This is a genomic window from Gammaproteobacteria bacterium CG11_big_fil_rev_8_21_14_0_20_46_22 (assembly GCA_002796245.1).
In the GTDB taxonomy this organism is placed as follows: Bacteria; Pseudomonadota; Gammaproteobacteria; order UBA12402; family UBA12402; genus 1-14-0-20-46-22.
This window is the reverse complement of record PCWT01000048.1, coordinates 174,501-220,079: the sequence shown is the minus strand read 5'-3', so window position 1 is coordinate 220,079 and position 45,579 is coordinate 174,501. Positions and strand designations below refer to the sequence as shown.

Genomic DNA, 45,579 nt, shown 5'->3' with positions numbered 1-45,579 from the left:
CGCGCCAATGGACAGTGGAATGATTATTGGGAAGAAAGAAAAGCGGCATGAAAACCTACACTTTTAATCGCACCCTGGTCGAGGCAAGCGGCTCAACTTGTAAAAAGTGACAGATTTGTCATTTTCAGCTTGTAAAAAGTGATAGGTTTGTCAGTTTTTGCTTGTAAAAAATGACAAGCCGGGTAAAAATACACTCATGAAACGCCATTTTTTATCGCAGTTAGAACAATGGAAGGCCGAGAGATCACGCAAGCCATTGATTATTATGGGGGTTCGCCAATGCGGCAAGACCTACCTACTGAACGAGTTTGGACACAATCGTTTTAAGCGGAGCCACTACCTTAATTTTGAAGAAAATCCAGGACTAGAGGGTATTTTCGAGGCCGATTTGAGCCCCGAGCGCATCATCACCGAGCTTGAGTTCACCCTAGAAACCCCGATTGACCGGCAAAAGGATCTACTCATTTTTGACGAAATCCAAGCCTGCCCCAAAGCCATTACCTCACTAAAATATTTCTCGGAACAAATGCCCGAGCTCGCTCTCGCTTGCGCCGGCTCTTTACTTGGCCTTTCACTCACACCCGGATCGTTCCCCGTGGGCAAGGTCTCTTTACTGCATCTGCACCCCATGAGTTTTGCTGAGTTTTTATTAGCACTAGAAGAAGATCAACTGCTAAACGCTTGCGAGCTTGCAAAAATGAACCACACATTGCCTATCACCGCACACGAAAAACTATGGGAACGCTTTAAGTGGTACCTTATTACGGGCGGCCTACCCGAAGTTGTGCAATGCTTCGTTGACAACCGGCATTCTCTTTTTAACGCGTTTGAGCAGGCACGCAACAAGCAAGACACACTGATCAAAAGTTATTACGCCGATATCGCCAAACACGCCGGCGCGCAAAATGCTCTGCATATTCAGCGTGTTTTTGAATCCATCCCTCGGCAGCTGGCTCGAACACACAACTCACAAGCCCCGCGCTTTCAATTTAAAGATGTCATACCCGGTATACAACATGCCGAACGCTTACACGGCGCGATCGACTGGCTAAAGAAAGCAGGGCTAGTCTTACAAACGCCGATCATTCGACACATTGAAATGCCACTAAACGCACAAGCCAAAGAAAACCTATTCAAACTGTATGGTTTTGATGTGGGTATACTCAATGCAATGAATGACACCCCCGCTAAAAGCATTTTAGATTACGATTTCGGCTCATATAAAGGGTATATTGCCGAAAACTTCGTCGCGCAAATGCTTAACAAAAACAGTCACAAACTATTTTGTTGGCAACAAGATCGCGCTGAAATCGAATTCATCACGCTACTAAGCGACAGTATCACCCCAATCGAAGTCAAAGCGGGTCACGTCACCAAGGCCAAAAGCCTAGAGAAATTTCTGGCGCTTTATAGCCCGTCAAACAGCATCATATTAAGCGGCAACCCATTGAACATAGAGCCACAGAGCACACAAAAATTGCCTTTATACCTTAGTGAATGGCTACCCGTATGATAGACTTTCCAAAGCCTCAATAGGATACTCGCATGGCCAAGCTTTACTTCTACTACTCTGCGATGAACGCCGGCAAAAGCACCACCTTGCTGCAAGCCTCTTACAACTACAATGAGCGCGGTATGGAAACCCTCTTATACACGCCAAGCTTTGACGACCGCTTCAAGCAAGGACATATCCATTCACGCATAGGCCTGGCCGCTGATGCCGTCAGCTACGGTGCGGATTTTAATTTTTTAACCCATGCTAAAGAGGCGGTGGCTAATAACCCGAGAGTCACTTGCTTGATGATCGATGAGGCGCAATTTTTGTCTAAAGCGCAAGTTGAACAACTCGCCATGGTCACCTTAGAATGCAAACGTCCGGTGCTCGCCTATGGTTTGCGCACGGATTTTACCGGCGAGCCGTTTGAGGGCAGCAAATATTTACTGGCACTCGCCGAAGAGATCGCGGAAATTAAAACAATCTGCCACTGCGGCCGAAAAGCGACGATGAATATGCGCGTGGATGAATCCGGCCAAAAAGTGACGACAGGCGAGACGATTGAAATTGGCGGCAATGATCGCTATGTGTCAACCTGCCGTTTGCATTACATACAAGGTGATGCCGGCCCGCGGCTCAATACAGATGCACTAGAGCACCAAGCACACGCCGAGGCTTAATCCTGTCCCGGCAACGACGAACTAAAAAAAACGAGAAATACACATGACTGAAAAACATATCGTCAGGCTTGCCTTTTGGATGATGTTTATTCATATCCTCGATTTTGCGATTGTCATTCCACTGTCGCCTTACTTTATTGAAACATTACACGTGCACGTCTCACTCATTGGCACCGTTGCCGGCATTTATATGTATGCCGCCGGCTGCAGTAGCCTGCTATTTGCACGCTTGCTCACCCGTGTCTCTCGAAAAAAATTACTGATTCTGACACTGCTCGGGCTCGCCATCAGCACCGCTTTAACAGGGCTGGCTTGGGATGCCGATAGCCTAGTGATTGCACGCATCATCGCAGGACTCTTTGGCGGCGGCATGGCATCCATGGCTGGCACGCTCGTCACCGAAAGCGTGCCGCCGGAACGCCGCGGAAAAGCGATGGGGTTTATGATGTCATCCATTACGCTGGTAATGTGTCTAGGCACACCGATATCCATTTACTCAGCCTCACTGATTGGCTGGCGCGCTGTGTTTTTCACCGTCTGCGCAATGATTGCTTTGCTCTCAATCATCGTGAGCCAGCTCGCGATTCCAAAACTCAATACTCAAATTCAACATAGCCGCGTTAAAGACTTACTGAAAAAAAACATCAACTGGCTTGGTTTTGCCGCCGTTGGCCTATCGATGGGCACCAATTTTTTTCTAGTGCCCAACCTTGCGAACTATTACGTGCTTAATCGCGGGATCAGCTTGACCGAGCTGTCATTACTTTATTTTTTATCAGGCAGCCTGGCCATCGTTGGCACCTACCTAGCCGGCTTAGGCGCCGATCGCTATTCCATACCACGCTTAATGTTGTTTATCTCTGTGATGGTATTTATCTTTTTAATGCTTGGCATTTTTTACGAAAGCATACCTGTGCTGGTGTTTATGTGTGGCTTTATGTTTTTTGCCAGTGCGAGACGAACGATTGTCTCAGTACAGACAAGCCTAATTCCACAACACGAAGAAAAACCGGCCTTTATGAGCGCACAAAACGCCGTGCGAAATTTTACAGCGGCCACAGCCGCCACCGTTTCCGGTATCTTCTTGAGTCGCAACGCACAAGGCCAACTCACTGGCATTGATAATCTGGTGCTGATTTCGATAGGCTTTGGCGTGATTCTTTTAATATTAACCCTTCTAATCCAACTTGGGCTAAATAAACGAAAAGAAGAGGCGGCGTAACCACATGACAGACTACACCTTTACCAATACAGATAAGTGCCTAGAAGGCTACGGAAATAAAAACACCATCACTATCACAATAGAAAATAGCATTGTTAAAGATGTTAAATTCCTTGGTCGCCCCAGCATCCCTCCCAACCTTGCACGTGAGATCAATCAAAGACAACCCTTTCTCAGCAACAAAGGAATCAAAACAGAAGTGTGTCATCGGCTCAGCGTGGAAGTATTGAAACAAGAGGTTCGGAAAGAATTTGTTAATAAACCACCACGAAAACCAGATTTTAAATTTTTATATATGAAGTTTAAAACACCCGAAAGTGAAGAAGCTGCCTATACAGCTTATTTCGTTGCAGAAAGCCTTAGAAAAAAAATCACCGATTACAAAAATCTTTTTCTCGGAGAATCTGGTCACAATAACTTTGCGGGCAAACTCTGCCTTTTGCTGCTTCCAGCCGTAAGAAATGGGCGAGCAGCTTTCGAGAAAAAAATTAATCAGCATGGTACATACACTATTCCAGTGCGATCAACCGCCTATATGGACTACTCCTCTTTGATCGATGAATTATTCCAAAACGATCCGGCTCCACAGGCCTTAGTGTTTCACACATGGGATGAATTACTCGACTGGTTTTTCGCAGCAAATTATGACGAATCCGACGCGATGCTCTCGGTTAATAACCGAGAAATGGAAGCCCGACGCCTTTCACAAAAGCCCTGGGAGAAATACAAACCGGATGCGATTAAGCGCTTTAAAGCCGCATACGATTACCCCTGCTTTTTTCGCACAAGCCTTTCACCCGAAGCACAAGCTGCACTTACCGCGGGACTAGGCGAGAGCAACTTTAATGATGATGAGCCCAGTATACTCGGCAAGCGCACAGCATCAGATCGCTAAAACAGCGTTACTTAGAATAATGATCCACACGAATGCAACCGCGCACAAAACTACTGTTATTTGGAAACTCATCGCTAATGGTATTTTTAGGCGTAGCTTGTTTAAAACTAGGGTCTTCTTTTGGAATATCCTCACTGGGCTTCACATCGTGATACATCTCCGTATCACTATGAAAGAAGCTGAAAGCCGCCGCCTCGGCTGTTTTAGCAATCAGCGTATCGCTTAAATGAATATTTCCTGAGCGCATTTCCATCAAATACTTATCCATAATCATCTTCACTTCATAAAGATCGGAAATGGTACTGCTGTGCCCGCTACTTTTTGGTGAGAATGTGCCCGCAGTGGGGTAATGCAAAGAGTAATAAACCGGTCGAGCATTATCCTCAAAGGATAAACAATGCGGCTGCATTAAAATTGGCGCATAGTTTCTTAGATTATAAATATCCAGGTAGACCTGCTGCAAACTGGACACCGGCGCTGCCGAATCATCCAGGGCAGGTGCAAAACCTGGCATAAAACCTGCGGCCATAATAATGAGGTGTTGCACTGTATTAATAATATGGGCGCTGGATTTAATTTGTCGGTTTTTTTGAACAGAAGAAAACACGATATTCCAAACAAACTGGTTTCGCCAAAACTCACTACTAAACCATGCTTTTTTGAGAATATAGCGCTGAAACTCATGCCAAGCAGGGTCTTCAAGCTGCTTAAACCATTCCCCGGAAAAAAATAACACTCGCGAACGCCAAGGTTTTGGAAAGTCCGGGTGCGAGGCCATTTCTCGAAAAAGATACCAATGATCTAACATGCTACGAGGCTTATTGGTCGTCAGTGAAAATGCCCGCTTGAGTTTATTATTCGCATTCGCCTCAGAGACTTTCGGCAACATAAAAATAGAACGCGAACCCGAAGAAAGATTCCACAAAAACTCAGGGTACTGCGAGACTTGCGGCCCCAACACCTGCCAAATACCTGAAAAAGAACCGGGGCGAAGATAATCACACGCAGGAATCACGCGATCATCAAAATAGGTGTAGGCTTCTAAACAACTCTCGAGCACACACAGACAGGGGTTTGAGCCCAAGTTGTAACTCAAGTCTTCTGAGAGATGAGTCTCTATAGTGGGGTGGTTATAGGGAACAATATCACCCTTCGGGTTAGCCACTTGCAAAACGCCTTGCTTCACAACCTCAGCACCGTAGGGGTAAACACCCTCATAGAAGCACAAGTCATCACCTGGATTTAATGCATCAACAATATTGCTAAACTCAGGCGCCAGAGCTTGCATCTCTTCACGCACATCTTTCCAATATTTTTTCACCAGCGTGGCTTTCATGAGCATATCCTTATTCGTTATTGCTGCTATAGCTAAACTATAGACTATAAAAGGAAATTTACCTGAAAAATTCGGCTGTCTTTTTTTAGGGGCTAAGTAGTATGGCTTATTGTTCGTCTTCTAAAGGAGGTTTTTTAGCGGTGTAGTGCTCACGCATTTCATCAATCTGGGTCAATGGGCTCAACGGCACCTGGATAATGTAGGCTGCCCGCGCTAAAACATGCGCTGCAATCGGTCCCGTAATAAACAAAAAAATGATCGTAACTACAATTTCTAACCATATTCCCACGCTTTTTAGTGATAAAGCCGTACCTAACAACACAAGACTCACTCCCAACGTGCCCGCTTTTGTACTGGCATGCATGCGCAATAAAATGTCTGGCATGCGCGCCACGCCTATTGCTGCTAATAAACAAAATAAAGAACCCACAAAAATAATGATCGATGCGACAAGATTAATCATGATGTCTGCCCTTACTTAATTGCCATTCGATGAATTGAGAAAATGCAAGCGTGCCGACAAAAGCGAGCAAAGCCAGCACCAAGATCACATCCAAATAAATACCATTAGCAGTAATAAAGCAAAAGAGTGCGATTAAACACATAAGCAAGATAGAAAACAAATCAAATGCCATCACACGATCTGGCAAGCTAGGCCCTGTCATCAATCGCCATAGCGTTAATGCACATGCCAACAAGATTAAGCAAACAGAGGCTTGAATAAAAAATGCGCTTATCATACAAGCCTCCTGATACGCCGTTCTAATTTGCGTTTGATTGCATCGCGAAGTGTATCGGGATCATCAATATCAATGCTGTGAATGTAGAGCACTTTCTTATCGGGTGAAACATCTAAACTTAAGCTGCCCGGTGTCAAGGTAATCAAGTTCGCCAATAGGGTAATTTCAAGATCCGTGTCGCCAGGAATGGGTAGCGCAATGACGCCTGGGCGAATAGACAACTTAGGGCTTATAGTAATCTTGGCCACCTTGAACGCTGAAATAATCAGCTCATACAGAACATAGACACAGAAAAAAAGGCCATATACAGCACGCTTAATCATTCGCCCCTCCCAACAATTGGTGGATATACCCCTGCGGGTGCAAGAGTTGCCCTGCAATTTGCGCGCTAAAATGATAAAAAGGTGCGGGATCAAGCGACAAGATTAGCACCAGGGTAAAACACATAAGCACAGAGGCCCACATAGCCTGTGGGCTAATCAGTGAAGAGGCTTCAACGTACTTTACTTCGCGTAAAAATACATTGTTCCAAAGCCTGCACATCACATACAAGGTGACAAGCCCACTGCTTAAAAAAACCAAAGAAAGCCAAGCAAAGCCTGCAGAGATCGCGCCATTGATCAGCGCCAGCTTTGGCCAAAATCCTGAAAAAGGCGGCACACCTGATAACGCTAGAGCCGCAATAAAAAACAGTGCCGACAACCCTGGTCGAGTGCGAAACAAACTGATGCCTGTTTGTCGGTAACGTTTAATCAAGCCCGCCATCATAAAGAGCATCGCGATAAGCAATATATGTTGCATCATATAGTACACACTACCAGTGATAGCCCAACGGTTCATCAAGCTCAAGCCCATTAAGATAAACCCAATATGTGCAAGCAGCAAAAAAGCCAATACTTTTCTGTAACGTGTCTGCGCAATCGCACCCATAAGGCCTAAAATCAAACCCAACAATCCTAGAATCAAGAGAAGCTCATGCGACAAACTAAAACTGGAGGGAAACAATAATGTAAAACTACGCAGCAAGGCGTAAATACCTACCTTGCTTAACAAAGCAGCAAACAAGGCGGTCACACCATGACGCGCCGTATGGTAAGAAGCTGGCAACCAAAAATACAAAGGGAATACTGCCGCCTTCATACCAAAAGCAATCACAAAAAAAACGGATATCACGCGAATAAACCCCGGGTGCATATTGCTCGCGATTCGAACAGATAGGTCAGCCATATTTAGCGTGCCAGTTTGTGCATACAAAAAAGCAATCGCGGTTAAAAGAAACAATGTCGCCACTAAGTTCAACACCGCATATTTAATACCGGCTTCAAGTTGGAATTTCTCGCCGCGCAAAATCAGCAAAATAAATGAGCTGATGAGAATGACCTCAAACCAAACGTATAAATTAAACAAATCGGCCGTTAAAAAAACACCGGCCAAGCCCACCAATAAAACCTGGAACGCAGGGTAAAAGCCAGCATGGATATCAGCCTGGTCGATATCAGAAAAACTGTAAATAGCAATCAACAACCCCACAATGGCCGTAAGCAAAAGCATTAATGCACCAAGCTTATCCGCACATAAACTAATGCCATAGGGTGCACTCCAACCACCAATATTCAGACTTAAATAACCAAGGTGGCGAACGTTTAAAAAAAGAAGCAAAGAAAATATAAAGAAAACGAGTGTGCCGATAAGGTTAAACACTCGCTGATAAACCGGTTTAAACCAACAAAACAACAATACAATCGTGGAAATGATAGCCGTTAAAGTAGGAAGTACGAGCAACATATTAGTCACAATCCCCCACCTCACTTTCACGCAATTTATCCGCGTCCATCGTACCCAGATCTTGCCAACTGCGTGTCACCAAAACCAAAACAAAAGCGGCCAAGCCAAAACCGATCACAATGGCTGTTAATATTAAAGCTTGAGGTAGGGCATTGGCATACCAATCAAGTGGCTTTAGGTGAGGATTTTCAACAAAGACCGCCTGATTGCGTGAGAGACGACCCAAGGTAAAAATGATAATATTAATCGCGGTGCTCATTAAAATGATGCCAAACAATACACGAATGAGATTTCGATTGAGCAAAAGGTACACGCTAATAGCAACCAAAATACCACTTGCCCAAGCCAATAACACTTCCACTAATCGCTCTCCGGCTTAGATTCCAGCACAAATATCATCATCAATACGGCAGAAACAACGGTTAAAAACACCCCTATATCAAAAAGCATCGGGGTGCCAACCGAAAACCAAGATGCACCAAACCAAAGCCCGGTAAAAAAAGGCTGGCCTAAAAATAGCGGCGATACCGCTGCGACAACACTGATCGTAATGCCCGTGGCTAAGTAGTAAAACACTGGCCATCGGATCAAGCGTTGCGCTTTCTCAACGCCATTGGCCATGGTGTATAAGCCTAATGCTGCTGAAGCAATTAAACCAGCAATGAAACCACCGCCTGGATTATTATGACCGCGCCATAAAATAAATAATGCAAACAACAGCATTAATATCGTTAAGAACCCACTGGCTACGCGCAAAATCAAGGAGTTCATGATTTCTTTCTCACCAATAAGCGATACCATAAAATATAAACACCTAAGCCTGCCATCGCGACGACTAAGGTTTCACCCAAGGTATCAAACGCACGAAAATCAACCAAAATAACATTCACAACGTTTTGACCGTGCGCCAATGTTTTGGCATGCGCAATATAAAACTCGCTCAAGAAACGATTAAACGGCTGACTTAAACTGGCCAGCATCATTAGCGTCACAATCAAACCCATTGCCGCTGCAATCAAAGCGTTTCGCCAGCGATAAAAACGCGAAGTCAGCTGAGGCTTGGGCAATTTTTCCAAACGATACAAAGCAAGCACCGTGATAACGACCGTCAAAATGTCGACCAACAACTGTGTTAAAGCCACGTCAGGCGCAGAATAAAGAATAAAAATAAACGTAGTCAGCAAGCCCACAACGCCGAGCATCACCAGACTGACCATATACGGCGCGCTAACCACGGTCATAGCCGCTGCAGCAATCAAAGAAACCACTAAGATATCATCAAACCAAGGTGCACGCGGCATCCATTGTTTAATCGTAATGTCATTATTTGCGATGAACACCGCCCACAACAAAACAGCCACAAATAAGAAGACTAAAGCCAAGTACTCGCGCAAACGGCCGTGATGAAAAAATCGCGTAACCTGGAAAGACCAGGTATTTAAACGATCCAGTGTGTAATGATACACGCTTTCCACACCGATTCGCGGCATAAAATTCGGCAGGCTTCGGCCAAAGCGCGCATAAAGCGCATAAGCCACACAGCCCACTAACAGTGTAAAGCCACTCAAGTAAAGCGAAGGCGTTAGACCATGCCAAAGCGACAACTGTGAAATACTATCAACCGGCAATATTGCTCGCATCGCAGGGGCGATGAGATGCTTATTCAGTAGGTTTGGCTGAAGGCCGAATATGACACTGAGCAACGCCAGCAATAACGGCGGCCAAGCCAAGAAAAAACTGTCCTGGTGAATCAACGGTGTTTTCACTCGACGACTTAAAAAAGGTCGCACCACCAATAACAAAGCCAAGGCGACAAAAACCACATTACTCATCACAGCAACAGGCACTTCAAGCATAGACCAAGCCCCATTGAGCTTTACGGCATACACCAACTCTTTGACCACAAAACCCAACAGCGGCGGAAGACCTGCCAGTGATGCTGAAGCCAGTAGCACCGCAACAAATGTCAGCGGCATTGCTTTACACAGGCTGCCTAAATTTCTCACGTCGCGCTCACCTGTGGCGTGATCGATATTACCGGCACACAAAAATAATGCTGCTTTATACAATGCATGGGCACATAAAAATACTAGCGCAGCCTGCACGCTTTGTTCGCTACCATCGGCCAATAGCCACAAAACCAAGGCCAAGGCCATCACAGTTGAGTAGGCGAGAAAACGTTTTAAGTCATACTGCAAACAACATAAAATACCTGCAACGAATAGAGTAATCATCGCCACTATGGCTAAGGCATCGTGCCACAAAACCGTGCCACCCAAGAGCGGCAAACATCGCGCCGTTAAGTATAAGCCAAGCTTAACCATCGTCGCCGAATGCAGATACGCGCTCACCGGCGTTGGTGCTTCCATTGCATTGGGCAACCAAAAGTGAAACGGCCACTGCGCGGACTTTGTCATCACAGCCAACAAGAAAAAAATAAAAATCCAAGGGTAGTATGCGCTATGAATGATGTGTTGATGATCAGCAATCAGCGTTGTGATGGTAAAGGTACCCGTGACAGCATAAAGTAAAAAAGCCATGAGCAATAAAAAAAGGCCGCCAAACATCGTAACCAGCAAGCCTTGCAATGCAGCATTACGACTGCGCCGCTGATAGTAATGGTAACTGATCAGCAAAAATGAACTGATGCTTGTAGCCTCCCAGGCTGTGAACAAGACAATTAAATTGTTCGCCGCCACAGTGACCAGCATCGCCACCATAAATAAAGCCAAAAACAGAAGGTAACGATAATATAAGGCGCTGCTTTTTAAATACTGATGACTGTATAAAACAATCAATACGCCCATCGCGCTGATCAGTAAAATAAAGAGCTGACTCAAACCGTCAATATTAAAACTGAGATTAACGCCTAAAGCCGGCAACCAGGCGCAAGAAAAGGACAGCGGCCTAGAGGCAGGCAAATACCATACGGCCACGAAGACTAATAAAGCCAAACCGGCGAGACTGTAGCTTAAAAAACGCCTCATCCCTTTACCCACTGATGGCGATCTACGGCCGCTAAGACTTACTCTTCTTCTGAAGAGATGTCGTCTATCGCCTCATCAGCCACAACGTCCTCAAACGCTTCCAAACTGATGAGCCTTTCACCTTCGCTTAAGCGAATCAAACGAACACCCTGCGTATTTCGGCCAACTTTCGACACCTCGTCAGCCCGAGTACGCACCAACGTTCCTCGGTTTGTAATGAGCATCATGTCAAAGCCTGCTTTCACAGCCACCGCGCCGATCACCTTACCGTTACGTTCATTGACTTGGATAGAAATGACACCCTGGCCACCTCGACCTGTCACACGATATTCTTCAACGTCTGTGCGTTTACCAAAACCATTCTCTGTCGCCGTTAAGATATCAATCGCATCATGCACGATAATTAATGAAACAGCCTTTTGCCCGGCTTGTAACTTCACACCACGCACACCACGCGCAGTTCGACCCATAGGACGCACCGCTTGCTCATGAAAACGAATCGACTTACCACTGTCGATAAAGATCATGACTTCCCGCTCACCGTTAGTGATATCAACACCGATCAATTGATCATCGCCAGGCAGCTCAACCGCAATAATCCCGTTTGATCGTGGGCGTGAGAACGCCTCCAAAGACACTTTTTTCACCATGCCCGATGCGCAGGCCATAAACACAAACTTGCCCTGATCAAATTCTTTAATCGGCAAAATTGATGTGATACGTTCATTTTCAGTGAGCGGCAAAATATTCACAATCGGCTTGCCACGCGAATTTCGGCTGCCCTGCGGCAATTGATACGTTTTCAGCCAATAGACTTTACCAATACTTGAGAAGCACAAGATCGTGTCATGAGAATTAGCAATCACCAAACGCTCAATCACATCTTCATCTTTGACATTCGTCGCCGATTTACCGCGACCACCACGGCGCTGTGCTTGATAGGCCGTTAAAGACTGTGCTTTAACATAGCCTTCACGCGAAACGGTCACCACCAAGTCTTCTTCGGTGATCAAATCCGCTGCAGTAAGGTCGGCCTGACTTTCGATAATTTCGGTGCGGCGCTCATCGCCGTACTGGGCAAGCACTGCTTTCAATTCATCGGAAATCACTTCCAGCAAACGATCCGTACTGGATAAAATGAAACTAAGTTCTTTGATTTTTTCTAAAATCTCGCGGTACTCACCAAACAGCTTGTCTTTCTCCAAGCCGGTTAATCGATGCAAACGTAATTCCAAAATGGCTTGAGCCTGTGTTTCAGATAAGCGATACAAGGCACCATCCTGAAAACCCATGCCCTCATGATCAATCAGGCTAAAATCGATATCGGCTTCGCCGCGCATGGTTTTCACATCACCCACTTGCCAGAGATTTTCTTGCAAAGCCACTTTGGCCTCAGCAGGATTCGGCGCTTGCTTAATGAGCGTGATCATTTTATCGATATTAACTTGCGCGATGCTTAGCCCTTCCAAAATATGCGCACGTTCACGCGCTTTTCGAAGCTCAAACACAGTGCGGCGCACCACTACTTCACGGCGATGACGAATAAAAGCTTCGAGCAATTCTTTTAGATTGAAGAGCTTGGGCTCACCATTGACCAACGCCACCATGTTAATACCAAACACCGTTTGCATTTGTGTTTGGGCGTAAAGGTTATTCAAAATCACTTCAGCCATTTCACCCCGCTTGAGCTCAATGACCATACGCATGCCGTCTTTATCAGACTCATCGCGCAAACCGCTGATACCTTCGATTTTTTTCTCTTTAACCAATTCAGCAATTTTCTCAAGCAAGCGGGCTTTATTAACCTGATAAGGCAACTCGGTGACCACGATGCGCTGGTGACTTTTATCGTCTTCGATGGTCGCTCGCGCACGCACATAAATACGACCACGACCCGTACGGTAGGCCGAAACAATACCCGCGCGGCCATTGATAATTGCTGCCGTTGGGAAATCGGGGCCTGGAATAAACCCCATAAGCTCATCAATAGTGAGTGCCGGGTTCTCAATCAGGGCCAAACACGCTGTGATCACCTCATTGATATTGTGCGGAGGAATATTGGTGGCCATACCCACCGCAATACCCGAAGAACCATTGACCAATAAATTCGGCACACGTGTGGGCAACACGTCAGGAATCATCTCCGTGCCATCGTAGTTCGGCGAGAAATCGACGGTTTCTTTATCCAAGTCGATCAACAAATCATGGGCTAAACGCGACATGCGCACTTCGGTATAACGCATGGCCGCTGGCGCATCGCCATCGACCGAACCGAAGTTACCCTGGCCGTCAACCAGCATATAGCGCAAACTGAACGGCTGAGCCATACGAACGATCGTATCGTAAACCGCCGTATCACCATGAGGGTGATATTTACCGATGACATCACCGACCACACGAGCCGATTTTTTATACGCTTTATTCCAGTCGTTATTGAGTTCATGCATCGCAAACAATACGCGACGGTGCACAGGTTTTAAGCCATCACGAACGTCTGGCAGGGCACGACCCACGATCACGCTCATCGCATAATCGAGGTAAGATTGCTTCAACTCATCTTCAATCGTAATAGGCGTGATGCCAGTGTTATTGATGCTCATAATGGACCCTTTTCTTAGCCGGAAAGCTTACCATGAACCGGACAAAAATGCTTGGTTTTTACAGGGATTTTGAGTCTCAAAGAGGCACTGTACTGCGTAGATTTTACGGTAACGATAATCCTAAGACCTTTGTAAAATGGAGTGGCTTAAAAATAGACAAAACAAGAGGTCAACCATGAGAAACCATTGCCCTTCACCCAGAGAATGCGCCTCAGATTGCAGAGGCGTGATAGCAAAAATGCTAGGTTATCTATCCGGCACCTTAATTGGCGCAGCCATAGGTGGGCTAATTGTTGGCGCCGGCTGGCTGGCTGACCACAGACACCACTACCACCATGACGAAGATCAGTCAATCACCGGCATTATCGTAGGCGGCGTTTTTGCTGGGCTTGCAGTTGTCCTATGCACCGTGCTTTTAGGCCGAAAAATCTCAAACGCCATTGAAATCGGTTTTGAAGGCTGTGCGGAAAGAAGCCGTTACGGCTCCGTTTAATCGGATTGATCGCCACCCAGATAGAGATCTTTCTTGCTTAGACCCGTGATTTTGGCCGCAAGTTTCGCGGCCTTTGACGGCGGCAGCTCAGCCTGTAACAGCTGGTAGATATGCTCAGGCGCTAGATGATGGGCTTGATGCGACTTCTGGCTATCGCCCTGAATCAACAGCACCATTTCGCCACGGGTTTGATTTGGATCTTTTTGAACCAGGGCCAGCAGCTCGGCCAAGGGTAGGCGAAGCACCGTTTCGAAGGTTTTGGTCATTTCGCGTGCCAAACACGCCATACGCTCAGGACCAAACACCACGACCATATCACTCAGGGTTTCGATGATGCGATGAGGCGCCTCATAAAAAATCAGCGTTGGCGACTCATGAGCCAAGGTGGCCAACTGCTTTTTACGGGCACCGCCTTTGCTCGACAAAAAGCCGACAAAATGAAAAGTATGACTTGGCAAGCCGGCCACAGACAAAGCGGCGATGGCCGCACAAGCACCCGGCAAAGGTGACACCGTGATACCCAAGCTTTTGGCTTGCGCCACAAAACGACACCCTGGATCGCTGATCAACGGTGTGCCCGCATCGGAAATCAGCCCAATATCATCACCTGCCACCAGCCGCTCGATCAGTACATCTGCGCAAGCTTCTTCATTATGCGCATGCAAAGCAAACAAGGGTGTGGTGATGCCAAAATGATTCAATAATTTTTTGCTGTGGCGAGTGTCTTCACAGGCAATCAGTTTAACCGCTTTTAGGGTTTCTAACGCTCGCAATGAAATATCGTCGAGGTGGCCAATCGGCGTGGCCACCACGTACAAAGTTCCCGGCATAAGTTAAGCCAACGTTGCATCAAGCATCCAAGCGCTTTTCTCATGATGCGCAATACGCTCGCTGATGAGCGCGATCGAACCTTCGTCGCCTGCTTCTTGAGCAACCTTCATGGCTGCGTACAAATCATCAATCAACGCGCGATGATCTGCCACAAAGGCTTTGAGCATGTCTTCGCCCTTCATGTTGGAATCACCATCGTCCAAGGTTTTGACGTCATTAAGCGCAGAAAACGAAGCAGGCACATTCGCCCCCAAGGTACGAATACGCTCAGCCAAATCATCCACCGCTTGCGCAAGCTCGGTGTATTGCACCTCAAAAAGCTCATGCAGCTCTTTAAACTGGATGCCCTTAACATGCCAGTGGAAGTTTTGGGCTTTAAGGTAAAGCGCGTAAGTGTTGGCAAACACTTTGGTCAAAGCACTGGTCACTGAACTCATACATCACTCCCGTTTATCCGATAGAAAGAAAGCTCATCATAACCCACATACTAACAAAAATGTATCCCCAACAAGCGATTTGTGCGCACTCTTAACTTAGTGCTAAACTGCTAGCTTATTCTACCCCTGGGCGGCATGCGGCTACTTAGAGCATTATTGCCCAATTTACTCGACGGGTTTCGTTATTTTTTAGCTTGGTATGACATGACATCTTCGCCTTCTCAAAAAAAAGTCCTGGGTTTTCGTGACGTTGCTCTAATCACCTTTATCTCTAATTTTGGCGTTCGCTGGCTTGCCGTCGCGGCAGGAATTGGCGCATCCGCTATTTCATATTGGTTGCTGGGTGCGGTTTTATTTTTCTTACCGCTGGTATTTGTTGCCGCAAAGTTAAGCCGTTTATACCCGGAAGAAGGGGGTATTTACAAATGGACAGAGCATGCGCTGGGCAAACGGAGTGCTTTTATCGTCGCATGGCTCTACTGGGTGAATAATATTTTTTATTATCCGGCCGTTTTAATTTTCCTGGCGACCAACTTTGCCTACTTTCTCGGTAAACCGCAGCTGGCTAATAATCATGTTTATATTACAGCCTGTGTGTTAATCGCTTTCTGGTTGATCGTCATCGTCAGCTTATTTGGCTTGAAGGCCAGCAAATATTTAGTCGAATATGGCGGCTTACTTGGAACCATTATTCCGACCATTGCTTTGATTTTACTCGGGGTGTTTTTACTTCTGGCAACAGGAAAAAGCGCCACGAGCTTTAGTGCCGGCGCCGCGCTGCCGAGCGGCCATATTTTCAACAAACTCTCAACCCTGACTATCATCATGTTTGCCATGGCGGGCGTTGAGGTCATACCGACATTTGCAAACGCCGTTAGAAACCCCAAGCGCGATCTTTACAATGGCTTGATTATTGGCTCATTATTAATTTTTCTATTTTATGCGCTTGGAACCTTCGCGATTAACGTGATACTCACACCAGCAGAAGTGCAAAACACATCCGGTTTAATGCAAACGTTTCTAGTGATGGGCCAAAAACTCCATGCGCCATGGTTTAGCCGGGCAATGTCATTTTTACTTGTTTTTGCTGAGCTTGCTGCAGTGACTATCTGGCTGATAGCGCCTGTCACGATGTTTTTTAAATGCACACCCAAAGGCATACTGCCAAACTGGCTGCACAAAACCAATCGCCATGATTCGCCTGCCAACGCTATTTTATTGATGGGGCTCATCATCAGCGCAATCACGTTGATCACAAATGCCTTGCCCAGCATCAATAATATGTATCAAGTGTTAGTGCTAATGGCAACGATCTTATACTTTATTCCTTATTTATTTTTGGCGGCCGTCTATTTCAAATCGCTAAACAAACTACCCGGCTCTCCATTGCTGAACAAGCTGTATGTGCTCGGTATCGCGGTTTCAATCACTTTAGGCATATTGTTTAGCTTTGAACCGCCCACGAATTTAAAAGGGTATAACCTTATTTCTTACGAGCTGGAGCTCATACTCGGCCCACTGATCTTTATCTATCTGGGGTACTTTATTTATATGCGTCGTAGCAAATCATCATAAACTCTCTGTGCTAATGACCTTATGGCGATCAACACTAAATACCGCCTGCTTTTCAACCTCACGCCATTCGTTTTTATGCGCTGTCACGATCTCTGATGAAATTATCACTGCATCATTTCGACCAAATTTTGCTGGCAGCATATGGCAACCTTCTTTTGTGTGAACAAACTCCCTTCCTGCTAAAAAATGTAACGATAAAAAATAATCCGGGTCTGTGCTATAGCGCACACCTGAAATTTCTTCTCCATCTGTCACTAAAGCATTAATGTAAGAAGGTTGATTAACGCCGTACTCTGCTTGCAAGCCTTCAAGAATCTTCAGCGTTTCCCGCCAGCAAGCAAGCATATCAGCCAGCGTTTTCTTGGTTTTCAAAAAACAAGTTAACCAGAGTGCAAACATCGCTTCAGAGTCTGTGTGGCCATGAATTTGCAAAAAAGCCTCTTCACTTAACAGCGCAAAGAGGGCTTGCTTGATTTTTTTATAGCCGCCGATTCCGCCGTTGTGCATAAACATATAGTGTTTGTAATGAAAGGGATGGCAATTATCGTGGGTCACAGAACCTTCTTCTGCTGCGCGCACATGGCCAAAAAAACAAGGAGAGACAATCTGGTGAGAGATATTTCGTAAATTTAAATCATTCCAAGCTGGCAGTATCGAAACAAAGACACCCGGTTTGTTTGTAACGCTGGGGTTATACCAGCCAATTCCAAAGCCATCACCATTAAGCTTGACATCTGACTCAAGCGCATGAACACTTTGCTTAATCAACGAGTCTTTCGGTTTACTAATCACATCATTGATTAGCAGTGGCTTTCCCAAGTAAGCGATGAATCGGCACATATTTATACTCCCCAAACAACTAGACAGCCAAAAAGCATCCAGCGATAATGATCACTTTAAAACAGGTGCCCGTCATGAGCAACTACGATCCAAATGAAGTGAAAAAATTTGATGCCATGGCTTCAAAGTGGTGGGACCCTAAAGGCCCATGCAAACCACTGCACGATTTAAATCCACACCGCGTTCGTTTTATTGAAGAGCAGGTGAAGCTTGCCGACAAGAATGTCCTAGACGTCGGTTGTGGTGGCGGCATCTTATCCGAAAGCCTTGCAGTCAAAGGGGCGAACACCACGGCGATCGACTTATCTAAACAAGCGATTGATGTCGCCAAACTCCACGCACTGGACTCAGGCCTTAACATCGACTACCACTGCACGAGCGTAGAAACCTTCGCTGAAAAACACCCTGAACAATTTGATATCATCACCTGCATGGAACTACTCGAGCATGTGCCCAACCCAGACGACTTTGTGAAGCACTTAGCAAAACTACTGAAACCTGGCGGGCAGATCTTTTTATCCACGCTGAACCGAAACCCAAAGGCCTATCTCACCGCGATACTTGGTGCTGAATATCTTTTGAAGGTTCTGCCACGCGGCACACATGATTATCAAAAATTTATCACGCCTGCCGAGCTTTCAGCAATGCTTCGCAAGGCAAACATTGAGATAAAAGTCCTAAAAGGCATGCGTTACAATCCTTTCACGAAGCGCTTTTCTTTGTCAGATAATATTTCAGTGAACTATTTGATCGCCGGACAGAAGGCTTAAGAAGCCGAAACAGGCTTAACTTTCTCGTTCGCGTCTACACGAAGTTTTTGTTTCTCACCCTGAGCGTTAGTAAGCTCTACGGTATAGTATTGGCCACTAGCGGCCAGCTTTATTTCACGCACTGCGTTACCTTGCTTTTCCAGTTTTTGGGCAACGGAGAGCATATCTCGCTTTGGCACATTCACCTCAGTTGGCAAAAATTGGCCGGTGTCTGCGCTGATACGAATATCCACTTCTTGCTGATTGCTGTCTAAAGCTTCTGCTTTATAAACACCGTGCTTAAGCTCAAGCTGGTCAATGTTTTGGTAGCCCGCGCTGGAGATTTTTTCAAGCACTTGTGAGGCCTGCATGGCCATGGGAGATTGGGCCCAAGCTATGACACTGAAGACCGAAGTGACTAAGAACAATACACCACTTTTCATCGCTTACGCCTCCCCTAAATCGTGCAAAATGTCTTCAGAAATTTCGTTGGACTCCAAAATAAAACGAAGACGACGAAGGCCATCGATTTGAATTTGACGAACACGCTCGCGCGTCAAGCCAATCGCTGCGCCCACTTCTTCCAAAGTTTGACGCTCGTCATAATCACCCAAGCCAAAACGGCGCATTAATACTTCGCGCTGGCGACTATCCAGTTCACCCAGCCACACTTCCAAGTGCTTTTGCAAATCCATATCACGCAATAAAGCCTCCGGATCAAGGCTATTATCATCAGCCACCAAATCACCCAGGCGTTTATCCGGATTATTCGCCAGAGGTTTATCGATAGAAGCCATCGGCTCGTTCAAGCTTAAGATTGACTTCACATTGTCTAAAGGTTGATCCAAGGCTTTGGCGATTTCTTCAGCTGATGCTTTATGGCCCAGCTTTTTTTCAAGCTCATGACCCGCGCGAAGGTAGGTGTTCAATTCTTTAATGACATGGACGGGCAAGCGAATAGTGCGCGTCTGGTTCATGATCGCCCGCTCAATTGTTTGGCGTATCCACCATGTGGCATAGGTCGAAAAACGAAAGCCTCGCTCAGGATCGTATTTTTCTACAGCATGCATGAGGCCCAAATTGCCTTCTTCGATCAGATCTAAAAAGGCCATACCACGATTGATATAATGACGGGAGATCTTGACCACTAAACGTAAGTTGCTTTCAATCATGCGCTTACGGGCAGCCGGATCACCTTGCACAACCAAACGACCGACCTGAATTTCTTCTTCGGCGGTTAATAATGGCGTGTAGCCGATTTCGTTAAGGTATAACTGAATCGGATCGAGATCCGGACCCTTGGCAAGTTTTGACTTTAAGGCTGGCGTTTCATCGCTTTCTGATTCATCCACATCTGTCTCATCGGCATCATCAGATAGATCAACCTCATCTTGCTCGATATCGACCGAATCCTTTTCTATCTCTTGAAGATCATCTGACATTTCAGTTTCCACACTACACTAAGCCTTGCAACCATATCGATAAATTCTCAAAAACCTCGTAGTGTGTCAAATCAAATTTCAACGGTGTCATTGAAACCTTTTGAGCGCTCACAGCAGAAAAGTCAGTGCCTGGCCCAGCATCATCTTCGTTACCCGGCAAACCGATCCAAAAAATTTCCTTGCCTCTAGGGTTAATTTGTCGTGTTGCAGGCTGTGAAATTTCACGTGTACCTAAACGCGTGATCTCAAAGCCTTGCAAATGTTCATACGCAACGTTAGGCACGTTCACATTCAAAATTGTACCAGCAGGCAAGGGATGACTGATCAAGCGTGTCACAAGTTGTTTAGCCACACGAGCTGCGCACTCATATTCTTTGCCGCCCAAAAGCGACATCGCAATCGAAGGGATGCCAGCCATACGCGCACTCACCGCTGCCGCTACCGTACCAGAATACAAGACATCACTGCCTAAGTTCTCAGAGTCATTGATCCCTGAAACAACGATATCTGCCTTAATATCTAACAAACCGGTTGTGGCCAAGTGGATACAGTCTGTTGGTGTGCCACTCACATAATAAGCGTTCGGACCATACTGTTTAACACTCAGTGGGCGGTCGATCGTTAAAGAATTGCTCGCGCCACTGCGATTACGATCAGGGGCAACAACATACACCTCACCCAACTCAGAGAGTGTTTGAGCCAATTGATTGATACCCGGCGCCTGATAGCCATCATCATTGCTTAATAAAATTTTCATTTCTGACCTCGCGCTTTTAATAATACCGATAAAGCCAAACCTAGCCACGGTGTAAATTGCTCTGGCGCCTTCTTTAAACGCTGCTTTAATTTTTCAACAGACAACCACTCAATTGCCGAAACCTCGTCAGGGTTGGGGCTAATGGTTTGGTCATCGTATTCAGCAAAAAAGACATGATCAAACTCATATTCTGTTAAACCGTTATCAAATTCAGCACGGTAAGTGAATGAGCCCACATCCTTGAGTGGCTGAGCAAATCCTAGCTCTTCATGCAAGCGTCTTTCTGCAGCCGCTTTTGTCTCTTCATTCGGACGCGGGTGGCCGCAACAAGTATTAGTCCACAAGCCCCCACAGTGATATTTTGAAGACTGTCGTTGCTGCAATAAAACCTCATCGCCTTTCATGATAAAAACAGAAAAAGCGCGGTGTAATAAAGCTTTTTCATGAGCGGCTTGTTTTTCAGACGTGCCAACCTCGCGATCTTGCTCATCAACCAAAATTAAATATTCTTCCGTATTTTTCATGCTTTTCTCATTTAAACGGTTCAACGACAATCATATCAGGAAAACGCTTTCGCACCGATGGTTCTGACGATTTCTCAAATAATAATTTTAAATTCGGGCCAGCATCTTGCGTGAAATACACAGACACGCCTTCTTTACGCAAAGCCCAAACGGCCCGCATAGCAGCCAATGTTTCAGGCAAAGCGTAATACGTGGGCGGAACAGCCGTCTGCATTAAGGCATGCATACACAGTGCATTTTGTTCAGCAATCTGGCCCAATAAACCAAAAGAACGATCAGCAATCATAGGCTTAATCGCAGCAATATCCTGCTTTACCTTACTAGGCCACACAGGGTAGTAGGGCGATGTATCACGACTTTCTTTCATCGCCTCTCGCGAAGAGCGAGATTTCTGCTCCGTTGATACTAAAATCAAGCCCACACACAACTCAGGCCAGGCTGTTTCAATTGGCTCAGCAAACGAATCCAACCCGTCTGATTGCTCACCACGATGCCACTCCACAAAACCCGGCCAAAATGAGCGTGCGGCACTGCCGCTACCGAGTCGCGCGAGAATTGAGAGCGTTTTCAAATCAAGCTGCCAGTTATACAAATCATCCAAGGCTTTCACCAAGGCCGCAAAACCTGAAGCAGAGCTCGCAAGACCGGCCGCAAGCGGAACGGTATTATTCGTTTTAATATGAAAAAATTGATTCGGCGCACGAAATAAATCCAAAAAGGAAGTCACCCTGCGGTAAAAACCACTGCCTTCATCTAACGCTTTGCCGGCATACTCGATACAATCTTGACCGGTTTCACTCAACTCAATGCACGTGGTGGTGCCCAAATCACCCAAAGCGATCGATAAGCTGCCCGTTTCAGGCAGATTTAACACCGAGTCACGCTTGCCCCAGTACTTACACAAGGCAATATTGCTAGGCGCGAACGCGACGGCCGAGGCCTTATGAATATTTGCATGTGGAATCAAACATTGAACGCAGTCACGCGGATTCATGTAGACACACTCCTTGATTCGATACACTCAACTTGATCATGTCTTCTGGGATAACCGTATCGGACCCGACAAAGGTGATGACACAATCACCCAGGCCTGAACCTGAAATTTTTGCAGCAGGCGATGTGATCAATTGCTCCAGCTCAGGCGTTGATAAACCCAGGTCTTTCATCGCAGCCTGATGGAGCTTACAAGCCTCACTCAATTCATCAAGCGAATGATGTTTTGCTGCCAACAGAGCCAACTCTGTGGCTTGGTTAATACAGGCTATCGACCTAGACACGCTTTCTGCGTCATTTAGACGTCGCCGCTCAACCATAGCCAACACGACTTTGGTCGGTGTCTTATAACCACAATAACACAAATAAAATCGCCAGGGCCAATTAACTGGATTTGCTGTCGTCTGCCCAATGCAATACGATTGCACACCACCAAATGTGGCGGCATAAATATCCGCACCTGAGCCCAGACCCTGCACGCTTAAAACCGCATGATATGCAAGCTTAAATTGTTCACTTATATTTTCTTGACCGTGCAGCCATTGATATAGACACGCCACAGTAGCCACGGTGACCGCTGCGGAAGATCCTAACCCCAGGGTTGAAGAGACTTCACTTTCAATCGTTAAGCGCAACCCTTTTGCAGGCTTGAAAGCTTGCACAGCAGCCAACACAAATTCAAACGGTGCGGTTAAAGCAGAATCAGCCAAAGCCTGAACATGACGCCCCAGCGAAGAGACGATTTCAATCCGCTCACTCTCAATAGGCTCTAAACATACCGTGACACGGGCATTGAGCGCGGCCACTAAGGCCTTGCCACCTGTTAAAACCGCGTGTTCGCCAAACAACATGGTGGTTGAAGGTGCGCTCGCGCTAATCATAGACCAAACCCTGTCGATCTATCGCGCAGCGAAGCACAGAGTAACCATACGGCTTAACACATTCTTCTATTTGCTCTAGATCATCACTCAATGCGAGTACTATGCCGCCAGCGTCGCCACTCACACTGCCAGCACCACACAATTTGGCTGCGACACCGCGTTCTTGCAAATCAGCAACACAGGTTCTCACCTTATCAGGAACCACGCCAATGGTTTCAAGTAAGGTTTGATTTTTAGCAATAAGCTCGAATAACGTTTTCTGATGATCTTCCAAACAAAGCGCTGAATAAAATTTTTCGGTCACCTCAGAAAACTCTGACCAAATACCGCTATCACCAAACCGCTTTCGCACGCTGAACACAGCCTCGCCGGTTGTGCTTTCAGGCTGGCCCGTGTTGATCAAGGTAATAGGACAATCAGGCACATCAATCGAGGTATACTGGCCTTGCTTAAAGTGAATCGCACCGCCACGAAACGATGTCATCACATCCAAACCTTTTGTGTAGCCGTGCTGCATATTTTCAGCCACTTTAACCAACTCAAAAAATTCTTCATCACCCAAGGTAATACCATGGTAGTGCAATACAGCACCTGTAATGCTGACCGCCAAAGCCGCGGACGAACCCAAGCCACAGCCTGTAGGCACATCAGAATGCGTTTCAAGGTTCAAACCACTCAAGCTTTCTTCAACATGATCCAGCGCATTCACAAAAGCAAATTGCGCCAGCTCAAACGGCTTTTCCAAAACATCACGCACATGAAAGTCACCGTCTAAAAATTTCTGATAGGACGATTTTAAACGATGCTTAAGTTTACGCAATGTGTCATAAGTCGACGTTTCTGTGTGACGCAAATCCGCCAAATGGAACAAAACCGAACGCAAACGGCGAGAACTGACTGTGGAGGTGACGTAACGATTAACCGCAACGCTAATAGCAGGCGCGTCATACACCACTGCGTGCTCACCACTGATAATCAGTTTACCGGGCGCTCTGGCACTAGACTTTCTCATAAATTCGCTGATGCCTATCCACGCCGGCCAAACGAAATGCGCCGCTGGGGTGTGCTGGCGTCACACACTGGCTGCCATCTTGCGGCAACTTGTAACGATAAAAGTCTTCGTACTGTTTGTAGCTTAACAAGGTGCGCGAGTCGAGCATGTTTTTATTATGCTGCGCATCCAATACATTTTGGTAATGCGGCATCACGATACCACTGAAATACTCCGCCACACAGCCCGAGCCATAACTGTAAAAACCGATGCGCTGACCGGCCAAATCACTTTTCACATTATCCAGCAAAGAAATGAGGCTCAAATATAAAGAAGCTGTATAACAATTACCGACGCGTCGGGAATATACAAGCTGCGGCTCAAGCAAAGCTTTCATCGACTCTTCCGATAACTCAACACCACAGTGCGCAGTCAAGTGTTTGTGGGCCTTTTCAACAAGACGAGGAATAGGCACATGGTAACAATGGTGCGTGTGATCTTTAAACTTTCGCCCACTGTGTTGCGAGTAATCATCAAAACTTTCCACCAAAGCCTGCATGTACATTTTAGTTGAATAGTGGCCATCGACAAACGCCTCGTCGCGATAATTGGGGCGCCAAAAATCCATAATATCATCGGTGTATAAACCCGCTTCAGGTTCAATCGCTAACAAGCGCGGATTCTGGCTAATGACCGCAGCAACAGCACCGCAACCCTGAGAAGACTCGCCGCGACTACCCAAACCATAACGCGCCACATCCGACATAATGACCAGCACCTTCTTATCTGGCCAACGCTGTAACAGGCCCACCGCCATTTGAATCGCGGCCGTACCACTGTAACAAGCCTGCTTCATTTCAATCACGCGACAATGCGGCGACAAACCGAGTAAGCGCTGCACATACACGCCCGCTGATTTAGATTGATCAATACCCGATTCTGTCGCAAACAAAACCGTACCAATATCGTCTAACTTCGTATCACGAAGCGCACGCTTAGCCGCATTGGCTGCTAAGGTCACAATGTCTTCGTCGGGGGCTAACACGCCCATCTTCTGCTGACCGAGGCCAACGTAGAACTTGTTCACATCAATGCCGCGCGCACTGGCCAACGCCGCAAGATCAATACAGTAATGTGACGTGTAAAAACTTAAGGTGTCGATACCGTAATGTTTCATGCTTTATTTTCACCTCGCTCCATCGCCACATGGCTTTTCATCAACTCACCCGGGTTAGTTTGCGCCGCCAGCAGTGATAGTTCACTGCAAAATACCGTTGCCGCTGCAATCATGGCCAAGCGATTAGCATTTTCACCCGGCTCGCGCGACTGAGTGCAACCGAGCAACGCTAAGTTTTCTCGCACAAAATCCAGACCCTTTCCATTGCCGACGGTGCCAACAATAATATTCGGCAAACTCACAGAAAAATACACGCTGTCGGCTTGGGCTTCGACATAGGTAATGCCTTGCGAACCTTCAACAATATTCGCCGCATCTTGGCCCGTGGCCAAATAAAACGCCAGCAACATATTCGCATAATGCGCATTCGCGCTGTGCAAACTGCCGGCGACGATAGAACCGACCAGGTTTTTCTTGGTGTTAATATCGGCAAGAGCCTCAGGCGTCGTACGCAAATGCGATTCGCAAATTTCCCGCGGTATATACATCTCGGCGACGACATGCTTACCACGACCCAAAATATTGTTCACTGAAGAGGCTTTTTTATCGATACAGTAGTTGCCTGAGATTGAGACATACCGCAAAGCATCATAACGCTTGAGCAAGTACTCCATCAAATAGTCTGACGCTTTGGTCACCATGTTATGGCCAGAGGCATCGCCCGTTTGAAACTCAAAACGCAAATACAACATGCGGCCCACGATACGGGGTTTGGCAGCCAAAAGCTTTGCAAAACGGCTTGACTCCGAAACCACCGAATACAATACATCCATATCAGCTAATATGGCGTGCGAAATCTGGTGTAAGGTACGGGCAGAATCAGCCTCGAACAACACGGAGCGAGTCATGCGCTCATCGAGCAAGCTCACTTGAATACCGCCGCATAAACGCGACAACTTAGCGCCACGGCCCACTGATGGCCAAAGCGGGGTTTCATAGGTCGCCAAAGGCACCAATACCTCAGCATCCACATCACCCACCAGCTTCAGCGGACCCACGGATTTCATAGGAATATTGGCGTAGCTCATGCAAGGCAACTCAACGGTAAATTGGGCCAGATCATAGCATTTTCATAGGGCCTTGGCCACCTGTGAGCTCAGCAGAAAGGCTGGTTTTATCCGAAAGCCCAACCAGCCCGCGCGCGAGGATAAAAACAAAGAAAGCGTCATAGCTAGCTGTAAAAAAGAAACATTCCTGTTTATTTAACGACGAAATCAAATAAACGATATGCGGTCGAAGTCGACAGCAGCCCAGCTTATTAAAAGCAACTCACATAAACGATAATTTATATGCAAATATTGCTCCAAACGTTCAGCTTTATTTAACAAACTGGTAGTAAGTTTCGTCTTTCTTGATCATACCCAATTGATCTCGGGCAATGTCTTCCAGGGCTTGTTGGTTATGCTGGATCATATTGATACGCTGGGTCAGTGTATCATTGATTTTGCTGAACTTTTGGTTCGACGCTTGCTGCGCGGCAATGCTGGATTTTAATCGGGCCGTTTTGCCAAGACCATCGGATGAAAACCAGAGCTGATATTGCAAAAACATCAGCAGAACAAAGAGTCCTAGGGCTAGTGAACGTAATGTCATCGATGACCTCCCGGGCAATTCATCCTTCCACCCGCTACGCCGTTAAAAAACGCTCGAAGGCATTTTGACCGGCATAAACGGCATTATCGCCCAAACGTTGCGCAATCCGCAAGAGCTGATTGTATTTTGCCAAACGGTCCGTGCGGCACAAGGAACCCGTTTTAATCTGACCCGCATTCGTCGCCACCGCCAAATCCGCCAAACTGGTGTCTTCCGTTTCACCGGAGCGGTGCGAAATCACCGCATTAAAGCCCGCATTTTGCGCCATTTCTATCGCCGTTAAGGTCTCCGTGAGCGTACCAATTTGGTTAAATTTAATCAAAATGGCATTAGCAATCTGCTCTTCTATGCCACGGGCCAAAAGCTTAGGGTTCGTGACAAATAAATCATCGCCCACCAACTGTACTCGCTCACCCAGGGCGCGTGTTAAGACGGCCCAACCCTGCCAATCCTCTTCAGCCATACCGTCTTCGATACTAATAATGGGGTATTGGCGAACCAAGTCAGCCAAATAATCCACAAAGCCTTGCGCATCCAAGACACGTTTTTCAGAGTACAAGTGATAGCGGCCTTCACTAAAAAGTTCGCTGCTGGCAACGTCCAAAGCCAAATGAATATCGTTGCCCAGTGAAAAGCCGGCTTGATCAATCGCCTGAACAATCACATCCAAAGCCTCTTGATTAGAACGCAAATCGGGGGCGAAGCCGCCCTCGTCACCCACGGCGGTATTGAAGCCTTTAGCTTTTAAAACAGCTTTGAGTGCATGAAAAACTTCCGTGCCATAACGCAGCGCTTCAGAAAAACTGGGCGCGCCGGCTGGCACAATCATAAATTCTTGGATATCGACACTATTGTCAGCATGCGCACCACCATTGATGATATTCATCAAAGGCACAGGCATCAGGTAGCGATCACGCGAAACTAAACTTTGATAAAAGGGGAGCTTTTCCGATACGGCGCGAGCCTTCGCCACCGCCAAAGATACCGCCAACATCGCATTAGCGCCCAAGTGAGATTTATTTTCCGTGCCATCAAGCTCAAGCATTAAACCATCAACATGGGTTTGATCATCGGCAGACTGGCCTTTGAGCACCGCTTGTATTTTAGTCTCAACATTCGCCACGGCCCTCAACACACCTTTACCCAAATAGCGATGTTTGTCGCCATCGCGCAGTTCTAAGGCTTCATGCACCCCCGTCGATGCACCCGACGGGGCAGCCGCACGCCCCAAACTGCCATCATCCAAGCAAACATCCACTTCTACGGTTGGGTTACCGCGTGAATCTAAAATTTCTCGTGCTTGCAGTTGCTTGATCGCTGCCATAATATCCCCTTGCGTGAATGCGCGACAGTATACGCTAGAAACCCATAACGAGAAACCAGAAACTAGCCGTGCATGATGCTAGAGTGTCGCTATTGATTTTGCTACACTGCCTTTTTAAAGGTGCTTAGGATATAACCCGTGCTAACCAAAATCTTAATCGTTGATGATGATTTAGACATTTGCGAACTGCTCTCGCAGTTTCTCGAAAAGTATAGCTATGACGTCCACGTGGCACACGATGGTGAGCAAATGTATGAAGTGCTCAAGAGCTTCACGCCTGACCTCATGATCCTCGACATGATGCTACCCGGCGATGACGGCTTAACCTTGTGCCAACAACTTCGTCAACATTACCATTTTCCTATTTTAATTCTGAGCGCCGCCGGTGAAGACACCGACCGGATTGTCGGCCTTGAAGTCGGTGCGGATGATTACATTTCCAAACCCTTTAACCCACGAGAGCTGTTGGCGCGCATCAAAGCCATTATGCGCAGAAGCCAGGCCCACCACACCAATGAAGCCTCACGTAGCACAGCAACCACGCCCTCTGACCCGCCTCATGAGCGTTTTAACTTTGATGGCTGGGTGCTGGATATTGACATGCACGAACTGTACTCACCACAAAAGCAAGCCACGCCACTGAGCAGTGGCGAGTTTGCCTTGCTGCATGCTTTTGTCACTCATCCTCAAAAAGTCCTGACGCGTGATCAGCTGATGGAATTCACAAAAGATCGTGACGCAAGCCCCTATGACCGGAGCATTGATATGCAGGTTTCAAGGCTGCGCCAAAAAATTGAAAATGACCCTAAGCAACCACGCTTAATCAAAACCATCCGCGGCGGGGGCTACTTATTCACGCCAAAGGTAGAAAAGCATGGCTAAAAAGCGCCTGTATCTTTTTGATAGCACCTGGGCGCAAATTCTCGCGGTATTCATCGTCATCATGCTCGCCACACACGTGGTGATTTTTTTAGAGATGACCAAAAACTCCCAAAACACCCAAGCCAATGTCAACCGCGGTTTGATCATGCGGCAAATGCTGACCGTTGTTGAGGCCGTCGGCATCAACCCTCCCGACAAGCGCCGCCAAATTATTGATGCCATTAACCTGCCAAACATTGCTGTGACAGCAACCGACAAACCCGTGTGGCATGTGCAGAGTAAAACCACGGATATTTGGCGCATTGTCAAACAGTTGAAAAAAATCCCGCTCACAGATCAAGTGCTACGGGTTTCCGTCAAATTCGGCCCGAGGGCCTGGCTGAATATTTCTGGCTATGTCGACAATACCTCTGTCTGGAAACTGCAATCCTTTTTGTTTGCCTTGGAACTGGTCATTATTGTCGCCTTAGGTTTTGCGATTTGGGCCGCTAATCATTATAACAGCGCGCTCAGACGCTTTGTCTCTGACATTGAAAAAGTCAGCAAAACCATCGGCAGCATTACGCTAGACGAAGAGCACGGACCAGAAGCGGTTAAGCAGGCCGCCGTTGCCGTCAATAAAATGCAAACCCATGTCAGTCACCTCATGCAAACGCGCACCCAAGTCTTGGCTGCAATTTCACACGACCTTCGCACTCCGCTCACTCGCCTAAAATTGCGCTCACAGTTTATTGACGATGAAGACAGTCGGAATAAATTTTTAAAAGACGTGGACGAAATGGAGGCCATGATCAAAGAGAGCTTGGCTTACTCCAAAGACGAGCATCACCAATTTGAATTAACGGAACTCGATTTGGCCAAAGTGATCTACCGAGTATGCCAGGCCTATCAAGACACGGGCAAAAATGTGCATTACTCTGGCCCGAAAGAAGGCTTTGGCGCCGTGGGCAACGAACTTGCACTGACTCGCGCTTTAAACAACATCATCGATAACGGGCTGAAGTTTGGCAATAAAATTAATGTGTACCTTCGTTATCTGCACGATCACTACAAAATCATTGTGGATGACGACGGCCCTGGTATTCCTGAAAACGAGCAGGAAAATGTGTTTCGACCATTCTACAGAATTGAAAAATCCCGAAGCCGCTCAACTGGCGGCACGGGACTTGGATTGGCTGCCGCACGCAGCATAATGCTAGCGCACGGCGGAGAGGTAAACCTAGAAAATAATTCCGTCGGTGGGTTGCGCGTTATCATCAAGATCGGAAGAAAATGATGAAACAGCCACAAAGCCTGAAAGAAGAGACATTGACGGGGACTGTATCTTGTGGACCCTGTGGTGCTTCATCATTTTGCCGTTTAGTTTAGTCATCAATCTTAACTCAGTAGCATCTTGCTACTCACGAGGAGCTATGCTCAACGCAACGAGCCCAGTATAAGCAAAGAAGGTAACAGAAATATCTCGGGCCCAGGGTTTATCGTAACAGTTTGTAACGCCGCGAAAAACCCTTAAAAATCAATCAACTAAATTTAGATGGCCAGGCTTGCCGCCAGATGAGCCCGTATCCACGTCGTCAAAAGGCAAGGTCTCACCTTCGTCTTCAAAAGGCATGCCTCGACCATTTTCTGCAGCGAAAATCGTCAAAACCGCTTCCATCGGGATGTAAATATGCTCGATCTTGCCCGCAAATGTCGCGCGAAAACTGACGTACGTTTTTGTCATTTCCAGATCACGCACCGACTGTGGCGCAAGGTTCAAGATAATCTCGCCGTTTTGAATGTAATCTTCTGGGACCGCGACTCGATCATAATCAGCATCAACTAAGATATGCGGGGTACAACCACTTTCAACAATCCATTGGTACACGACCGGCAAAATGTACGGTCGCAATGGTAGCATCGGCGTATCTTGCATTACTCACTCCCCAAGCGAAGCTCAATTTCAGTATCCGTCAAACTTTCTCTAAAGCCCTTGCGCTCAAAAATACGCTCGCAATAGGCATGGATCGCTTTTGCAGTTTTAGGCAACTCAATACCGTATTCAGGTAAGCGCCAAAGCAATGGAGCCACCGTGCAATCGATCATGGAAAATTCATCGCTCATCAAAAACGGCGTTTGCGAAAACAAAGGGGCCATGCCGATCAAGCTTTCGGTCAATTCCGCGCGGGCTTTTTCAGCCGCCTTAGGCGTTCCCGATTGAATGACCTCAACCAAGCTGTACCAATCTTTCTCGATACGGTGCATCATCAAACGAAACTGTGCACGAGAAACCGGGTAAACCGGCAGCAAAGGAGGGTGCGGGAAGCGCTCATCCAAGTACTCCATAATGATGCGTGCGTGATATACTACCAAATTGCGGTCAACTAATGTCGGCACCGTGTTGTACGGGTTCACTTCGAGTAAATCTTCAGGTGACTCCTGACGATCAACTTCGATAATATCAGACTGAAGGCCTTTCTCAGCCAAGACCATGCGCACACGATGGCTATCCAGGGTGTTCGAACCTGAGAATAAGGTCATGCCTGATTTTTTACTGACGGCGACTGCCATAAAATTACCTCTTTAAAAAAAAAGCCTGGATCGTTTAACAGCCAGGCTTTTTATTATTATACATACAACAAAAATACGATTAACGTTTTGAGTATTGTGTGGCTTTACGCGCTTTATGAAGACCAATCTTCTTACGCTCAACTTTACGCGCATCACGCGTTAGCAAACCCTTGGCACGCAAACGTCGACGGAAAGAGTTAGCAATAATCTGTAAATCCTCTTCAGTCTCAGCCGTTTTGCTCAAATCAACGCCGTCTTCGTCGAAAGCGACCAGCGCACGGGCAATACCCAAACGCACCGCACCAGCCTGACCTGATGAACCGCCACCTTTAACAGTGACTTTAATCGTGAATTCACCGATTGTGTCTGTCGCTTCTAGTGGTTGGTTAACCACCATACGCGCTGTTTCAATTGGAAAGTAATCTTCAAATGAACGACCATTGATCTCGATCTTGCCTTCACCTTTTTGAATGAACACACGAGCAACCGAGCTTTTACGACGGCCTGTACCATAATATTGCTTCGTCGCTGACATAATTAATCCTCAATCACTAATTCAACGGGCTGCTGAGCAGCATGATGATGCTCAGAACCTGCGTAGACTTTTAACTTACGGAACATTGCGCGACCCAAAGGTCCACGTGGCAACATGCCTTTAACCGCTTTTTCCAAGACCATTTCAGGCTTGCTTGCGATCAATTTTTCAAAGTTGATGTCTTTGATACCACCTGGATAACCCGTGTGGTGGTAGTAAATTTTGTCTTGTGCTTTGTTACCTGTAACGCGCACTTTCTCAGCATTGATTACAACGATGTAATCACCCGCATCCATGTGTGGCGTGTATTCAGGCTTGTGCTTACCGCGTAAGCGACGCGCGATTTCAGTCGCCAAACGACCCAATGTTTTGTCGGCGGCATCCACGATGTACCAGCTTCGGCGAATATCGCCCGCTTTTAGACTAAATGTTTTCATATTGTTTAGACTCGTGTCCTTCAAAAGATGGGCGATTTTACATGAGTGTTTTCAAAGATACAAGCCTGGAAAAGCGCTTTTTCTTTCTAGGGCCACCCGAGCTCACCTTGGGGTCTGGTTCATTTTATGACCAAACCCAATCGCTCAAGCTCCATTTTAAAGCCAAATATAAGGTAAGCTTCAGATATCAATTCACTTTTTTCAATTTGCAGGCGCGTAAATTGGCCGCTACAATGTCGCCAACCTTGAGGCATCCCCCCGATCGCCTGCCAAGTTAATATAAGGAGACCCCCATGCTTGATTCATTTAAGTGCCACAAAACACTGAGCGTTAACGGCAAAGAGTACCACTACGCTGACCTGAAGGCCGCCGAAGCCGCGGGCCTTGACGGCGTGAGCCGCCTGCCATTCTCATTAAAGATCCTACTTGAGAACCTTTTGCGCCACGAAGACGGCAATGTGGTGAAAAAAGAAGACATCCACGCATTTGTGGACTGGATGAAAAACAAATCGTCTAAGCATGAAATCGCCTACCACCCAGCACGTGTTTTAATGCAAGATTTTACTGGCGTACCTGCCGTGGTGGATTTGGCGGCCATGCGCGATGCCACAGCCAAATTGGGCGGTAAAGCAGACGCTGTGAACCCTTTATGCCCCGTAGACCTTGTGATCGACCACTCTGTGCAGGTTGATAAATTTGGTAACCCTAGCGCGTTTGAGGAAAATGTAGACATCGAAATGCACCGTAACCACGAGCGTTACACCTTCTTAAAATGGGGTAAAGAAACCTTTGATAACTTCCGTGTGGTCCCCCCCGGCACCGGCATCTGCCACCAAGTGAACTTAGAGTATTTAGCCAAATCAGTCTGGTCACGCACGATCGACGGTAAAACCTGGGCTTACCCGGATACCTTGGTGGGCACTGATTCACACACTACCATGATCAACGGTCTTGGCGTATTAGGCTGGGGTGTAGGCGGCATTGAAGCCGAAGCCGCCATGCTAGGCCAACCGGTCTCGATGCTAATCCCTGAAGTGATTGGTTTTAAATTCACTGGCAAATTAAATGAAGGCGTCACCGCCACCGACCTAGTGCTCACCGTCACACAAAAACTGCGTGAACGCGGCGTTGTCGGCAAGTTTGTCGAATACTTTGGCCCAGGCCTTCAGGATTTACCGCTAGCCGATCGCGCAACGCTGGCTAACATGGCACCAGAATACGGTGCAACGTGCGGCTTATTCCCGGTTGATGCTGAAACCATTAAATACATGGAATTGTCTAACCGTGATGAGGACACGATTGCCTTGGTTAAAGCCTTTAATGAAGCGCAAGGTACTTGGCATACCGCTAACAGTGCCGAAGCCATTTACACCGATGTGTTAGAGCTCGACCTTTCAACGGTCGTGCCAAGCTTGGCCGGTCCTAAACGCCCGCAAGATCGGGTCGCACTCACAGACCTTGGTAAAGCCACAGAAAAAATGCTGCAAGACAACGGTGTCGCCGACCAAGCCGACAAAGGCTTTAGCACCAGCGCCGGTTTTGATATGCACCATGGTGATGTAGTCATCGCTGCGATTACTTCATGCACGAACACCTCAAACCCTAGCGTGATGTTAGCCGCAGGCTTGGTGGCCAAGAAAGCCGCTGCAAAAGGTCTTGTGCATAAGCCTTGGGTGAAATCTTCTTTGGCCCCAGGGTCTAAAGTGGTGACTGATTACTTGAAGGCCGCAGGCTTAATTGAAGAGCTTGAAAAAGTGGGCTTCTACTTGGTCGGTTACGGTTGCACAACCTGCATCGGTAACTCAGGCCCATTACCAGATGCGATCGCCAAAACGATCGATGATAATGATTTGGCGGTCTGCTCCGTGTTGTCCGGTAACCGTAACTTTGAAGGCCGCGTGCATCCACAAGTGAAAGCCAACTGGTTAGCATCGCCACCCCTCGTGGTTGCTTTTGCTCTAGCGGGTACTACAAAAATTGATCTAAGCAAAGAACCGATCGGTCAAAACGATAAAGGCGAAGATATCTTCTTAAAAGATATTTGGCCAAGCAATGCTGAAGTGGCCGAAGCGGTGCGCTCTGTTACCAAAGAGATGTTTAGCAAAGAATACGCTGAAGTGTTTGACGGCACCAAAGAGTGGCAGTCTATCAGCATTGAAAGCACAGAAACCTACTCTTGGGACAATGACTCCACCTACATTCAAAACCCACCATTCTTTATGGACATGGGCAAAGAACCGGGCGAAGTGCACGACGTCAAAAATGCCAATGTCTTAGCTTTGCTAGGCGACAGTGTCACCACCGATCACATCTCGCCAGCTGGCTCAATTAAAGCCAACAGCCCTGCGGGCAAATACTTGCAAGAACACGGCGTTGAGGTGAAAGACTTTAACTCTTACGGCGCACGTCGCGGCAACCATGAAGTCATGATGCGCGGCACCTTTGCCAACATCCGTATTCGCAACGAAATGCTGGATAACGTCGAAGGCGGCTACACCAAGCACATCCCAACGGGCGAACAAATGGCGATCTACGATGCAGCGATGAAATACCAAGCCGAAGGCACGCCGCTGGTCGTGATTGCAGGCAAAGAGTACGGTACTGGCTCATCACGCGACTGGGCTGCAAAAGGTACCTTGCTCCTTGGTGTGAAAGCCGTGATTGCTGAAAGCTTTGAGCGTATTCACCGCTCAAACCTAATCGGTATGGGTGTCTTGCCATTACGATTCATGGAAGGGGTGAATCGCAAAACCTTGAAACTTGATGGCAGCGAAGTCATTTCAATTCACGGCCTAGAAGGTGGCTTCAAACCTGCCGACACGGTGACCATGCACGTCAAACGTGCCGATGGCAGTGAAGAAGAAACGAAACTATTGATCCGTATCGACACGCAAAACGAATACGAGTACTACCGAAATGGTGGCATCTTGCAATACGTTTTACGTAAAATGTAATTTCGTCTTTCAATATAAAAAGGGCCCTCGGGCCCTTTTTATATTGCACTAAAACTCACTCTTGCAAACGCAATCGCTCAACAACAACCCCACCCACTAAATGTGATTCAATAATTTCATCGATATCAGCCTGCGTTTCATAGTGGTACCAAACATTATCAGGATAAACCACCAGCACCGGGCCAAGCTTACAGCGTCCCAAGCATCCGGCGCGATTAATGCGAATGCCCTGGCTGCCGTCGAGCTTTAATTCACGTATTTTTTGCTTAGCATATTGTTGAAGCTCATCGGCACCTGAAGCATGACAACAACGCTTACCTTCTTCGCGCTCGTTCACACACATAAACACATGTGACTTGTAATAACCCATCTTTGATCGCCTTAAAATACAAACGCTGATTCTAACCGAGCCTTTAAAAAAGCACAAAGACTCTGCTATAAAACTATAAAGCGTCCTCGCAATGTCTGGCAGAGCCTTAAAAGCATGCCTTTTTTCAAAAAAATGCCCGTTTTGGATGAATTTTTCATGGCAAAGGGCTAGCAAAGCCCTTTTTTTATGCTATGGTTGGGATGTTTAGTTAACTTGTCATCATCTTAAATTAAGGAAGGAAACTATGGCTACAAAGAAAAAAGCTCCGGCTAAAAAGAAACCCGCTGCTAAGAAGGCAGTGCGTAAAGCAGCGCCTAAAAAAGCTGTGAAAAAAGCACCTGCTAAAAAAGCAGTAAAGAAAACCACTACTAAGAAAGCAGCGCCTAAAAAAGCTGTGAAAAAAGCACCTGCTAAAAAAGCCGCTGCTCCTAAAGCATTAGGCGCAGTGAAAAAAGCAATGACTAAATCACAAGTGGTTAACCACATTGCTGAATCAGCTGAACTTTCTCGTAAGCAAGTTGCTCATGTACTAGAGCTTCTTGAGCACGTGATCGTGGCTCACGTTAAAAAAGGCGGCGTCGGTTCTTTCAAACTTAACGGTTTGATGAACATCAAAGCTGTACAGAAACCTGCGCGTAAAGCTCGCAAAGGTGTGAACCCGTTCACAGGTGCAGAAATCATGATCAAAGCTAAGCCAGCTTACCGTTCAGTACGTGTAACAGCGCTTAAACGATTGAAAGAAATCGTTGCTTAATCGCCGATAGAGCACAAAGCCCGCCCCTTGGCGGGCTTTTTTATGAGCCGGAATTATTAAAGCCATGTCACCATCACTCGACAAAAAAATTGCCATCTTACTATGGACACTACTGTGTGCCGCTGTTGTGTTTTATCTAATCCACACAGACCTTGGCCGCTCGCTGGCTTACTGGTACTTCGATGCCGGACACCATTGGCTGCAAGGCCAAGCCCTATACAACACCCGCGGCACGGGTTTTATTTATTTTCCTCAAGCCGCTATTTTTTTCGCGCCTTTTAGCCTAATGCCCAAAGCGCCAGCCGAAACACTTTGGCGGGCGATCTCTTTGGCGGTTTACCTGTATGCCTTACTCGAATATGTGCGCTTATTCCCCAGGGCAGAAAAGCAACGGCCCTGGATTGCCTTAATGAGCTTGTTTACAGCCGCCCTAGCTTTTAGCAGTCTACGCAATGGACAAATGAACCTATTGCTCACAGGCCTCACACTACTGGGTTTGACCACAATAGCTGCCAAACATTACTGGCGCTCAGCGATACTACTGACCCTTAGCGTTGCCCTAAAGCCGACAGCGCTTGTTTGGCTATTATTAGCCTTTGCATTGTTTTCACCACTTCGTCTTCGACTCATCATCGCTGTATTAATCGCAGCTATTTTGCCTTTTATCTTACAGTCGCCACACTATGCGCTTACTCAATACGGCGCCTGCTGGCAAATGTTGCAATACGCTTTTCATTATGGCACCAGTGTCTACTCGCATTGGGCGCAATTTTTTGGCCTTTTGCAAACCTTTGGGCTCACCTTGCCCCAAGCCTTAGCACTGCCCGTGGAGTTAGTCGCAGGCTTAGTCGTTTTGTACTTATCGTATCGATGCTTGCGACTCGAGCGAGCACAAGCCGTGATTTTGATCTTTGCGTTAGCCGCAAGCTACCTCATGCTGTTTAACCCGCGCACTGAAAATAATGATTACGTGATATTGGCACCGGCCTTGGCATACTTTGCAAACAGCGCTTGGCAGAATCGGCAGAATGTTCGATTGGGTTTTTTCGTGGCTTTGTTAATCATGATACTCGGCAGCTACTCGATCGGGCATCATTTGACCCCGGGCTATGTTTCTTGGCTATCGCCGCTGGCTGCGCTGTTATTTGCTGTCTATCTTATCGTGACAGTGTGCGTAAAAACGCGTACTCGTCTGCACGCGCCTTCGCAATAGCATCGCTAGCCACTTCACCTTTTCCGGGGTGACACATCATCAAACCGTCATCGCGGACATCGGCTTGAAACGTCTTGAAATATTGCGCGTAGTGCGCGCTTTTGGAGAAATCGTAAATACCCGAAAAATGTTTGTTATGTGGAATACCGGCTTTTTTCAGTTTTCGCTTGAGTGATAAAGCACCGCTAAACGCAATAATGGCAAGCTTTGGCTCTGAAAAGGCACGCCTTAACACAAAACTCAAACCATTGCTGGAGACACGCACCCAAGGTTTTTTATCCCCAAACCATTTGGCATACACCGCCAATAAAGCATCGCGAACCACCGGCAAATGATGCACATGCTGATGACCATCAATAAAATCAGGAAACCGCCCCATCACCGCTTTAAAGCGCTCAAGCTGCGCCAGCAACTCTGCCTCAAGTGCGGCTTGGTTTAAACGGCGAAGGTGTGATAAAACTAACAATCGCTTTAAGCTACCGTGATGTGAGGCAGGTAAATGTGTTAAAGGTTTACCGTCGGTTAAATCAAAGTGCAAGCCGATTTGAGCCTGGCTAGAAAACGTTTTTAGCTGCGGCGCATCCGTTTCAAGCGCTGGCATAGTCACCATCACACTGGTCGCTTGCAACACATTTTGCTGAATTAAATCTAAAATCGCCGTATTGGTGCCGTGACTCAAACCAAAATCGTCCGCGCACAAGATCACTTTATTCATTTACTTAAAAGCCCACACTTTGCTAAACGCAAATGTCAGCGGTGGGACAATCGCGAGGGTTAATAACAAAGCAAGTGGGTAAGCGAGTTGCGCGCCGGTAAGCAGCGCGGCAAACAAACCCTCATTCAACAAAAAGCTTAAAAGGGCAACGATAAAAAATTTGCTGGCCGTTGAAAGCCCGGCGCCGCTGTGTTTAAACGTCCAGCGCTTATGCCCAAAAAAGCTCACTTGAAACGCTAGTAAAAACGCAAAGATATTCGCAAGCAGAGGGCTTAACAGGCCGGCCGATACCAGACCCAACACCACCACAAAGTTCACCACTGCGGCCGTGACGCCCACAACACCAAAACGACCAATTTGGCCAAACCAGTGGTTGCCGAACAATCCGTGGTATGTCGTTTTTGCTATTTTTTTCAATGCCTTAACCTGTTTATTCCTAATAAGCGGGCTTATTATATCACAGTCCCCGCCGCTTTTCGCTCAAAATTTGTGCGTTTTTATCAGCGATCGTGCGGAAACCCCACCCAAAACCCCAGCCCGCTGATTTTAAACCAAACGCAAGCCAAGCCAGGCTATAAATTTCAAACACGATGCGTATAATAAGCCTTAATTTTTCAATAAGGAAACGCCGGTGAAGACCTTTCAAGGCTTATTAATGACGCTTCATGATTACTGGGCAAAACAAGGCTGCATCATTATGCAACCTTTAGACCTCGAAGTCGGCGCAGGCACGTTCCACCCCGCCACTTTTCTACAAGCCTTGGGCCCGGAGCCGTGGCACGCGGCTTATGTGCAGCCTTGCCGCCGTCCAAGCGATGGTCGCTACGGTGAAAACCCGAATCGCTTACAGCACTACTACCAGTTTCAAGTTGTGCTCAAACCTTCACCCGATAATTTGCAAGAACTCTACTTAGGCTCACTACGCGCAATCGGCATCGATCCTTTAAAGGATGATATCCGCTTTGTGGAAGACAATTGGGAATCGCCCACCTTAGGTGCCTGGGGTCTAGGCTGGGAAGTGTGGCAAAACGGGATGGAGATCACACAATTTACGTACTTCCAACAAGTCGGCGGCTTGCCTTGTAAACCTGTTACCGGCGAGCTCACTTATGGCCTTGAGCGCATCGCTATGTATCTGCAAAACGTGGATGATTTTAAAGACTTGGTGTGGACAGAAACACCAGCCGGGATTGTGACTTACGGTGATATCTTTTTACAAAACGAACAAGAGATGTCGGCCTATAATTTTGAACACGCCGATGTGAAGTTTTTGTTAGAGCAATTTTCACACTGCGAACAACAGTGCCAGAAATTAATCGAAGCAGGCCTGCCGATTCCCGCGTATGAGATGATGGTAAAAGCTTCACACTGTTTTAACTTATTAGACGCGCGACACGCCATTTCAGTCACAGAACGCCAAGCTTACATTTTAAACGTGCGCGCCATGGCCAAACAAGTGGCCGAGCGTTATGTTGAGGTGCGCGAAGCCTTAGGCTTTCCACGTTGCCAGGAGAATCGCGCATGAGCCAAGATTTTATTTTTGAATTATTGTGCGAAGAGCTGCCACCCAAAGCCTTGCAAAGTTTGCGCGATGCACTAGCGTCGAATGTTAAACAAGGCTTAGAAAAAGCCACTTTATCCTTTGATCGCATCGAAGCTTACGCAAGCCCCAGACGACTGGCTTTTTGCGTTTACGCATTAGCCGACAAACAGGCCGACCAGGTGATCGACCGGAAAGGGCCCGCTGTCAATGCCGCTTACGATACCAATGGCAACCCGACACCGGCAGCGCTGGGTTTTGCCAAATCCTGTGGGATTGAGCTTGATCAAGCCAGCACCGTCAAAACAGACAAGGGCGAATGGTTGTTTTACCAAGTGCAACAAGCCGGACAAGCCACCGCCGAACTTCTGCCGAGCATTATCGAGCACGCCTTAAAAAACTTACCGATCCCGAAGCTCATGAGCTGGGGCGAGGGCGAACACCACTTTACGCGCCCGGTGAAAAATGTACTGGCTGTTTTGGGCAACAGCGTCGTGCCCATGAATTTATTCGGCTTAGACAGCCAACACAGCACTGTCGGCCATCGCTTTCATCACCCTGAAGCCATCGACATTCATCATGCCAGCGACTACTTAGAAAAACTTCGAAAGGCCTATGTGCTTGTAGATTTTAACGAGCGAAAAGAACAAATCGCATCACACATCACAGGACTGGCCGAAAGCCATAACGCGACCATTGTCGCCAATGATGCATTGCTTGATGAAGTCACTGCTCTCGTTGAATGGCCAAACGCTTTACTCGGCGAGTTCGACAAAAAATTCCTAGCCGTTCCCGATGAGGTGCTTATTTTATCGATGGCCACACACCAGCGTTATTTTGCGCTGCGCGATCCATCTGGTGCGCTGCTGAACCAATTTATTTTGGTCAGCAACATACAAGCGGAAGATCCCCGGCAAATCATTCGCGGCAATGAAAAAGTGTTACGTGCACGTTTTGCCGATGCTTTATTTTTCTTTGAGAAAGATAAACGAGTCGGCCTCTTGGATCGCAGAGACCTGCTCATCAGCGTCACCTTCCAACAACAACTTGGAACTTTGTTTGAGAAAACACAACGCATTGAAACGATCGCTAACCGCTTAGCCGAACTCATTGGCGCCGATAAAAACGATGTCTCGCGCGCGAGTCAATTGTGCAAATGTGATTTACTCACCGACATGGTCGGCGAGTTTCCCGAACTCCAAGGCACCATGGGCCGCTACTACGCGACCGACGATAATGAAAAGCCTGCTGTGGCAGAGGCCCTCGAAGATTACTACAAACCGCGCTTTTCAGGGGACGCCTTAAGCGACAACCCCGTTGCGCTGTGTGTCGCCATGGCGGATCGTATCGATACCATCGTCGGCATTATTGGTATTAACAAATTACCTACAGGCGATAAAGATCCGTTCGCACTGCGAAGACAAGTTTTAGGTATTTTGCGCATCATTTTAGAAAAAAGCTTATCAATCGATGTGAGCACACTGATCGAACACGCGATTAGCTGTTACGGCGACAAACTTAGCAACCCGCATGTGGCCAGCCAAACCTTTGGCTTTATTGAAGAACGTTTAAAACACTACTTACTGCAGCAAAACTTCCGCGCCGACCAATGCCAAGCGGTCTTAAGCTTAGGCCTTCCGCAGCCTTTAGAAGTTTTACAGCGCTTAACCGCACTGCGCGACTTTGAATCGCACGATGCCTTTGAAAGTTTAGTGGCAGCCAATAAACGCGTGGCCAATGTATTGAAGAAACAATCAGGCAACGGACGAGTTAAACCCAATGAACTTAAAGAAGCGGCTGAAATAGCGCTCAATCAGCAAGCTGAAAAACTTCGAGACACTGTGATGACAGCCACAAGAGAACAACGCTTTGACGATGCCTTGATCGCACTGGCCACACTCAAACCGACATTGGATTGTTTTTTCGATGAAGTCATGGTGATGTGTGACGATGAAGCGCTGCGCGAAAACCGCCTGGCTTTGCTCACAGGTGTGCGACACCTATTTTTACATATTGCTGACTTCTCGGAACTTCAGTGATGCGCCTTGTTATTCTCGACAGAGACGGTGTTATCAATGAAGACAGCGATGATCACATTCGCCATCACGATGCTTTTCATCCTATTGCCGGCAGCCTTGAGGCTATCGTTAAATTAAACCAGGCTGGCTTTTCGGTGGCCGTGGCCACAAATCAATCTGGCATTTCACGTGGCTACTTTACCCACGAAGACTTGCACGCCATGCACGATAAGCTTACAGCACTGTTAGAAAAATTAGGTGGCAAAATCGACGGTATTTACTATTGCCCGCACCATCCCGATGATGACTGCCACTGTCGAAAACCCAAACCCGGCCTGATCGATGACATCGCCAGCGATTTCCCAGAGGCGAATTTAGCAAAAACCTTTTTGGTTGGTGATAGCTGGCGAGATATTGAAGCCGGCAAAGCGCGTGGTTTGAAAACATTATTAGTACTAACCGGCAAAGGCTCAATCGCTTTAGAAAAACACAAACACGAACTTGGCGACACAAGTGTCGTGAAAGATTTAGCACACGCTTGTGAAATCATATTAAAGGAAACCCAATCATGACCACAGTAATCGTTAACGGCGCCTTCGGCAAAATGGGCCAGCTCGCCTGCCAAGTGGTTAAACAAACCAAAGGGTTTAAACTTGCGAAACAGCTGGGCCGCGCAGATGACCTCGCCGCCGTATTGGCCGAAGTTAATCCGGATATCGTGATTGATTTCACGGTGGCTGATGCCGCTTTTCAAAACGCAGAAATGATTCTTCAATCGGGCGCGCACCCCATTATCGGCACCAGTGGTTTAAGCGAGAGTGATGTTGAGGCCTTATCAAAATACGATGTGCCTGGCGCCATCATCCCCAACTTTTCTATCGGTGCAGTATTGATGATGCAATTTAGCATGATTGCTGCGAAATATTTTCCACGCGCAGAGATCGTTGAGAAGCATCACGAACACAAAAAAGACGCGCCTTCAGGCACCAGCATTCGCACCGCAGAAATCATTGCCAGCATGCGAGATAACGAAGCCGTGGCTTGCCAACGTAATCAATATAATGATGTCTGTGGCATTCCGATTCACTCCATTCGCCAAGCCGGTTTTTTAGCGAGCCAAGATGTGATCTTTGGCCACACCGGCGAAACACTAACGATCTCACATCAATCCATCCACCGCGATTGCTTCGCCGAAGGCATTGCTTTGTGCTTGCAAAATATCATGTCGCTGGATCATCTGGTCTATGGCCTTGAATATTTTCTTTGATATCCTGAGATTGATTTACCCCTCTTTGCTAAGGCTTCTTCGGCGAGACAGGCGGCTCTGCTGCAAGCGGCTCTGCTGCAGACTGCTCTGCTGCAGACTGCTCTGCTGCCGCGCAAGGAAAAAAAGCGCTTCGTGGAGATGATGATGGAACAGCAGCAGCAGAAGCAGGAGGAGGCGGCGTCGCGTTGCTCGTGGCTCGCTCTGAAGGAGCTGACTCGTGAAGTAATTCTTTAAATAGGGCTGTTACGCCTAGCAGTTGCTCGTTTTTCAGCAATCTAGGATCTATAAGTTGTTGAAATTGTTCATCAACGCTAAGCTCGCGGTCGTCGCCCAAAGCCAAGCGCAGGATCCCAGGGCTCTCTAGTTTTTCTTGAACGCTTGAAAGCAAAGCACGCTGTTCATCACTGAGCAAACGCCAATGCTTTCTATCCACATGCTGAATCCAAAAGAACACCAGAAGTACGTTCGTTCGCGACTCAAGTCGGGTCAGATCAGGCACTAGCATAACCATTGGATGCCGCCTATCTGTATCAAGCACACAGCAGTGTATAAGCGTGCGCTTAGCGCCTGGCGAACCCCCTACTCCTTCGCATATTTCCCAGAAACGATTAAAGGCCTCCTCGTCTCTGAACATTCCATCCGAAATATGAGCGAAGAGAACCGAGAAATTCTTTTGGAGATATTCCGGATGATGAAGGTCCATACCTTGATCTAAGCTCAGTGTTAGGCGAGAATCTCCACAACCATATTCCTCTTCTTTCCCAAATTTTAATACCACCCCCTTGAGCACGACCCCACTGCGGGATGCTTCGTTGGATTGGGGTAGCTGAGCGGCGGCGCTACTAGCAAACGAGGCATGCTTGTATAAGCTTAGCCTGACAAGCGGCTCTACCCAACCTGTTGTAGGATCATATAGCTTCACATGGGCTTTTCCATTTGGCAATGAAGCCCAAAGCGAGTAGCTTGAGGCGGGCTGCGCGCCGTCGGCTTCGCCATATATAGTGCACCAAGGAGCTCCAGCCATGGTTTGCAAAAGATGAACCATAGAACGACTCGAGGGGCTAAATCCATTAAGCCATGTAGAACGATTATCTCTAACCATCAACTGCTGCGGTCTAGTTAAAGCGATATTATCTCCCAGCTTTAACTTCACTGGCGTATTAAATGTTACAGGGCGCCCATTCTCCTGATCCCGGAAACTCCACGTAATCCACGCTTTACCGCTGGAGTAGTCAATAACTATTTGACCATATTGCACTCGTACAAATTCATTCAGCCCTAAGTGAAGAACGCCATCCTCGTCGATATGCTTAACCACCTCATCTCTAGTGCGTAACTCAACCCCATAAAATTGTCCCCTTATTGTATATTGTTGTGGGGACACTGCTTGCTGTGCTTGGACGGATTGTACTGGCGGCAGTTGTTGTACTGGCGGTTGGGGCTGAGGTTGTTGTACTGGCGGCAATTTCATTGTTTTTCTCCTGTGTTTTATTAGGGATGTAGAAGCTACTTAAGTCCATTTCGCTCATTTTGCAGCGATTCAATAAATTTCAAACAGTTTCTTAGATATAGTCCTGGCATAATAAACTTAAAAAATTAAAGTTTCCTTAACACCCGAATCTCGGTTTAAGCGCATCTTAGTGGTGAAATCTGCTTCATGGGGTTCTATTTTGCCCTGACATTTTCAATGATATTGCTTAATGGGACTGCTTTATTACAACTAGGCACACGGAATAAAACAAGGATGCTGAAGTAGCGTGTGCTACCTTTTGATGGTTTTCACAGCGAGCCATCTGTTTAAGCCCCTTGCGAGACCAGTTAAATACTTTATATTAAATAAAAGGTAATTATTCACTAAAATCTAATGCATCGACACATCTCTTTGAGAAACAGTATTTTTCTTTGCGCGATGGGGATTAAGAGTAATTATTCAGTGAAAATGCTGAATAATTACAAATAAAATCAAATGCTACATGTAGTCCATCTAATACAAATCC

General features: G+C 47.0%; 47 protein-coding genes. 16 read left to right on the top strand and 31 right to left on the bottom strand.

What is annotated here, in order from left to right; all coding sequences use genetic code 11:
• Positions 1–196: 196 nt before the first annotated feature.
• The 4 genes from COV52_06475 to COV52_06460 are packed head-to-tail and all read left to right on the top strand — an operon-like array spanning position 197 to position 4,292.
• Entirely contained in the window at positions 197–1,513 is a 1,317-nt protein-coding gene (locus COV52_06475; protein PIR11144.1) for a hypothetical protein, read from the top strand.
• Positions 1,514–1,545: 32 nt separating this feature from the next.
• Positions 1,546–2,175 carry a thymidine kinase gene (locus tag COV52_06470; protein PIR11143.1) on the top strand — a complete coding sequence of 210 codons (630 nt, stop codon included), beginning with the start codon at positions 1,546–1,548 and terminating at the stop codon, positions 2,173–2,175.
• Between the two features lie 43 nt (positions 2,176–2,218).
• The gene (locus COV52_06465; GenBank protein PIR11142.1) at positions 2,219–3,397 is read left to right on the top strand and encodes a hypothetical protein; all 1,179 of its coding nucleotides are present in this window, start codon (positions 2,219–2,221) and stop codon (positions 3,395–3,397) included.
• Between the two features lie 4 nt (positions 3,398–3,401).
• Positions 3,402–4,292 (top strand): hypothetical protein, encoded by an 891-nt coding sequence (locus COV52_06460; protein ID PIR11141.1) that lies wholly within the window; start codon positions 3,402–3,404, stop codon positions 4,290–4,292.
• A 7-nt stretch (positions 4,293–4,299) separates the two neighbouring features.
• Here the strand turns inward: COV52_06460 and COV52_06455 are convergent, their stop codons facing one another.
• The 9 genes from COV52_06455 to COV52_06415 all read right to left on the bottom strand — a co-directional run bounded on the left by COV52_06455 (position 4,300) and on the right by COV52_06415 (position 13,740).
• A complete protein-coding gene (locus COV52_06455; protein PIR11140.1) occupies positions 4,300–5,628 on the bottom strand; it encodes a hypothetical protein in 1,329 nt (442 codons plus the stop codon).
• A 106-nt stretch (positions 5,629–5,734) separates the two neighbouring features.
• Entirely contained in the window at positions 5,735–6,091 is a 357-nt protein-coding gene (locus tag COV52_06450; protein PIR11139.1) for a Na+/H+ antiporter subunit G, read from the bottom strand.
• Entirely contained in the window at positions 6,084–6,368 is a 285-nt protein-coding gene (locus COV52_06445; GenBank protein PIR11138.1) for a hypothetical protein, read from the bottom strand. Before COV52_06445 ends, COV52_06450 begins: the two co-directional genes overlap by 8 nt.
• Positions 6,365–6,691, bottom strand: a complete 327-nt coding sequence (locus tag COV52_06440; GenBank protein PIR11137.1) for a hypothetical protein — start codon at positions 6,689–6,691, stop codon at positions 6,365–6,367. Before COV52_06440 ends, COV52_06445 begins: the two co-directional genes overlap by 4 nt.
• The gene (locus tag COV52_06435; protein PIR11136.1) at positions 6,684–8,153 is read right to left on the bottom strand and encodes a Na+/H+ antiporter subunit D; all 1,470 of its coding nucleotides are present in this window, start codon (positions 8,151–8,153) and stop codon (positions 6,684–6,686) included. The genes COV52_06440 and COV52_06435 overlap by 8 nt, the downstream gene beginning before the upstream one ends.
• A 1-nt stretch (position 8,154) precedes the next feature.
• The gene (locus COV52_06430; GenBank protein PIR11135.1) at positions 8,155–8,514 is read right to left on the bottom strand and encodes a cation:proton antiporter; all 360 of its coding nucleotides are present in this window, start codon (positions 8,512–8,514) and stop codon (positions 8,155–8,157) included.
• Complete coding sequence (locus COV52_06425; GenBank protein PIR11134.1) at positions 8,514–8,954, bottom strand: Na(+)/H(+) antiporter subunit B; 441 nt, start codon at positions 8,952–8,954, stop codon at positions 8,514–8,516. The genes COV52_06430 and COV52_06425 overlap by 1 nt, the downstream gene beginning before the upstream one ends.
• Entirely contained in the window at positions 8,921–11,140 is a 2,220-nt protein-coding gene (locus COV52_06420) for a Na(+)/H(+) antiporter subunit A (protein ID PIR11133.1), read from the bottom strand. The genes COV52_06425 and COV52_06420 overlap by 34 nt, the downstream gene beginning before the upstream one ends.
• Positions 11,141–11,178: 38 nt before the next feature.
• Positions 11,179–13,740 (bottom strand): DNA gyrase subunit A, encoded by a 2,562-nt coding sequence (locus tag COV52_06415; GenBank protein ID PIR11132.1) that lies wholly within the window; start codon positions 13,738–13,740, stop codon positions 11,179–11,181.
• Positions 13,741–13,978: 238 nt separating this feature from the next.
• On the opposite strand from COV52_06415, the gene COV52_06410 reads away from it, so the two are divergent.
• The gene (locus COV52_06410) at positions 13,979–14,233 is read left to right on the top strand and encodes a hypothetical protein (GenBank protein ID PIR11131.1); all 255 of its coding nucleotides are present in this window, start codon (positions 13,979–13,981) and stop codon (positions 14,231–14,233) included.
• Here COV52_06410 and rsmI read toward each other — a convergent pair.
• The gene (gene rsmI / locus COV52_06405; protein PIR11130.1) at positions 14,230–15,063 is read right to left on the bottom strand and encodes a 16S rRNA (cytidine(1402)-2'-O)-methyltransferase; all 834 of its coding nucleotides are present in this window, start codon (positions 15,061–15,063) and stop codon (positions 14,230–14,232) included. The two genes, COV52_06410 and rsmI, sit on opposite strands and share 4 nt — an antisense overlap.
• A gap of 3 nt (positions 15,064–15,066) precedes the next feature.
• A complete protein-coding gene (locus tag COV52_06400; protein PIR11129.1) occupies positions 15,067–15,501 on the bottom strand; it encodes a DNA starvation/stationary phase protection protein in 435 nt (144 codons plus the stop codon).
• A 204-nt stretch (positions 15,502–15,705) separates the two neighbouring features.
• Between COV52_06400 and COV52_06395 the strand changes: the two genes are divergently transcribed.
• A complete protein-coding gene (locus COV52_06395) occupies positions 15,706–17,076 on the top strand; it encodes an amino acid transporter (GenBank protein PIR11153.1) in 1,371 nt (456 codons plus the stop codon).
• Here the strand turns inward: COV52_06395 and COV52_06390 are convergent.
• A complete protein-coding gene (locus COV52_06390; protein PIR11128.1) occupies positions 17,071–17,916 on the bottom strand; it encodes a class II glutamine amidotransferase in 846 nt (281 codons plus the stop codon). The two genes, COV52_06395 and COV52_06390, sit on opposite strands and share 6 nt — an antisense overlap.
• Before the next feature lie 74 nt (positions 17,917–17,990).
• Here COV52_06390 and COV52_06385 point away from each other — a divergent pair, with 74 nt between their 5' ends.
• Positions 17,991–18,686 carry a bifunctional 3-demethylubiquinol 3-O-methyltransferase/2-polyprenyl-6-hydroxyphenol methylase gene (locus COV52_06385; protein PIR11152.1) on the top strand — a complete coding sequence of 232 codons (696 nt, stop codon included), beginning with the start codon at positions 17,991–17,993 and terminating at the stop codon, positions 18,684–18,686.
• On the opposite strand, the gene COV52_06380 is transcribed toward COV52_06385, so the two are convergent.
• The 11 genes from COV52_06380 to COV52_06330 form a co-directional block, all read right to left on the bottom strand.
• Positions 18,683–19,108, bottom strand: coding sequence for a hypothetical protein (locus COV52_06380; GenBank protein ID PIR11127.1), 426 nt, complete (start codon positions 19,106–19,108; stop codon positions 18,683–18,685). The genes COV52_06385 and COV52_06380 overlap by 4 nt on opposite strands.
• Positions 19,109–19,111: 3 nt before the next feature.
• Positions 19,112–20,107 carry an RNA polymerase sigma factor RpoS gene (locus COV52_06375; protein PIR11151.1) on the bottom strand — a complete coding sequence of 332 codons (996 nt, stop codon included), beginning with the start codon at positions 20,105–20,107 and terminating at the stop codon, positions 19,112–19,114.
• Between the two features lie 13 nt (positions 20,108–20,120).
• The gene (locus COV52_06370) at positions 20,121–20,864 is read right to left on the bottom strand and encodes a 5'/3'-nucleotidase SurE (GenBank protein ID PIR11126.1); all 744 of its coding nucleotides are present in this window, start codon (positions 20,862–20,864) and stop codon (positions 20,121–20,123) included.
• Positions 20,861–21,388 (bottom strand): isopentenyl-diphosphate delta-isomerase, encoded by a 528-nt coding sequence (locus tag COV52_06365; GenBank protein PIR11125.1) that lies wholly within the window; start codon positions 21,386–21,388, stop codon positions 20,861–20,863. Before COV52_06365 ends, COV52_06370 begins: the two co-directional genes overlap by 4 nt.
• A gap of 7 nt (positions 21,389–21,395) precedes the next feature.
• Positions 21,396–22,382 carry a diphosphomevalonate decarboxylase gene (mvaD, locus tag COV52_06360; GenBank protein PIR11124.1) on the bottom strand — a complete coding sequence of 329 codons (987 nt, stop codon included), beginning with the start codon at positions 22,380–22,382 and terminating at the stop codon, positions 21,396–21,398.
• A complete protein-coding gene (locus tag COV52_06355; GenBank protein ID PIR11123.1) occupies positions 22,369–23,262 on the bottom strand; it encodes a hypothetical protein in 894 nt (297 codons plus the stop codon). The genes mvaD and COV52_06355 overlap by 14 nt, the downstream gene beginning before the upstream one ends.
• Positions 23,255–24,274, bottom strand: coding sequence for a mevalonate kinase (locus COV52_06350; GenBank protein ID PIR11122.1), 1,020 nt, complete (start codon positions 24,272–24,274; stop codon positions 23,255–23,257). Before COV52_06350 ends, COV52_06355 begins: the two co-directional genes overlap by 8 nt.
• A complete protein-coding gene (locus COV52_06345; GenBank protein ID PIR11121.1) occupies positions 24,261–25,430 on the bottom strand; it encodes a hydroxymethylglutaryl-CoA synthase in 1,170 nt (389 codons plus the stop codon). The genes COV52_06350 and COV52_06345 overlap by 14 nt, the downstream gene beginning before the upstream one ends.
• On the bottom strand, positions 25,427–26,458 hold the full coding sequence (locus tag COV52_06340; protein ID PIR11120.1) for a hydroxymethylglutaryl-CoA reductase: 1,032 nt from the start codon (positions 26,456–26,458) through the stop codon (positions 25,427–25,429). Before COV52_06340 ends, COV52_06345 begins: the two co-directional genes overlap by 4 nt.
• 289 nt (positions 26,459–26,747) lie before the next feature.
• Positions 26,748–27,023, bottom strand: coding sequence for a cell division protein FtsB (locus COV52_06335; GenBank protein ID PIR11119.1), 276 nt, complete (start codon positions 27,021–27,023; stop codon positions 26,748–26,750).
• Between the two features lie 34 nt (positions 27,024–27,057).
• Complete coding sequence (locus COV52_06330) at positions 27,058–28,347, bottom strand: phosphopyruvate hydratase (GenBank protein ID PIR11118.1); 1,290 nt, start codon at positions 28,345–28,347, stop codon at positions 27,058–27,060.
• Positions 28,348–28,485: 138 nt separating this feature from the next.
• Here COV52_06330 and COV52_06325 point away from each other — a divergent pair, with 138 nt between their 5' ends.
• Entirely contained in the window at positions 28,486–29,229 is a 744-nt protein-coding gene (locus COV52_06325; GenBank protein ID PIR11117.1) for a DNA-binding response regulator, read from the top strand.
• Positions 29,222–30,505 (top strand): hypothetical protein, encoded by a 1,284-nt coding sequence (locus tag COV52_06320; GenBank protein PIR11116.1) that lies wholly within the window; start codon positions 29,222–29,224, stop codon positions 30,503–30,505. Before COV52_06325 ends, COV52_06320 begins: the two co-directional genes overlap by 8 nt.
• A 240-nt stretch (positions 30,506–30,745) precedes the next feature.
• Here the strand turns inward: COV52_06320 and COV52_06315 are convergent, their stop codons facing one another.
• The 4 genes from COV52_06315 to COV52_06300 all read right to left on the bottom strand — a co-directional run bounded on the left by COV52_06315 (position 30,746) and on the right by COV52_06300 (position 32,751).
• Positions 30,746–31,144, bottom strand: a complete 399-nt coding sequence (locus tag COV52_06315; GenBank protein PIR11115.1) for a ClpXP protease specificity-enhancing factor — start codon at positions 31,142–31,144, stop codon at positions 30,746–30,748.
• Entirely contained in the window at positions 31,144–31,779 is a 636-nt protein-coding gene (locus COV52_06310) for a stringent starvation protein A (GenBank protein ID PIR11114.1), read from the bottom strand. The genes COV52_06315 and COV52_06310 overlap by 1 nt, the downstream gene beginning before the upstream one ends.
• Positions 31,780–31,858: 79 nt before the next feature.
• Positions 31,859–32,314, bottom strand: a complete 456-nt coding sequence (locus tag COV52_06305) for a 30S ribosomal protein S9 (GenBank protein ID PIR11113.1) — start codon at positions 32,312–32,314, stop codon at positions 31,859–31,861.
• 2 nt (positions 32,315–32,316) lie between these two features.
• The gene (locus COV52_06300) at positions 32,317–32,751 is read right to left on the bottom strand and encodes a 50S ribosomal protein L13 (GenBank protein ID PIR11112.1); all 435 of its coding nucleotides are present in this window, start codon (positions 32,749–32,751) and stop codon (positions 32,317–32,319) included.
• A gap of 293 nt (positions 32,752–33,044) precedes the next feature.
• On the opposite strand from COV52_06300, the gene acnA reads away from it, so the two are divergent.
• Positions 33,045–35,705: an aconitate hydratase AcnA gene (acnA, locus tag COV52_06295; GenBank protein PIR11111.1), complete on the top strand. Its 2,661-nt coding sequence runs from the start codon at positions 33,045–33,047 to the stop codon at positions 35,703–35,705.
• A 55-nt stretch (positions 35,706–35,760) separates the two neighbouring features.
• Here acnA and COV52_06290 read toward each other — a convergent pair whose 3' ends face one another.
• The gene (locus tag COV52_06290; GenBank protein ID PIR11110.1) at positions 35,761–36,075 is read right to left on the bottom strand and encodes a 2Fe-2S ferredoxin; all 315 of its coding nucleotides are present in this window, start codon (positions 36,073–36,075) and stop codon (positions 35,761–35,763) included.
• Between the two features lie 244 nt (positions 36,076–36,319).
• Here COV52_06290 and COV52_06285 point away from each other — a divergent pair, with 244 nt between their 5' ends.
• Positions 36,320–36,829 carry an integration host factor gene (locus COV52_06285; protein ID PIR11109.1) on the top strand — a complete coding sequence of 170 codons (510 nt, stop codon included), beginning with the start codon at positions 36,320–36,322 and terminating at the stop codon, positions 36,827–36,829.
• A 64-nt stretch (positions 36,830–36,893) separates the two neighbouring features.
• The gene (locus COV52_06280; protein PIR11108.1) at positions 36,894–38,042 is read left to right on the top strand and encodes a hypothetical protein; all 1,149 of its coding nucleotides are present in this window, start codon (positions 36,894–36,896) and stop codon (positions 38,040–38,042) included.
• Here COV52_06280 and COV52_06275 read toward each other — a convergent pair.
• Positions 37,987–38,757 carry a hypothetical protein gene (locus COV52_06275; protein ID PIR11107.1) on the bottom strand — a complete coding sequence of 257 codons (771 nt, stop codon included), beginning with the start codon at positions 38,755–38,757 and terminating at the stop codon, positions 37,987–37,989. The genes COV52_06280 and COV52_06275 overlap by 56 nt on opposite strands.
• A complete protein-coding gene (locus tag COV52_06270; protein ID PIR11150.1) occupies positions 38,758–39,141 on the bottom strand; it encodes a polysaccharide biosynthesis protein GtrA in 384 nt (127 codons plus the stop codon).
• A gap of 271 nt (positions 39,142–39,412) precedes the next feature.
• Between COV52_06270 and glyQ the strand changes: the two genes are divergently transcribed.
• From glyQ to COV52_06250, 4 genes are read left to right on the top strand one after another with little or no spacing between them, the layout of a single operon-like run.
• A complete protein-coding gene (gene glyQ / locus COV52_06265; protein ID PIR11149.1) occupies positions 39,413–40,282 on the top strand; it encodes a glycine--tRNA ligase subunit alpha in 870 nt (289 codons plus the stop codon).
• On the top strand, positions 40,279–42,336 hold the full coding sequence (locus tag COV52_06260; protein ID PIR11106.1) for a glycine--tRNA ligase subunit beta: 2,058 nt from the start codon (positions 40,279–40,281) through the stop codon (positions 42,334–42,336). The genes glyQ and COV52_06260 overlap by 4 nt, the downstream gene beginning before the upstream one ends.
• A complete protein-coding gene (locus tag COV52_06255) occupies positions 42,336–42,887 on the top strand; it encodes a D-glycero-beta-D-manno-heptose-1,7-bisphosphate 7-phosphatase (GenBank protein PIR11105.1) in 552 nt (183 codons plus the stop codon). The genes COV52_06260 and COV52_06255 overlap by 1 nt, the downstream gene beginning before the upstream one ends.
• Entirely contained in the window at positions 42,881–43,582 is a 702-nt protein-coding gene (locus COV52_06250) for a 4-hydroxy-tetrahydrodipicolinate reductase (protein ID PIR11104.1), read from the top strand. The genes COV52_06255 and COV52_06250 overlap by 7 nt, the downstream gene beginning before the upstream one ends.
• Before the next feature lie 28 nt (positions 43,583–43,610).
• Here COV52_06250 and COV52_06245 read toward each other — a convergent pair whose 3' ends face one another.
• Complete coding sequence (locus COV52_06245) at positions 43,611–45,053, bottom strand: hypothetical protein (protein PIR11103.1); 1,443 nt, start codon at positions 45,051–45,053, stop codon at positions 43,611–43,613.
• Positions 45,054–45,579: the final 526 nt, after the last annotated feature.

Bases quoted from the DNA above. Each gene is read 5' to 3' on its own strand.
- COV52_06450 (PIR11139.1), bottom strand. From the start codon at position 6,091: ATGATTAATCTTGTCGCATCGATCATTATTTTTGTGGGTTCTTTATTT.
- COV52_06455 (PIR11140.1), bottom strand. From the start codon at position 5,628: ATGAAAGCCACGCTGGTGAAAAAATATTGGAAAGATGTGCGTGAAGAG.
- COV52_06395 (PIR11153.1), top strand. From the start codon at position 15,706: ATGACATCTTCGCCTTCTCAAAAAAAAGTCCTGGGTTTTCGTGACGTT.
- rsmI (PIR11130.1), bottom strand. From the start codon at position 15,063: ATGCCGGGAACTTTGTACGTGGTGGCCACGCCGATTGGCCACCTCGAC.
- COV52_06260 (PIR11106.1), top strand. From the start codon at position 40,279: ATGAGCCAAGATTTTATTTTTGAATTATTGTGCGAAGAGCTGCCACCC.
- COV52_06320 (PIR11116.1), top strand. From the start codon at position 29,222: ATGGCTAAAAAGCGCCTGTATCTTTTTGATAGCACCTGGGCGCAAATT.
- COV52_06365 (PIR11125.1), bottom strand. From the start codon at position 21,388: ATGAAAAATACGGAAGAATATTTAATTTTGGTTGATGAGCAAGATCGC.
- COV52_06410 (PIR11131.1), top strand. From the start codon at position 13,979: ATGCTAGGTTATCTATCCGGCACCTTAATTGGCGCAGCCATAGGTGGG.
- COV52_06345 (PIR11121.1), bottom strand. From the start codon at position 25,430: ATGAAACATTACGGTATCGACACCTTAAGTTTTTACACGTCACATTAC.
- COV52_06465 (PIR11142.1), top strand. From the start codon at position 2,219: ATGACTGAAAAACATATCGTCAGGCTTGCCTTTTGGATGATGTTTATT.
- COV52_06355 (PIR11123.1), bottom strand. From the start codon at position 23,262: ATGATTAGCGCGAGCGCACCTTCAACCACCATGTTGTTTGGCGAACAC.
- COV52_06340 (PIR11120.1), bottom strand. From the start codon at position 26,458: ATGAGCTACGCCAATATTCCTATGAAATCCGTGGGTCCGCTGAAGCTG.
- COV52_06435 (PIR11136.1), bottom strand. From the start codon at position 8,153: ATGTTGCTCGTACTTCCTACTTTAACGGCTATCATTTCCACGATTGTA.
- COV52_06310 (PIR11114.1), bottom strand. From the start codon at position 31,779: ATGGCAGTCGCCGTCAGTAAAAAATCAGGCATGACCTTATTCTCAGGT.
- COV52_06420 (PIR11133.1), bottom strand. From the start codon at position 11,140: ATGAGGCGTTTTTTAAGCTACAGTCTCGCCGGTTTGGCTTTATTAGTC.
- COV52_06335 (PIR11119.1), bottom strand. From the start codon at position 27,023: ATGACATTACGTTCACTAGCCCTAGGACTCTTTGTTCTGCTGATGTTT.
- COV52_06290 (PIR11110.1), bottom strand. From the start codon at position 36,075: ATGGGTTATTACAAGTCACATGTGTTTATGTGTGTGAACGAGCGCGAA.
- COV52_06280 (PIR11108.1), top strand. From the start codon at position 36,894: ATGTCACCATCACTCGACAAAAAAATTGCCATCTTACTATGGACACTA.
- COV52_06425 (PIR11134.1), bottom strand. From the start codon at position 8,954: ATGGTATCGCTTATTGGTGAGAAAGAAATCATGAACTCCTTGATTTTG.
- COV52_06470 (PIR11143.1), top strand. From the start codon at position 1,546: ATGGCCAAGCTTTACTTCTACTACTCTGCGATGAACGCCGGCAAAAGC.
- COV52_06475 (PIR11144.1), top strand. From the start codon at position 197: ATGAAACGCCATTTTTTATCGCAGTTAGAACAATGGAAGGCCGAGAGA.
- mvaD (PIR11124.1), bottom strand. From the start codon at position 22,382: ATGAATCCGCGTGACTGCGTTCAATGTTTGATTCCACATGCAAATATT.
- COV52_06305 (PIR11113.1), bottom strand. From the start codon at position 32,314: ATGTCAGCGACGAAGCAATATTATGGTACAGGCCGTCGTAAAAGCTCG.
- COV52_06415 (PIR11132.1), bottom strand. From the start codon at position 13,740: ATGAGCATCAATAACACTGGCATCACGCCTATTACGATTGAAGATGAG.
- COV52_06330 (PIR11118.1), bottom strand. From the start codon at position 28,347: ATGGCAGCGATCAAGCAACTGCAAGCACGAGAAATTTTAGATTCACGC.
- COV52_06300 (PIR11112.1), bottom strand. From the start codon at position 32,751: ATGAAAACATTTAGTCTAAAAGCGGGCGATATTCGCCGAAGCTGGTAC.
- COV52_06245 (PIR11103.1), bottom strand. From the start codon at position 45,053: ATGAAATTGCCGCCAGTACAACAACCTCAGCCCCAACCGCCAGTACAA.
- COV52_06255 (PIR11105.1), top strand. From the start codon at position 42,336: ATGCGCCTTGTTATTCTCGACAGAGACGGTGTTATCAATGAAGACAGC.
- COV52_06380 (PIR11127.1), bottom strand. From the start codon at position 19,108: ATGAAAAGTGGTGTATTGTTCTTAGTCACTTCGGTCTTCAGTGTCATA.
- COV52_06460 (PIR11141.1), top strand. From the start codon at position 3,402: ATGACAGACTACACCTTTACCAATACAGATAAGTGCCTAGAAGGCTAC.
- COV52_06350 (PIR11122.1), bottom strand. From the start codon at position 24,274: ATGAGAAAGTCTAGTGCCAGAGCGCCCGGTAAACTGATTATCAGTGGT.
- COV52_06445 (PIR11138.1), bottom strand. From the start codon at position 6,368: ATGATAAGCGCATTTTTTATTCAAGCCTCTGTTTGCTTAATCTTGTTG.
- COV52_06400 (PIR11129.1), bottom strand. From the start codon at position 15,501: ATGAGTTCAGTGACCAGTGCTTTGACCAAAGTGTTTGCCAACACTTAC.
- COV52_06390 (PIR11128.1), bottom strand. From the start codon at position 17,916: ATGTGCCGATTCATCGCTTACTTGGGAAAGCCACTGCTAATCAATGAT.
- COV52_06285 (PIR11109.1), top strand. From the start codon at position 36,320: ATGGCTACAAAGAAAAAAGCTCCGGCTAAAAAGAAACCCGCTGCTAAG.
- COV52_06370 (PIR11126.1), bottom strand. From the start codon at position 20,864: ATGAAAATTTTATTAAGCAATGATGATGGCTATCAGGCGCCGGGTATC.
- acnA (PIR11111.1), top strand. From the start codon at position 33,045: ATGCTTGATTCATTTAAGTGCCACAAAACACTGAGCGTTAACGGCAAA.
- COV52_06440 (PIR11137.1), bottom strand. From the start codon at position 6,691: ATGATTAAGCGTGCTGTATATGGCCTTTTTTTCTGTGTCTATGTTCTG.
- COV52_06375 (PIR11151.1), bottom strand. From the start codon at position 20,107: ATGTCAGATGATCTTCAAGAGATAGAAAAGGATTCGGTCGATATCGAG.
- glyQ (PIR11149.1), top strand. From the start codon at position 39,413: ATGACGCTTCATGATTACTGGGCAAAACAAGGCTGCATCATTATGCAA.
- COV52_06275 (PIR11107.1), bottom strand. From the start codon at position 38,757: ATGAATAAAGTGATCTTGTGCGCGGACGATTTTGGTTTGAGTCACGGC.
- COV52_06385 (PIR11152.1), top strand. From the start codon at position 17,991: ATGAGCAACTACGATCCAAATGAAGTGAAAAAATTTGATGCCATGGCT.
- COV52_06315 (PIR11115.1), bottom strand. From the start codon at position 31,144: ATGCAAGATACGCCGATGCTACCATTGCGACCGTACATTTTGCCGGTC.